Origin of the sequence: Microbacterium sp. Yaish 1 (assembly GCF_002245215.1) — a bacterium.
In the GTDB taxonomy this organism is placed as follows: domain Bacteria; phylum Actinomycetota; class Actinomycetes; order Actinomycetales; family Microbacteriaceae; genus Microbacterium.
Map to the genome: position 1 here is coordinate 794,838 of NZ_NPMR01000002.1, position 57,671 is coordinate 852,508.

Annotated in this window: 51 protein-coding genes and 1 pseudogene (2 of these 52 cut by a window edge); 16 read left to right on the forward strand and 36 right to left on the reverse strand. The window is 70.3% G+C overall.

The annotated features are described in order from the left end of the window. The 11 genes from murC to CI089_RS12965 form a co-directional block, all read right to left on the reverse strand. Positions 1-395, reverse strand: the 5' portion of a protein-coding gene (gene murC, locus CI089_RS12915) for a UDP-N-acetylmuramate--L-alanine ligase (RefSeq protein WP_094261900.1). The gene continues 1,006 nt to the left of window position 1, outside the view; the window shows 395 of its 1,401 coding nt (coding positions 1-395); its start codon is at positions 393-395; its stop codon lies beyond the left edge, outside the window. A 49-nt stretch (positions 396-444) separates the two neighbouring features. After that, complete coding sequence (locus CI089_RS12920; protein ID WP_094261901.1) at positions 445-1,518, reverse strand: UDP-N-acetylglucosamine--N-acetylmuramyl-(pentapeptide) pyrophosphoryl-undecaprenol N-acetylglucosamine transferase; 1,074 nt, start codon at positions 1,516-1,518, stop codon at positions 445-447. Between the two features lie 10 nt (positions 1,519-1,528). After that, positions 1,529-2,812 carry a putative lipid II flippase FtsW gene (gene ftsW, locus CI089_RS12925; RefSeq protein ID WP_094261902.1) on the reverse strand — a complete coding sequence of 428 codons (1,284 nt, stop codon included), beginning with the start codon at positions 2,810-2,812 and terminating at the stop codon, positions 1,529-1,531. Then, entirely contained in the window at positions 2,763-4,310 is a 1,548-nt protein-coding gene (gene murD / locus CI089_RS12930; RefSeq protein WP_094261903.1) for a UDP-N-acetylmuramoyl-L-alanine--D-glutamate ligase, read from the reverse strand. Before murD ends, ftsW begins: the two co-directional genes overlap by 50 nt. Then, positions 4,307-5,416 carry a phospho-N-acetylmuramoyl-pentapeptide-transferase gene (gene mraY / locus CI089_RS12935; protein WP_094261904.1) on the reverse strand — a complete coding sequence of 370 codons (1,110 nt, stop codon included), beginning with the start codon at positions 5,414-5,416 and terminating at the stop codon, positions 4,307-4,309. Before mraY ends, murD begins: the two co-directional genes overlap by 4 nt. Continuing rightward, positions 5,413-6,825, reverse strand: coding sequence for a UDP-N-acetylmuramoyl-tripeptide--D-alanyl-D-alanine ligase (locus CI089_RS12940; protein ID WP_094261905.1), 1,413 nt, complete (start codon positions 6,823-6,825; stop codon positions 5,413-5,415). The genes mraY and CI089_RS12940 overlap by 4 nt, the downstream gene beginning before the upstream one ends. Before the next feature lie 28 nt (positions 6,826-6,853). Further along, positions 6,854-8,647 carry a peptidoglycan D,D-transpeptidase FtsI family protein gene (locus CI089_RS12945; protein ID WP_094261906.1) on the reverse strand — a complete coding sequence of 598 codons (1,794 nt, stop codon included), beginning with the start codon at positions 8,645-8,647 and terminating at the stop codon, positions 6,854-6,856. Positions 8,648-8,652: 5 nt separating this feature from the next. Continuing rightward, the gene (locus CI089_RS12950) at positions 8,653-9,273 is read right to left on the reverse strand and encodes a hypothetical protein (protein ID WP_094261907.1); all 621 of its coding nucleotides are present in this window, start codon (positions 9,271-9,273) and stop codon (positions 8,653-8,655) included. After that, positions 9,270-10,229, reverse strand: a complete 960-nt coding sequence (rsmH, locus tag CI089_RS12955; RefSeq protein ID WP_094261908.1) for a 16S rRNA (cytosine(1402)-N(4))-methyltransferase RsmH — start codon at positions 10,227-10,229, stop codon at positions 9,270-9,272. The genes CI089_RS12950 and rsmH overlap by 4 nt, the downstream gene beginning before the upstream one ends. Before the next feature lie 100 nt (positions 10,230-10,329). After that, a complete protein-coding gene (mraZ, locus tag CI089_RS12960) occupies positions 10,330-10,761 on the reverse strand; it encodes a division/cell wall cluster transcriptional repressor MraZ (protein WP_023951570.1) in 432 nt (143 codons plus the stop codon). 153 nt (positions 10,762-10,914) lie between these two features. After that, the gene (locus tag CI089_RS12965) at positions 10,915-11,286 is read right to left on the reverse strand and encodes a DUF3040 domain-containing protein (RefSeq protein WP_023951571.1); all 372 of its coding nucleotides are present in this window, start codon (positions 11,284-11,286) and stop codon (positions 10,915-10,917) included. A 68-nt stretch (positions 11,287-11,354) separates the two neighbouring features. Here CI089_RS12965 and CI089_RS12970 point away from each other — a divergent pair, with 68 nt between their 5' ends. Further along, positions 11,355-12,428, forward strand: a complete 1,074-nt coding sequence (locus CI089_RS12970; RefSeq protein WP_094261909.1) for a polyprenyl synthetase family protein — start codon at positions 11,355-11,357, stop codon at positions 12,426-12,428. A gap of 34 nt (positions 12,429-12,462) precedes the next feature. On the opposite strand, the gene CI089_RS12975 is transcribed toward CI089_RS12970, so the two are convergent. Continuing rightward, a complete protein-coding gene (locus tag CI089_RS12975) occupies positions 12,463-12,813 on the reverse strand; it encodes an Rv2175c family DNA-binding protein (RefSeq protein WP_094261910.1) in 351 nt (116 codons plus the stop codon). A gap of 138 nt (positions 12,814-12,951) precedes the next feature. Here CI089_RS12975 and CI089_RS12980 point away from each other — a divergent pair, with 138 nt between their 5' ends. Both CI089_RS12980 and pknB read left to right on the forward strand, forming a co-directional pair. Further along, positions 12,952-14,163, forward strand: a complete 1,212-nt coding sequence (locus CI089_RS12980) for a muramidase family protein (protein ID WP_256977975.1) — start codon at positions 12,952-12,954, stop codon at positions 14,161-14,163. Positions 14,164-14,248: 85 nt separating this feature from the next. Further along, a complete protein-coding gene (gene pknB, locus CI089_RS12985; protein ID WP_094261911.1) occupies positions 14,249-16,204 on the forward strand; it encodes a Stk1 family PASTA domain-containing Ser/Thr kinase in 1,956 nt (651 codons plus the stop codon). 102 nt (positions 16,205-16,306) lie between these two features. Here pknB and CI089_RS12990 read toward each other — a convergent pair whose 3' ends face one another. From CI089_RS12990 to CI089_RS13005, 4 genes are all read right to left on the reverse strand, one after another. Continuing rightward, the gene (locus CI089_RS12990; protein ID WP_094261912.1) at positions 16,307-16,951 is read right to left on the reverse strand and encodes a hypothetical protein; all 645 of its coding nucleotides are present in this window, start codon (positions 16,949-16,951) and stop codon (positions 16,307-16,309) included. 411 nt (positions 16,952-17,362) lie between these two features. Continuing rightward, the gene (locus tag CI089_RS12995; protein WP_094261913.1) at positions 17,363-18,697 is read right to left on the reverse strand and encodes a class II 3-deoxy-7-phosphoheptulonate synthase; all 1,335 of its coding nucleotides are present in this window, start codon (positions 18,695-18,697) and stop codon (positions 17,363-17,365) included. A 46-nt stretch (positions 18,698-18,743) separates the two neighbouring features. After that, positions 18,744-19,436 carry a lysophospholipid acyltransferase family protein gene (locus CI089_RS13000; RefSeq protein WP_094261914.1) on the reverse strand — a complete coding sequence of 231 codons (693 nt, stop codon included), beginning with the start codon at positions 19,434-19,436 and terminating at the stop codon, positions 18,744-18,746. Between the two features lie 3 nt (positions 19,437-19,439). Then, complete coding sequence (locus CI089_RS13005) at positions 19,440-20,372, reverse strand: ROK family protein (protein WP_094261915.1); 933 nt, start codon at positions 20,370-20,372, stop codon at positions 19,440-19,442. Between the two features lie 143 nt (positions 20,373-20,515). On the opposite strand from CI089_RS13005, the gene CI089_RS13010 reads away from it, so the two are divergent. Continuing rightward, positions 20,516-22,351, forward strand: a complete 1,836-nt coding sequence (locus tag CI089_RS13010) for an AMP-dependent synthetase/ligase (RefSeq protein WP_094261916.1) — start codon at positions 20,516-20,518, stop codon at positions 22,349-22,351. A 66-nt stretch (positions 22,352-22,417) separates the two neighbouring features. On the opposite strand, the gene def is transcribed toward CI089_RS13010, so the two are convergent. Genes def through CI089_RS13025 form a run of 3 tightly spaced genes read right to left on the reverse strand, consistent with a single transcriptional unit; the run spans position 22,418 to position 28,198 of the window. Continuing rightward, complete coding sequence (gene def / locus CI089_RS13015) at positions 22,418-22,909, reverse strand: peptide deformylase (RefSeq protein WP_094261917.1); 492 nt, start codon at positions 22,907-22,909, stop codon at positions 22,418-22,420. 1 nt (position 22,910) lies between these two features. Next, a complete protein-coding gene (locus tag CI089_RS13020) occupies positions 22,911-24,740 on the reverse strand; it encodes a nucleotide-binding protein (RefSeq protein WP_094262492.1) in 1,830 nt (609 codons plus the stop codon). 50 nt (positions 24,741-24,790) lie between these two features. Beyond that, positions 24,791-28,198 carry a pyruvate carboxylase gene (locus CI089_RS13025; RefSeq protein WP_094261918.1) on the reverse strand — a complete coding sequence of 1,136 codons (3,408 nt, stop codon included), beginning with the start codon at positions 28,196-28,198 and terminating at the stop codon, positions 24,791-24,793. A 90-nt stretch (positions 28,199-28,288) separates the two neighbouring features. Here CI089_RS13025 and CI089_RS13030 point away from each other — a divergent pair, with 90 nt between their 5' ends. Next, positions 28,289-29,110 (forward strand): ParA family protein, encoded by an 822-nt coding sequence (locus CI089_RS13030; RefSeq protein ID WP_094261919.1) that lies wholly within the window; start codon positions 28,289-28,291, stop codon positions 29,108-29,110. Positions 29,111-29,184: 74 nt separating this feature from the next. Here the strand turns inward: CI089_RS13030 and CI089_RS13035 are convergent, their stop codons facing one another. From CI089_RS13035 to CI089_RS13045, 3 genes are all read right to left on the reverse strand, one after another. Next, positions 29,185-29,730, reverse strand: a complete 546-nt coding sequence (locus CI089_RS13035) for a MerR family transcriptional regulator (protein ID WP_023951592.1) — start codon at positions 29,728-29,730, stop codon at positions 29,185-29,187. A 100-nt stretch (positions 29,731-29,830) separates the two neighbouring features. Then, entirely contained in the window at positions 29,831-30,511 is a 681-nt protein-coding gene (ftsR, locus tag CI089_RS13040; RefSeq protein WP_094261920.1) for a transcriptional regulator FtsR, read from the reverse strand. After that, positions 30,508-31,002 (reverse strand): FHA domain-containing protein, encoded by a 495-nt coding sequence (locus CI089_RS13045; protein ID WP_023951596.1) that lies wholly within the window; start codon positions 31,000-31,002, stop codon positions 30,508-30,510. Before CI089_RS13045 ends, ftsR begins: the two co-directional genes overlap by 4 nt. A gap of 106 nt (positions 31,003-31,108) precedes the next feature. Here CI089_RS13045 and CI089_RS13050 point away from each other — a divergent pair, with 106 nt between their 5' ends. Further along, positions 31,109-31,663, forward strand: coding sequence for a copper resistance CopC family protein (locus CI089_RS13050; RefSeq protein WP_094261921.1), 555 nt, complete (start codon positions 31,109-31,111; stop codon positions 31,661-31,663). A 9-nt stretch (positions 31,664-31,672) separates the two neighbouring features. After that, a complete protein-coding gene (gene lpdA / locus CI089_RS13055) occupies positions 31,673-33,073 on the forward strand; it encodes a dihydrolipoyl dehydrogenase (protein ID WP_023951600.1) in 1,401 nt (466 codons plus the stop codon). A gap of 84 nt (positions 33,074-33,157) precedes the next feature. Here lpdA and CI089_RS13060 read toward each other — a convergent pair whose 3' ends face one another. Then, positions 33,158-33,790: a CYTH domain-containing protein gene (locus CI089_RS13060; RefSeq protein ID WP_094261922.1), complete on the reverse strand. Its 633-nt coding sequence runs from the start codon at positions 33,788-33,790 to the stop codon at positions 33,158-33,160. After that, entirely contained in the window at positions 33,780-34,025 is a 246-nt protein-coding gene (locus tag CI089_RS13065) for a hypothetical protein (protein WP_023951604.1), read from the reverse strand. Before CI089_RS13065 ends, CI089_RS13060 begins: the two co-directional genes overlap by 11 nt. A 97-nt stretch (positions 34,026-34,122) precedes the next feature. Here CI089_RS13065 and CI089_RS13070 point away from each other — a divergent pair, with 97 nt between their 5' ends. Together CI089_RS13070 and CI089_RS13075 are read left to right on the forward strand one after the other, a co-directional pair. After that, complete coding sequence (locus CI089_RS13070) at positions 34,123-34,854, forward strand: glutamine amidotransferase (protein WP_094261923.1); 732 nt, start codon at positions 34,123-34,125, stop codon at positions 34,852-34,854. Positions 34,855-34,871: 17 nt separating this feature from the next. Then, on the forward strand, positions 34,872-35,231 hold the full coding sequence (locus CI089_RS13075; protein WP_094261924.1) for a DUF6176 family protein: 360 nt from the start codon (positions 34,872-34,874) through the stop codon (positions 35,229-35,231). A 10-nt stretch (positions 35,232-35,241) separates the two neighbouring features. Here the strand turns inward: CI089_RS13075 and CI089_RS13080 are convergent, their stop codons facing one another. The 6 genes from CI089_RS13080 to adhE form a co-directional block, all read right to left on the reverse strand. After that, positions 35,242-36,255 (reverse strand): YihY/virulence factor BrkB family protein, encoded by a 1,014-nt coding sequence (locus tag CI089_RS13080; RefSeq protein ID WP_094261925.1) that lies wholly within the window; start codon positions 36,253-36,255, stop codon positions 35,242-35,244. 51 nt (positions 36,256-36,306) lie between these two features. Further along, a complete protein-coding gene (locus tag CI089_RS13085) occupies positions 36,307-36,786 on the reverse strand; it encodes a prepilin peptidase (protein ID WP_094261926.1) in 480 nt (159 codons plus the stop codon). Continuing rightward, a complete protein-coding gene (locus CI089_RS13090; protein WP_094261927.1) occupies positions 36,783-37,073 on the reverse strand; it encodes a DUF1905 domain-containing protein in 291 nt (96 codons plus the stop codon). The genes CI089_RS13085 and CI089_RS13090 overlap by 4 nt, the downstream gene beginning before the upstream one ends. 65 nt (positions 37,074-37,138) lie before the next feature. After that, a complete protein-coding gene (locus tag CI089_RS13095) occupies positions 37,139-38,056 on the reverse strand; it encodes a L,D-transpeptidase (protein ID WP_094261928.1) in 918 nt (305 codons plus the stop codon). Between the two features lie 49 nt (positions 38,057-38,105). Beyond that, entirely contained in the window at positions 38,106-39,098 is a 993-nt protein-coding gene (locus tag CI089_RS13100; RefSeq protein ID WP_094261929.1) for an aldo/keto reductase, read from the reverse strand. A 61-nt stretch (positions 39,099-39,159) separates the two neighbouring features. Next, positions 39,160-41,904, reverse strand: coding sequence for a bifunctional acetaldehyde-CoA/alcohol dehydrogenase (gene adhE, locus CI089_RS13105; RefSeq protein ID WP_094261930.1), 2,745 nt, complete (start codon positions 41,902-41,904; stop codon positions 39,160-39,162). A gap of 190 nt (positions 41,905-42,094) precedes the next feature. Between adhE and CI089_RS13110 the strand changes: the two genes are divergently transcribed. Together CI089_RS13110 and CI089_RS13115 are read left to right on the forward strand one after the other, a co-directional pair. After that, positions 42,095-42,541: a ribonucleotide reductase stimulatory protein gene (locus CI089_RS13110; protein ID WP_094261931.1), complete on the forward strand. Its 447-nt coding sequence runs from the start codon at positions 42,095-42,097 to the stop codon at positions 42,539-42,541. Between the two features lie 309 nt (positions 42,542-42,850). Further along, the gene (locus CI089_RS13115; RefSeq protein WP_023951622.1) at positions 42,851-43,054 is read left to right on the forward strand and encodes a cold-shock protein; all 204 of its coding nucleotides are present in this window, start codon (positions 42,851-42,853) and stop codon (positions 43,052-43,054) included. A 53-nt stretch (positions 43,055-43,107) separates the two neighbouring features. Here CI089_RS13115 and CI089_RS13120 read toward each other — a convergent pair whose 3' ends face one another. Both CI089_RS13120 and CI089_RS13125 read right to left on the reverse strand, forming a co-directional pair. After that, positions 43,108-44,406 carry a heparan-alpha-glucosaminide N-acetyltransferase domain-containing protein gene (locus tag CI089_RS13120; protein WP_094261932.1) on the reverse strand — a complete coding sequence of 433 codons (1,299 nt, stop codon included), beginning with the start codon at positions 44,404-44,406 and terminating at the stop codon, positions 43,108-43,110. Between the two features lie 107 nt (positions 44,407-44,513). Beyond that, positions 44,514-45,275, reverse strand: a complete 762-nt coding sequence (locus tag CI089_RS13125) for an alpha/beta fold hydrolase (RefSeq protein WP_179223327.1) — start codon at positions 45,273-45,275, stop codon at positions 44,514-44,516. Between the two features lie 91 nt (positions 45,276-45,366). Between CI089_RS13125 and CI089_RS13130 the strand changes: the two genes are divergently transcribed. The 3 genes and pseudogenes from CI089_RS13130 to CI089_RS16765 all read left to right on the forward strand — a co-directional run bounded on the left by CI089_RS13130 (position 45,367) and on the right by CI089_RS16765 (position 47,307). Beyond that, the gene (locus CI089_RS13130) at positions 45,367-46,086 is read left to right on the forward strand and encodes a DUF998 domain-containing protein (RefSeq protein WP_179223328.1); all 720 of its coding nucleotides are present in this window, start codon (positions 45,367-45,369) and stop codon (positions 46,084-46,086) included. Beyond that, positions 46,083-46,655 (forward strand): annotated as a pseudogene (locus tag CI089_RS16760) (heparan-alpha-glucosaminide N-acetyltransferase domain-containing protein); the annotation flags it as partial. The gene CI089_RS13130 and the pseudogene CI089_RS16760, both read left to right, overlap by 4 nt. A 397-nt stretch (positions 46,656-47,052) precedes the next feature. Beyond that, positions 47,053-47,307, forward strand: coding sequence for a DUF418 domain-containing protein (locus CI089_RS16765; protein WP_094261935.1), 255 nt, complete (start codon positions 47,053-47,055; stop codon positions 47,305-47,307). On the opposite strand, the gene lysX is transcribed toward CI089_RS16765, so the two are convergent. Then, positions 47,249-50,608 carry a bifunctional lysylphosphatidylglycerol synthetase/lysine--tRNA ligase LysX gene (lysX, locus tag CI089_RS13145; protein WP_094261936.1) on the reverse strand — a complete coding sequence of 1,120 codons (3,360 nt, stop codon included), beginning with the start codon at positions 50,606-50,608 and terminating at the stop codon, positions 47,249-47,251. The two genes, CI089_RS16765 and lysX, sit on opposite strands and share 59 nt — an antisense overlap. 184 nt (positions 50,609-50,792) lie before the next feature. Here lysX and CI089_RS13150 point away from each other — a divergent pair, with 184 nt between their 5' ends. Beyond that, entirely contained in the window at positions 50,793-51,983 is a 1,191-nt protein-coding gene (locus tag CI089_RS13150) for an alpha/beta hydrolase (RefSeq protein WP_179223329.1), read from the forward strand. A gap of 18 nt (positions 51,984-52,001) precedes the next feature. On the opposite strand, the gene CI089_RS13155 is transcribed toward CI089_RS13150, so the two are convergent. Genes CI089_RS13155 through CI089_RS13165 form a run of 3 tightly spaced genes read right to left on the reverse strand, consistent with a single transcriptional unit; the run spans position 52,002 to position 54,680 of the window. Beyond that, positions 52,002-53,480 carry a sensor histidine kinase gene (locus CI089_RS13155; RefSeq protein ID WP_094261938.1) on the reverse strand — a complete coding sequence of 493 codons (1,479 nt, stop codon included), beginning with the start codon at positions 53,478-53,480 and terminating at the stop codon, positions 52,002-52,004. After that, on the reverse strand, positions 53,477-54,214 hold the full coding sequence (locus CI089_RS13160; RefSeq protein WP_023951628.1) for a response regulator transcription factor: 738 nt from the start codon (positions 54,212-54,214) through the stop codon (positions 53,477-53,479). The genes CI089_RS13155 and CI089_RS13160 overlap by 4 nt, the downstream gene beginning before the upstream one ends. A gap of 55 nt (positions 54,215-54,269) precedes the next feature. After that, positions 54,270-54,680 carry a ribonuclease inhibitor gene (locus CI089_RS13165; protein ID WP_179223330.1) on the reverse strand — a complete coding sequence of 137 codons (411 nt, stop codon included), beginning with the start codon at positions 54,678-54,680 and terminating at the stop codon, positions 54,270-54,272. A gap of 211 nt (positions 54,681-54,891) precedes the next feature. On the opposite strand from CI089_RS13165, the gene CI089_RS13170 reads away from it, so the two are divergent. After that, positions 54,892-57,671, forward strand: partial view of a glycoside hydrolase family 9 protein gene (locus CI089_RS13170; protein ID WP_179223331.1) — the 5' portion only. Its footprint extends 382 nt past the window's final position; only the first 2,780 of its 3,162 coding nucleotides appear in the window; it begins with the start codon at positions 54,892-54,894; its stop codon lies off the right edge, out of view.

Consider the following 57,671-nt stretch of genomic DNA (forward strand, 5'->3'; position numbering starts at 1 on the left):
ATGCCGGTGGAGGTCGTCTTGCCGTGCGCTCCGGCCACCGAGACGAGTCGGCGGCCGCCGATGAGCCAGTGCAGTGCTTGCGAGCGGTGGATGACGTGCAGCCCGCGCTCCTTGGCGAGGAGGAACTCCGGGTTCTCGGGCCAGATGGCCCCCGTGTGGACGACCGTGTCGGCGTCGTCGGGCAGGTGCGCCGCGTCGTGCCCGACGTGGACATCGGCCCCGCGCGCCGCGAGCGCGCGCATCGCGGGGCTGTCGGCACGGTCGGAACCCGAGACGCGGATGCCGCGGTCGAGGAACATCCCGGCGAGGCCGGACATGCCCGATCCACCGATGCCGATGAAGTGCGCGGCGGTGATGTCGGCGGGGATCGGGAGGCTCAGGTCGGGTCTGATCATGACCCGTCAAGTCTAGGTCGCCCGGCTGAGAGGACCGCCCGCCACGCCCTCAGCGTCGCTGTGCCGCGTCGAGGAGGGCCACGACGTTGGCCGCCCCGTCGCGTATGCCGATCGACGCGGCAGCGCGCCGCATCCGGTCGAGCTCGTCACGGTCTCTCAGCAGGGGAACGACCTCCGCGCGCACGCGGTCGGGCGTGAAGTCGGCGTCGTCGATGATGCGGGCAGCACCGGCTCGCACCGCTCCCGCGGCATTCAGCGCCTGCTCGCCGTTGCCCACGGCGTAGGGGACGTACACCGCCGGGATGCCGAGTGCGCTGACCTCGCTCACGGTCGCCGCTCCCGAACGCGAGACCACGACGTCCGCGAGAGCGAACGCGAGATCCATCCGATCGAGGTACGGCACGACCCGGTAGTCGGGCGACGGCGCGTCGGACACCTCGTTGCGCTCCCCCGCGGCGTGCAGCACCTGCCAACCGGCGTCGACGATGTCCCGCCACGAACCCGCGAGCGCCTCGTTGAGCCGTCGCGCCCCCAGCGAGCCGCCGAAGACCAGGACGACCGGGCGCGCCGGGTCGAGACCGAAGGCGGCCGCGGCTTCGTCGCGACGCGCTGAGCGGTCGAGGTCGACGATCTCGCGGCGGAGCGGCATCCCGACCACCTGCGAACCGCGAAGCGGCGTCCCCTCGAACACGGTGCCGGTCGCGGCGGCGTTCCGCGCCCCCAGGACATTGGCGAGGCCGGGACGCGCGTTGGCCTCGTGGACGACGTAGGGAACGCCCTCGCGGCGCGCGGCGACGTAGGCCGGCGCGGCCGCGTAGCCGCCGAATCCCGCGACGACGTCGACGCCGCGTTCGCGGATGTGAGTGCGCACCTGTGCGACCGCCCGCAACCAGCGGGCGGGGAACCGGACGGCGGCGCCGTTCGGGCGACGCGGGAACGGCACCTTGTCGACGATGAGGAGTTCGTAACCGCGCTCGGGCACCAGACGGGACTCGAGCCCCTCGCGCGTGCCCAGTACGAGAACGGTGTCGTCGGGACGTCGGGCACGCAGCTCGTCGGCGACGGAGAGCAGCGGATTCACGTGTCCCGCCGTGCCGCCGCCCGCCAGAAGGTAGGTGGTCACCGGATCGAGCCTACCGGCGGGCGGAGCCGGCCCGAGCGGGCGCCGGCCGCACGGGTCGCGCCCCCGAGGCCACGTCGAGCGCGGGCGTGCGCACCGGCAGCGTGCGTGCGAACGACAGCAGGACTCCCGTGGCGAGAAGCCCCGAGACGAGCGAGGTGCCGCCCTGAGACATGAACGGCAGCGGGACGCCGAGGACCGGGAAGACGCGCAGCACGACGCCGATGTTGATGAGCGCCTGGCCCACGATCCAGATCGTGATGCCGCCCGCGACGATGCGCACGAACGGATCGTTGGTCTTTCGGATGATGTGGAAGGCCCCGACGGCGTAGAGGGCGAACAGGCCGAGCACGACGGCGCAGCCGATGAGCCCGAGCTCCTCGCCGACGATCGCGAAGATGTAGTCGTTCGCCGCGGCCGGCAGCCACTGGTACTTCTCGCGGGAGTTGCCCAGGCCGAGCCCGAAGATCCCGCCGCTCGCGAGCGCCCAGACGCCGTGGAGCGGCTGGTAGCACGAGCCCGCGTCGGCGAAGTAGCAGTCGGTCGAGTCGACGTTGAGGAAGCTCATGATGCGAGCCATGCGGTTGGGGCTCGTCACGGCGAAGACGGCGGCGGCGACCACGACCAGGATCACGGGGATCACGAACAGCCGCAGCTTCACGCCGGAGAAGAAGAGGCACCCCAGCAGGATCGACATGAGGATCATCGCCGTCCCCAGGTCGTGTCCGCCCATGACGGTGCCGATCACCAGCGTGCCCACGGGCACCACCGGGATGAACACGTGCTGCCACTTCGACAGGAGCGTCTGCTTGCGGTAGAGCACGAACCCCAGCCAGATCGCGAGCGCGAGCTTGAGGAACTCCGACGGCTGCGCCTGGAACCCGAACAGGGAGATCCAGTTCGTGTTCCCGTCGTTGTGGACACCGAGGCCCGGGACGAAGACGAGCAGCTGCAGCGCGATGCCGAGGCCGAGCGCCGGCCACGCGATGCGCTTCCAGAACTGCAGCGGCATCCGGCCCGCGATGAACATGAGCGGGATGCCGAGGAGCGCGAACACCGCCTGCTTGAGCACCGTCTCGAACGGGCTCGCGTTCGCCGTCGCCATCGTGGCCGAGAGGACCATCACGAGACCGAAGCCCGTCAGGATGAGCGCGGTCGACGCGAGCAGCAGGAACTCGCTGGGCACCGGGGCGAAGACGCGCCCCAGCGACACCCGCGCGGCGAATCCGCTGCGCGCCGGGCCGTCGTCAGCGAGGTTGGTCGGTGGTGGCGTCGGGCGGCTCGGCGTCGTGGTCACCGTCTCCCCTTCCGATCCGTTCGCGCACGGCGTCCGCGAAGCGGCGACCGCGGTCTGCGTAGGAGGCGAACTGATCGAACGAGGCGGCTGCGGGAGCGAGGAGGACGACGTCCCCGTCACCCGCGACCTCGGCCGCCAGTTCGACGACCCGTGCCATGACCTCCTCAGTCTGAGTCGCCTCGACCTCGATCACCGGAACCGCGGGGGCGTGTCGCGCGAACGCCGCCAGAACGGCCGTGCGGTCCTCGCCGATGACGATGGCCGCCTTGGTCGCGGCGCCGCGTCCCGCGACGAGCGCGGAGATGTCGACCCCCTTGAGGAGCCCGCCCACGACCCAGATCGCACCCGGGAAGGCGGCGAGCGACGACGCCGCAGCGTGCGGGTTGGTCGCCTTGGAGTCGTCGACCCAGGTCACGCCCGCCACTCGGGCGACGACTTCGATCCGGTGGGGATCGAGGCGGAACGCCAGGACGGCGGCGCGGATGGCGGCCGGCTCGACGTCCAGGGATCGTGCGAGCGCGGCCGCGGCCAGGATGTTCGCGACGATGTGCGGAGCGGCGAGGTCTCGCGCCGCGAGCTCGGCGACCGTCGTCAGCTCGAGAGCCGAAGCGCGCCGGTCCTCGTGGAAGGCGCGATCGACGAGGATGCCGTCGACGACGCCGAGGTCGCTCGGGCCGGGCACGCCCAGGTCGAAGCCGATGGCGCGGCAGCCCTCGACGACCTCGGCCTCCTCGACCATCTCGCGCGTGGCGACATCCGCCTTGTTGTAGACGCACGCGACGCGGGTGTTCTCGTACACCACGGCCTTGGCGTCGCGATAGGCGGCGAACGAGCCGTGCCACTCGAGGTGGTCGTCCGCCAGATTCAGGCAGACGCTCGCGTGCGGCGAGAGCCGATCGGGGCCTTCGGCCAGTCCCAGATACCAGAGCTGATGACTCGACACCTCGACGACCAGGACGTCGAATCCACCCGGATCGCGGACGGCGTCAAGCACCGGCACGCCGATGTTGCCGCAGGGCGCGGCACGCAGTCCCCCGGCGGCGAGCATCGCGGCCGTGAGTTGCGTCGTGGTCGTCTTGCCGTTCGTGCCCGTGATGAGCACCCAGTCGGCCGGGCGCCCGTCGGGGCGGACGACCTTGTCGCGCACGCGCCATGCCAGCTCGATGTCGCCCCACACGGCGATGCCGCTCTCGCGCGCCCATCGGATGACGGGGTGATGCGGCGGGAACCCGGGCGAGGCGACGACGACGTCGGGGGCGTGATCGGCCACCGCGTCGGGGACGCTCTGCAGCGAGCCGTCATGCAGCGCGACGCCGATCACCGGCAGGAGCCGCGCGTACTCGGCATCCGCTCCCTCCGTCGCCACGAGGACGTCCGCGCCGAGCTCGGCGAGGGTGTCGGCCACCGAGAAACCCGTGACCGAGAGTCCGAGGACGACGACGCGGAGGCCGCGCCAGTCGGCGTTCCAGCTCGTCAGGTCGTGCAGGCGCGCGGTCATACCGCCGCCAGCCAGGCCACGTAGAAGAGACCGACGCCGCCGACGGCGAGCATCCCGGCGATGATCCACATCCGCACGACGATCGTCACCTCGGGCCACCCGCGCATCTCGAGATGGTGGTGGAAGGGGCTCATGAGGAAGAGACGCTTACCGCCGGTCGCCTTGAAGTAGTACCGCTGGAGGATCACCGAACCCGGGGCGATGATGAACACGCCGGCGATGATGACCGCGAGCAGCTCGGTGCGCGAGAGCACGGCCATGGCGACGATGACGCCGCCGATCGCCATCGATCCGACGTCGCCCATGAAGATCTTGGCCTTCGGCGCGTTCCACCAGAGGAACCCGACGAGTGCGCCCACGAAGGACGCCGAGATGATCGTGAGGTCCATCGGGTCGTTCGTCGTGTAGCACGCGGCCTCGTACGCCGGCACGAGGGCGCCGCTCGCGCACCGCTGCTGGAACTGCCAGAAGGTCACGAGGCTGTACGCCGACACCGTGAAGATGCCCGCGCCGGTCGCGAGCCCGTCGAGACCGTCGGTCAGGTTGGTGGCGTTGGACCACGCGACGGCTTGGAAGGAGATCCACGCGAGATACAGGAGCCAGCCGGCGACACCGCCCAGCGCCATGAACGACAGCCAGTCGATGTCGCGGAAAAGCGAGATGAAGGGCCGTCCGACCGGCTCGCCTCCGTCGTTGGGCACGAGCAGGGCGAGGATGCCGAACGAGACGGCCACGATCACCTGCCCGGCGACCTTCCGCCACCCGGAGAGCCCGAGGCTCCGCTGCGATCGGACCTTCATGTAATCGTCGATGAACCCGACGATTCCCAGCCCGACCATCATCCAGATGACGAGCAGACCCGACATCGACGGCGGCGCGCCACCGGTCAGCGTGCCGACGAGGTAGCCGACGATCGTGCCGATGATGAAGATGATGCCGCCCATCGTGGGCGTCCCGCGCTTGGCGTGGTGGCTCGGGTTGGTCGCGTCGTCGGGCGTGCGGATGACCTGACCCCACCCGAGCTTCTCGAAGAGCCGGATGAACAGGGGGGTCAGGAAGAGTGTGAACGCGAGCGAGATCGTCGCGGCCGTCAGCAGGGATCTCACGAGAAGAATTCTCCCAGACGATCACCGAGGTGCCGCAGTCCGGCGGAGTTCGACGACTTCACCAGCACGCGGTCGCCCGCGCGGAGCTCCTCGATCAGGTAGTCGTAGGCGGCGTCGGCGTCCGCGAAGAACACCGCCTCGCCGTCCCATGACCCCTCGCCGATCGCAGCGAGGTACAGGCGTCGCGCCTCGGCGCCGACGACGACGATCCGCTCGATGCGGAGGCGGACGGCCTGGAGGCCGACGCGATCATGCTCGTCACCGGCGAACTCTCCGAGCTCGCTCATCGCACCGAGCACGGCCACCTTGCGCTCGCCGGGCTGCGTGATCTGCGCGAGGGTCCGCAGCGCTGCGGCCATCGAGTCGGGGCTCGCGTTGTAGGCGTCGTTGATGATGCGCACGGACTCCGACCCGAGCGGCTGCATCCGCCAGCGCTCTGCGAGCTCGACCGTCTCGAGCCGCGCGATGGCGTCTTCGAGCGCGACCCCGAGCTCGAGAGCCGCGGTGATCGCGGCCAACGCGTTCATGACGTGATGCTCGCCGAGCACCCGCAGCCGCAACGGCATCCGCTGATCTCCGACGGCGACGACGCAGGTCGTCCCCGACGCGTCCACCTCGACATCGTCCGCCCGCACCTCGGCTGCGGCGCCCCGTCCGAACCAGCGGACGCGCACACCGCGCGCCTCGGCCACCGCTGCCATCGTCGCGACGCGCGCGTCGTCGGCGTTGAGGACGGCCACGCCGCCGGGGCGGACCGCCTCGACCAGCTCGGTCTTGGCCTTGAGGGTCGCCTCGACGCCGCCGAAGCCGCCGGCGTGGGCCATCCCGACCATGAGCACCACCCCGACATCGGGGGTCACCAGGCCCGCGAGACGCGCGATCTGACCCGAGCCGTCCGCGCCGAATTCGCTGACGAGGTAGCGCGTGTCGTCCGCGACACGGAGCATGGTCAACGGCGCACCGACGGAGTTGTTGAACGATGCCCGCGGCGCGACCGTCGGCCCCTCCCCCTCGAGGATGCGAGCGAGGAGGTTCTTCGTCGTCGTCTTGCCGTTGGAACCGGTGATGCCCACGACGCGGAGATCACCCGTCGACCGCACGCGTCCGACGACCTCGCGCGCGAGGTCGGCCAGCGCCGTCACGGCGTCGGCGACGACGATCTGCGTGATCTCGGCGTCGACCGGGTGCTCGACGATCGCGAGCGCGGCTCCGGCCTCGGCGGCCGCGGGCACGAAGAGGTGGCCGTCGGTCGCCTCACCCGGCTTGGCCACGAAGACATCTCCCGGACCGATGTTCCGCGAGTCCGTGTCGACCGTTCCCCCGACGCGGGTGGCGGGAGAGTCGCCCCCGGCGAGGTGGAGGGTGCCGGAGAGCACTCGAGCGATATCGGACAACGGAAGGGAGATCATGTTCAATCCTCGGACGCGCTCACGCGCATCACTGGGTCACGGGGAGCAGTGGCGTCTGCGAGTCGGACGGCATGATCCGGTAGTGCTTGAGCACCTGGGTCATGGCCTTCTGGAACGCCGGCCGGTTGGCTGCCGACAGACGCAGGGTCTTCGGCTCGTCGAATGCCGTCAGGACAACATACTTCGGATCGTCGGCGGGTGCGTAGCCGACCAGCGACGTGTAATACAGGTTGTCCTTGTACGCACCGGTGTTCGGGTCGACCTTCTGCGCGGTGCCGGTCTTGCCCGCCATGCGGTATCCGGGGATCGCGATGTCATCGGCGAGCGTGCCCTGAGCGAAGACGTTCTCGAGCATCTCGCTGACCTGGGTCGCGGTGCTCTCCTTGATGACACGTACCGGCTCCGGCAGATCGGGCTTGGTGACCGTGCCGTCGGACGCCGTGCAGGACTCGACGAGGCTCAGCGGCTCACGCACGCCGCCGTTGGCGATCGTCTGGTAGACCGATGCCACCTGCGGAGCCGTGACGGTGAACGCCTGGCCGAACGTCGTCGTGTAATAGGTCTGGTTGTCCCACTGGTCGGCAGGGATGTAGGTGCCCTTCGGCTCCCCCGACCAGTTGAGCGCCGTTCCCTCACCGACACCGAACTTCTTGAGGTACTCGAGCCGGGTCTCCGGGTCGACCTGCGAGCCGAACTGCGACAGAGCGACGTTCGACGAGGTGACGAGTCCTCCGGTGAGCGTCAGGTTCTGGGCCTCGTGGTGCTCCGAGTCGTTGACGACGGCGCCGTTGGGGAACTCCATCCGGTCGGGCGACCATGCGGTGGAGAGCGGTGTCAGCCCGGCTGCCTCGATCGCGGTCGCCGCTGTGACGGGCTTGAACGTCGAGCCCGGCTCGTACGAGTCGCGGAAGAGGCGGCTGCCCCGGTCGGCGGGATCGGATGCAGCGATGTCGTTGAGATCGACGCTGGGATACTCGGCGGCGGCGCGGATCTTGCCGGTCGCGACCTCGACGACGAGGATCGATCCGCTCTCGGCCCCGAGGTTCTGGGTCTGCTCGGCGATCAGCTGCTGCATGTACCACTGCAGGTCGCGATCGATCGTGAGCTGCAGCGTCCCGCCGTTGACCGGTGCCGGGTCCTCGACCTCGGTGCCGGGGATGACGACGCCGTCGAGACCGCGCATGTAGCGGATCTTTCCGTCGCTGCTCTGCAGACACGAGTTCTGGAGAGCTTCCATCCCCTCGAGGGGCGTCTCGTCCGATCCGACGAAGCCGATGACGTTGCCCGCGACGGCACCGTCGGGGTAGGTGCGGTGCGGGTGCTGGTCGAAACCGACGAAGGGCAGCTTGAGGTCGGCCAGGGCACGATACTGCTCAGTGGAGATCCCCCGCTCGAGGTAGGCGAAGCGCGAGTCGGGGTCGGCGGCGACGGCGGTCGTGACGATGCTCTCGACCTCAGCGGCATCCTGCCCGGTGACAGCGGCGATCTCGGCTGCCAGCTCGGGCCAGGTGACCGTCACGGTCTGGCCGTCGTCGTTCTTGCGCTTGATCCCCTCGACCGCCAGCTTCGGGTCGATCTTCGCGTCGTAGACGGAGGTCGTCGTGGCCAACGTCGCACCGTTGGCGTCGGTGATGTCGCCGCGCGTGCCGAACAGGTCGGTCCCGGCCTCCATCGCGAGGTTGCGGGCGTCCGCCTCGTGCTCGTCGGCATTCACGACCTGGATGTCGACGAGCCGGACGATGAACGAGACGACGACGATCAGGACGACGAGGAGTGCGACGACCGTACGGCGGCGCGGACTGCGGGTGGCTCGTGTCGTCATGGTTCTCAGTGTGTGCTCGGGGCGGGCAATCCGTCTGCGATGGGCGGGGGTGTCGCACGATCGGCGCCCACCAGCTCATCCGTGCTCGTGCCGCTCTCGAGGCTCGCGGCGGGGTCGGTCACCAGCGGAACCCCGGCGACGAGCGAGTTCGCCACGGCGGCCCGACCGAGGGCGTCGACGTTCGAGTGCGATCCGGCCGCACTCGCCGAACCCAGCACGGCGCCGTCGCTCAGTCGCAGGTAGCTCGGCGATTCGGCGATGACCATACCCAGCGCCGTCGCGTTCGCCGCGAGGTACTGGGGCGAGGCGAGCCCGGCGAGGTCATCCTGGATGATCTGCTTCTGCCAGGTGAGCTGACGCTGCTGCTGCGAGAGCGCCGAGATCTCGTACGAGGTCTGCGTGGTGAGGATCGACAGCCCCATCTGGACCGCACCGATGAGAACGGCACCCGACACCGCGATGATGCCGTAGAGCATGCGGGGGCGGCGGCGGCGCGCAGCACCGGTGACCAGGCGCAGATCGCGCTGGCGCTCGCGCTCTCCCTCGCGAGGGAGCCGGCCGGGGACGCTCGCGAAGAAGTCGTCGCCGAGCGGAGACGGGATGCGGGCGGTGTTGTCGGCGGTCACGAGGCCTCCCTCATCCGTTCCGCCGCGCGCAGCCGGACGGGCGTCGCGCGGGGATTGCGTTCACGTTCTTCCTCGGATGCCAGCTCCGCACCCCGGACCAGCAGCCGGAACCGCGGCGCGTGCTCGGGGAGCTCGACCGGCAGACCGCTGGGCGCGGTCGAGGACGACGCCTCGGCCAGCACGCGCTTGACCGCGCGGTCCTCGAGCGACTGGTAGGACATCACGACGATGCGTCCGCCGACGGCCAGCGCGTCGAGCGCGGCGGGCAGCGCGCGCTCGAGCACGGCCAGCTCGGCGTTCACCTCGATGCGCAGCGCCTGGAACACCCGCTTGGCGGGGTGCCCCGCGCGATCGCGCTGCACGGCGACCGGGGTCGCGGCGATGAGCACGTCGACGAGCTCGCCGGATCGGGTGAGCGGAGCACGGCCGCGGGCCTCGATGATCGCTCGCGCGTATCGGCCGGCGAGCTTCTCCTCGCCGTAGCGCTCGAAGATGCGGCGCAGGTTGCCCTCGCTGTAGGTCGCGAGGATCTCGGCTGCGGTCGTGCCGGCGGTCTGATCCATCCGCATGTCGAGGGGCGCGTCCTGCGCATACGCGAATCCGCGGTCCGCCTCGTCGAGCTGGAGCGAAGACACGCCCAGGTCGAACAGGATGCCGTCGACGCGGCGGATGCCGAGGGAGTCGAGCGCCTCGCGGATGCCGTCGTACACCGTGTGCACGAGGTCGACACGGTCGCCGAATCGGGCGAGGCGCTCCCCCGCGATGCGGAGCGCGTCGGTGTCGCGGTCGAGCCCGACCAGCCGCACACCGGGGAACCTCTCGAGGAGCGCTTCGGAGTGCCCGCCCATGCCTTCGGTGGCGTCGACGACGACGGCGCCCTCGTGCTGCAGGGCAGGGGCGAGGAGCTCGACGCAGCGGTCGAGCAGGACGGGGGTGTGGATGTCGTCGTTCGTCATGATCGTGGTGGGACGGCCCCCGGAGCCCTGATCCCCCTCCGCTGCGACCTGACACCGGGGAAGTGCGTCAGGGCCAGCGGCTGAGGATCACGGCCACGGGTCAGAAGAGTCCGGGGATCACCTCCTGCTCCATGTCGGAGTAGGCGTCTTCGTTGCCGGCGGCGTAGGCGTTCCAGGCGTCGGCATCCCAGATCTCGGCGTGTGCGCCGACACCGGTCATCACCAGTTCGCGCCCCAGTCCGGCGTAGGTGCGCAGGTGCGGCGGCACGGTGATGCGGTTCTGGCTGTCGGGCTTCTCCGCGCTCGCGCCGGACAGGAACATGCGCTGGAAGTCGCGGGCCTGCTTGTTCGTCAGGGGTGCTTCACGGATGCGCTCGTACACGCGCTCGAACTCCACGGTGCTGAACACGTAGAGACACCGCTCCTGACCGCGCGTCACGACGACACCGGGGCCGAGGTCGTCGCGGAATTTGGCGGGGAGGATGACGCGGCCCTTCTCGTCGAGCTTGGGGGTGTGCGTGCCGAGAAGCATGGTGCTCCACCACCCCCTCCCGGCCCGTCGGTGCGCACCACTTTACTCCACTTTCCTCCACTTCACTATGGCAACGCCGCCCGTTCCTCCCCCCAGGGCACAAAAAAGAGCACCGACCCGGAGGTCGGTGCTCTGAAGGTGAAGCGGGATGCGTCAGCGTTCGCCGTTGCGACGATCCCATCGGTCGTTCATGCGATCCATGAAACTCGACGACCGAGCAGCGGGCTTTCGCGTGCCGGTCGTGGCAGTGGGGCGGCTCGCGGTCCCGTTGCGAGAGGGCGTCAGCGCCAGGACGACGCCGCCGACCATCACGAGGAAGGCGACGACACCGATCGCGATGATGCTGCTCGAGACGCCGGCGATCAGTCCACCGAGGCCGAGGAGGACGAGGACCGCGCCGTAGACGATGTTGCGGTAGCTGAGGGACTGGCCTTCGCGCGGAGCACTGACGACGTCTGCTTCATTGCGCATGAGATGGCGTTCCATCTCGTCGAGCAGCCGCTGCTCCTGTTCTGACAGTGGCATGCATCCCCCTCTGTTCGGGTACCGGTGCGCCCGATTCTACGCGCGCTGATGAGAACTAGGCTAGGCCTGTGACGAGCTCCACCGACCCGATCTCGACCGTTTCCCAGCGACTGGAAAGCTTCGCGTCGGATCGGCGGGCCGAGGTCGTCGATCTCGGGGCCGAAGCGGCCGATTTCGTCGACCGCGCCCTCGCCACCGTCGCCGGCGGCAAGCGACTGCGCGCCCGCTTCCTCGCGGCCGGTCACGCGGCAGCCGGCGCCTCCGCCGCCCACGCCGACATCGCGGGCGTCGCCGCGTCCCTGGAGATCTTTCACGCCGCCGCATTGGTGCACGACGATCTCGTGGACAACTCCGACACACGGCGCGGGCGACCCGCCGCTCACCGGGCTCTCGAGGACGCGCACCGACGTTCCCAGTGGCAGGGTGACGCCGACGCCTTCGGGCGCGCTGCCGCGATCCTGCTCGGCGATCTGCTGATCGCCTGGAGCGATGACCTCCTCGAGGACGCCATCGACGGGCACCCGAACGCGTCTGACGTACGCCGCCAGTACGCGACCATGCGCCGCGACGTCACCGTCGGACAGTACCTGGACGTCGCCGAGGAAGCGGCCTGGGCCACGGCGCCCGACGCCGACCACGCCGCCCGCGCTCTGCGCGTGGCGTCATACAAGTCGGCCCGGTACAGCGTGCAGCAGCCGCTGCTGATCGGCGCGGCGCTCGGTGGCGCCACCCCGCCGCAACGCGAAGCCCTCGCCGATTTCGGTCATGCCGTCGGGCTCGCCTTCCAGCTGCGCGACGACGTGCTCGGAGTCTTCGGCGACGCCGCGGTGACGGGAAAGCCCTCGGGCGATGATCTCCGCGAGGGCAAGCGGACCGTTCTCATCGCGTACGCCCGCGAAGCGATGGACGACGAGGGTCGGGCGGATCTCGACGCGGCGCTCGGCGACCGGACGCTCGATGAGGCGACCATCGCGCGCCTGCAGAAGGTCATCGAGGACAGCGGAGCGATCCGGCGTCTCGAGAGCGAGATCGATCGGCTCTCCGCCGCGGCCGATACCGCGCTGGAGAACGCTCCGATCGGGGAGCCCGAGGCCGCCGCGCTCCGCGAGATCGCCGACGCGGCGATCCGTCGGTCCGCCTGACCCGCGCGTCGGAGCGGCGACCGCCCCGACGGGCTCAGGCAAGGGTCTGGGCGACCCTGCGCACCTCGCTCTTGCGTCCGGCTCGCAGCGCGGCGATGGGTGCCGCGCCGATCGAGTCCTCGGTGGCGAACAGCCAATCGATCGCCTCGTCATCCGAGAATCCGGCGTCGTGCAGCACGGTGATGGTGCCGCGAAGCGACGAGAGCGGCGCGCCGTCGAGGAAGAACGCCTCGGGAATGCGGAGCGTGCCGTCGCGACGCGACCCGATGAGGTGATTCTCATCCAGGAGACGACGGACGCGGCTGAGCGTCTCGCCCGTCAGGTCGACCACCTCGGGCAGCGTCAGCCAGGACAGGGGAACGACGGGGTAATCGGGAGTGCTCACCCCTTCACTATGTCACCTCCCACCGGAGCCACGGGGCGTCTCTTCGGTCGCTTTCACACCAGTCACAGCGGTCACTTCGGTTGACACCTCTCACAGCGGCATGTCAGCGTTTCGGAGACCTCCGAGAAGGGACCCTCCGTGCGCCGCGACTCGATCTCTCCCCCGCACCGTCCGCGACCCCGCCTGCGCGGCGCCGTCGCGCCCGCCGTCGTCGGGTCCATCGCCCTGAGCCTGACGGCGCAGCCCGCCGCCGCGGCGCCGATGACCGACACCGCGCATCGGGATGCGGCTCCCGGTGCCTCGTTCCGGGCCGCTCCCGCGGCCGCCGGCGCGGCGCGTCCGCTCTCCGCTCGACCGGCTGAGCACACCGTGGTCCTCGGCGACACCATCAGCCGGATCGCGTCCGCCTACGGGCTCCGCACGGTCGACCTCCTCGCGTGGAACGGCCTGGACTGGTCGTCCGTCATCCGCCCCGGTGACCGCATTCGGCTCAGCCCGGACTCCTCCGGCCCCGCGGCCCCAGCGGTGGCGCCCGCCACGCAGAACGCACCCGCGGGAAGCATCCACACCGTCTCCGCCGGCGACACGCCCTGGTCGATCGCTCGGACGCACGGCATCGGCGTCGGCGCGCTGCTCGCGGCGAACGGGCTCGACGACGGCGCCGTCATCTTCCCCGGGCAGACGCTCATCATCCCGGCATCCGTCGGCGCGGCCCCGGCCCCCGCGGCCGCAGCGCCCGCGACCCCGATCGCCGGCACGGCCCACACCGTCGCCGCCGGCGACACCCTCTCGGCGATCGCGAGCGCTCACGGCCTGGGCCTCGATGCGCTGCTCGCCGCGAACGGGCTCGACCGCGCCTCGATCATCTACCCGGGACAGGAACTGGTGATCCCCGGAGCCGCGGCCACGCCCGCCGTCCAGACCGCGGCGCTCCCCGACCTGGGTCTCGACGCGGAGCAGATCGCGAACGCCCGGCTCATCATCCAGGTCGGCCGAGAGCGCGGCGTCCCCGACCGCGGGATCGCGATCGCCCTCGCGACGGCGATGGTCGAGTCGTGGATCCGCAACCTCGACTGGGGCGACCGCGACTCGCTCGGCCTCTTCCAGCAGCGTCCGAGCACCGGCTGGGGAACTCCCGACCAGGTCCGGGACCCCGCGCGATCGATCGCGGCCTTCTACGGCGGCGCCGCCGACCCCAACGGCACGGCGACCCGAGGGCTGCTCGACATCCCCGGCTGGGAGAGCCTCTCGTTCACCGATGCCGCGCAGGCCGTGCAGATCTCCGCGTACCCCGACCGCTACGGCGAATGGGAGCAGCAGGCCTATCGCTGGCTCGCCGCGCTCGGCTGACTCCGAAGCATCGGGAAGCATGTCGCGGACGTCCGGGGGTGAGCCGTTGCCCGGGCTCGCAGCATCCGCTCCGTAGAATCGCTCCGTGAGCATGAGCCAGCAGACCGACCCGCTGATCGGCCGACTGGTCGACCAGCGGTACCGCGTCCGCGCTCGCATCGCCCGCGGCGGAATGGCGACGGTGTACGTCGCGACCGACCTCAGGCTCGAACGCCGCGTGGCCCTGAAGGTCATGCACGGGCATCTGTCGGACGATTCGGTCTTCCAGAGCCGGTTCATCCAAGAGGCGCGCTCCGCCGCCCGGCTCGCCGACCCTCATGTCGTGAACGTCTTCGACCAGGGTCAGGACGGCGAGATGGCCTACCTGGTGATGGAGTATCTGCCGGGCATCACGCTGCGCGAGCTGCTGCGCGAGCAGAAGCGGCTGACCATCCCCCAGACGATCACGATCATGGATGCCATCCTGTCGGGTCTCGCCGCCGCCCACCGCGCCGGGATCGTGCACCGCGACGTCAAGCCGGAGAACGTGCTGCTGGCCGAGGACGGCCGGATCAAGATCGGCGACTTCGGGCTCGCGCGGGCGACGACGGCGAACACGGCGACCGGTCAGATGCTCCTGGGCACCATCGCCTACCTCGCGCCGGAGCTCGTCACGCGGGGCACCGCCGATGCCCGCAGCGACATCTACGCCCTCGGCATCATGCTCTACGAGATGCTCGCCGGCGAGCAGCCTTACAAGGGCGAGCAGCCGATGCAGATCGCCTACCAGCACGCGACCGACTCGGTGCCCCGCCCGAGCGCGAAGAACCCCGGTGTCCCCGAACAGCTCGACGAGCTGGTGCTGTGGGCGACCGAGCGGGAGCCCGACGAGCGTCCCCTCGACGCGAAGGTCATGCTCGAGCGGCTGCGCGAGATCGAGCGCGAGCTCGGCGTCTTCCCGCAGGTGGTGCGCACCGCGCCCTCGGGCGCGCCGGCGGTCGTCATCGACGACGACGGGGAAGGATCGGGCGAGCTCACGAAGGTCATGCCCGGCACGTTCACGGCGCCGCCGGTGACCACCGATGTCGACAACGCGACGCGATTGCGCCGCCTCACCCGCCGAAATCGGGCGAAGGGCGCCTGGCTCGTCACCATCGTCCTCCTGCTCGCAGCTCTCGCCGGCGGCACCGGGTGGTGGTTCGGCTCCGGTCCGGGGTCGCTCGTCGCCGTACCCGACGTGCGCGGCACGACCTTCGCCGAAGCCCAGACCGCCATCCTCGCGCAGGGCCTGCGAGCGGAGGAGACCGGCGAGAACAGCCTCGATGTCGCGGAGGGGCTCGCGATCCGCACCGACCCCGACCCCGGCGCGCGGCTCGATCGCGACGCGATCGTGACCGTGGTCATCTCGCGGGGTCCCGCTGAGGTGTCGATCCCGGCCCTCGCGGGCCAGACCGAGCAGGCGGCCCGCGAGATCCTGCGGCAGAACGTCGTCGCCGTGTCCAACGACGCCGACGCGGAATTCGACCCGGATGTCGCCGCGGGCACCGTCATCCGCGCCTCGGCGACCCCGGCGGGAGGCGGCGATCCCGTCGACTGCTCCGACGGCTGCACGCTCCGCCAGGGAGACTCGGCCAGCCTGCTCGTGTCGCGCGGGGCCGTGCCGGATGTCTCGGGCCAGAGCGTCGACCGGGCGACCGCCACCCTCACCGACGCCGGCCTCGAGGTGTCGGGCGACACCCGCGCGCAGTCGAGCGATCGCATCGCCAAGGGCGATGTCATCGGAATCGCCGACCGCGGCGAAGAAGGCAATTGGCGGCCGGGCGACACCGTGACCCTCATCGTCTCGAGCGGACCCCCGCTGTTCGATGTGCCGAGCGTCGTCGGCCAGACGCGCGATGCAGCCGCCAAGACGCTGCGCGACGCCGGGTTCGAGGTCAGCTTCTCGGCTCTGTGGAACATCTGGCCCGACGGGCTGACCAAGGTCACCGCCCAGGACCCCGCCGGCGGCAGCAAGCACGTGCGCGGCACGACCATCACCCTGCAGATCACCGCGACCGGCTGAGCCCGTCGGTCCTTCCCGGCCCCACGACCGCGAGGACGCGCATTCGCACGGTGTGGACGGCTCCGAACCGTGCGGTTGCGCATCTTCGCCGTCGACGACCCCTCAGGCGAGAGCTCTGCGGATGCGCGCGGCCAGCGCCCGGGCATCGCCGTCGAGGTCGGCGGCCCCGACGAGGATGACGCGGTACCCGGCATCCTCGAGAAGCTGCACGCGCGTGAGGTCCTCGAGCCATCGTCGCCGCGACGAGCGATGCTCGTCCCCCTGGTACTCGAGCAGCACACGATGCTCGGGCCAGCCCAGGTCGGCATGCCGCACGCCGGCAGCCGTGCGGACCGCGACCTGCACCCGCGGTTCGGGAATCCCCGCGTCGACGAGCGCGACGCGCAGGAGCGACTCCTGGGGCGAGTCCACCGGCGAGCGGGCACGGTCGAGCGCAGCTCGCAGCAACCGGGCTCCGCGCGCGCTTCCTCGGGCGACGACGGCCGCCTCCAGTTCGGCGCGCGTCGCGAGAGGACGCGTGCGACCTCGCTCGCCCCGCCGGCCGCTGAGCAGGAAGTCGGCCGTCGCGACGAGCCATCGCCCGGCCAGGGGCTGCCGACCGGCCGCGAGCCGGCACCACGTCTCGGTCGGCGACAGGACGGGCACACCGTCGACGAACCGGCGTTCGAGGACGAGTCCCGTCCGAGATCCGATCACGCCGGGTCGCCGCATCGCTGCTCCCCCGCCCGCCGTGATCACCTCGAGCATCGGCGGCGTCGAGGCCCGGGGCAACGGCATCCCCCACAGAGCGGCGGCCGTGCGCCCGGAGAACAGCTGCTCCGGACCGAGCGCGGGCAGGAGCAGGCGGCAGCGCCCGACCGTGTCGCCTCGTCCCCGGCATCGAGCGCCGCGTAGATCCCGTGGTGCGGATGCCGCAAATCGGCGGCCCGTAGCCTGCCGCGGCTCACGCCGGACGCGCGAGCCTCGACCGTGGCGAACGCTTGCCGGGCAATGGGTCGTGGCAGCGGGGCTCGGCGGTTCACCCGCCCACCATCACCCGCCGGCCCCGCTGATCCCGCACTCTCCACAGCCCGAAACGGCGAGAGCGCACATCTGCACGGTGGGGAGACCCCGTAACCGTGCAGACGTGCGCTCTCGCGGGCCTCGGCGAGCCGAAACTCAGCGCTTCTCGAGCTCCTCGGCGACCAGGAAGGCCAGTTCGAGGCTCTGCATGTGGTTCAGCCGCGGGTCGCACAGGCTCTCGTAGCGTGTGGCCAGCGTCGCCTCGTCGATCATCTCCGAGCCGCCGAGGCACTCGGTGACGTCGTCACCCGTGAGCTCGACGTGGATGCCGCCGGGGAACGTCCCCACGGCCCGGTGCGCCTCGAAGAAGCCGCGGACCTCGTCGACGACGTCGTCGAAGCGACGCGTCTTGTAGCCGGTGGGCGTCGTGATGCCGTTCCCGTGCATCGGGTCGGTGACCCACAGCGGCGTCGCACCCGAGTCCTTCACGGCCTCGAGCAGCGGCGGCAGGGCGTCGCGGATCTTGCCCGCACCCATGCGCGTGATGAAGGTGAGGCGGCCCGGCTCGCGCTCGGGATCGAGCTTGTCGATCAGCGCCAGCGCGGTGTCGGTCGACGTCGTCGGGCCGAGCTTGACACCGATGGGGTTGCGGATCTTCGAGAAGTAGTCGACGTGGGCACCGTCGAGGTCGCGGGTGCGCTCACCGATCCACAGGAAGTGCGACGACGTGTTGTACGGCGTGTTCGTCCGCGAGTCGATGCGCGTCATCGGACGCTCGTAATCCATCAGCAGGCCCTCGTGGCCCGTGTAGAACTCGACGCCGCGCAGCTCGTCGAAGTTGGCCCCTGCCGCCTCCATGAACTTGATGGCGCGGTCGATCTCTCCCGCGAGGCCCTCGTAGCGGGCGTTCGCCGGGTTCGATGCGAAGCCCTTGTTCCACGAGTGGACTTCGCGCAGGTCCGCGAACCCACCCTGCGTGAACGCCCGGATGAGATTGAGCGTCGACGCCGCCGTGTGGTAGCCCTTGAGCAGCCGGGCCGGGTCGGGCTGGCGCGAGGCGGCGGTGAAGTCGTAGCCGTTGACGATGTCGCCGCGGTACGCGGGCAGCGTGACGTCGCCGCGGGTCTCGGTGTCGCTCGAGCGCGGCTTGGCGAACTGACCGGCCATGCGGCCCATCTTCACGACGGGCATCGAGGCGCCATAGGTCAGCACGACCGCCATCTGCAGCACCGTCTTGATGCGGTTGCGGATCTTCTCCGCGGTCGCGCCGGCGAAGGTCTCGGCGCAGTCACCGCCCTGGAGGAGGAAGGCTTCTCCGGATGCCGCGCGCGCGAGGCGCTCGCGGAGGATGTCCACCTCACCGGCGAAGACGAGGGGCGGGAGCGTCGCGATCTCGGCCGACACCGCAGCCACGGCGTCGGGGTCGTTCCACGCCGGCTGCTGCTTGATGGGAAGATCGCGCCACGTGTCGAGTGAATCCAGCGTAGGCACGCGCCAAGTCTAGTGCGCGGCCGACACCGCGCCGGTCGTGTGACGCTCAGTCCTGCTGCTGCTGCGCTGCGCGTTCCTTGACCGACGACGCGTAGACGTCTTCGTACTGCTGCTCACCCAGACGCTGGAGCGCGACCATGATCTCGTCCGTCACCGAGCGCAGCACGTAGCGGTCACCTTCCATCCCCTGGAAGCGCGAGAAGTCGAGCGGTTCGCCGATGACCATTCCCACACGTCCGACCCGCGGGATGCTGCGTCCGATGGGCATGACCGCATCCGTGTCGACCATCACGACGGGGATGACGGGGACGCGGGCCTCGAGCGCCATGCGCGCCAGGCCCGTGCGCCCGCGGTAGAGCTTGCCGTCGGGGCTCCGCGTGCCCTCCGGGTAGATCCCGAGCAGATCACCGCGACCGAGCACCTGGAGCCCCGTGTTGAGCGAGGCCTCGGAGGCTTTGCCCCCGGTGCGGTCGATGGCGATCTGACCGGTCGCCTTCATGAACATCCGAGTGGCCCAGCCCTTGAGGCCCGTGCCGGTGAAGTAGTCGCTCTTGGCGAGGAACGACATCGGCCGGTCGATCATGAGCGGCAGGAAGATCGAGTCACTCACCGACAGGTGGTTGCTGGCGAAGATCGCGGCGCCGGATGCCGGGACGTTGCGGCGACCCACGATCCAGGGGCGGAAGATCGCCTTCACGACGGGTCCGATGAAGATGTACTTCATCAGCCAGTAGAACACCGGTCACCGCCCCCCGGCCAGATCGGCCACGCCGATCAGACCCGCGTCGTTACCGAGGGTCGCGATGGCGAAGTCGGCCGGAGCCGCGTTCTCGCCACCCGGCAGGGCGCCCCGGTAGGCGGCCCGGACGGGCGCGAGCAGCGTCTCGCCGAGCTGCGCGACGCCACCGCCGATGACGAAGATCTCGGGGTCGAGCGTCGCCTGGAACCCGCCCGCCGTCTCACCGAGCGCCGTCGCGACCCGCTGGAGCGCAGCAAGCGCTCCGGGGTCGTCGGCGAGGATCAGGCGGGAGATCGCGTCGCCCGGGATCGAGCCGTGCTCGTCGCGCACCTGCGCGAGACCGGCGCCGAGCTCGGGGTCGTCGGCGATCGCGATGGCCTCGCGCTGCAGCGCGCGTCCCGAGGCGTACTGCTCGAGGCATCCCTGCAGTCCGCAGCCGCACAGCCGGCCCCCGCGCTCGAATCGCACGTGACCGAGCTCTCCCGCCGCTCCGCGCCCGCCGATGAGGAGCTGCCCGTCGATGATGACTGCTCCCCCGACACCCGTGCCGAGCGTGAGCATGACCATGTTCGAGCTGCCGCGGCCGGCGCCGAACCGGTACTCGGCCCACCCGGCGGCGTTCGCGTCGTTCTCGAGCACGACGGCGACGCCGACCCGAGCCTCGAGCTCGGCACGCAGCGGGTGCTCCACCCAGTCGATGTTGGGCGCGTGACGCATGATCGAGCGCGTGCGATCGAGGAAGCCGGCGGCGGCGACCCCGACCGCGGTGACCTCGTGGGATGCGCGGAAATGCCTCACCATGTCGGCGACGGCGTCCGCCAGCGCGTCGGTGTCGGCGGGGGTGTCGACGCGGATGCGGTCGACGATCGTCCCGTCGGCGGAGACGACACCTCCGGCGATCTTGGTTCCGCCGATGTCGATGCCGATGTTGAGCACGCGTGGTCCTTTCCGTCGGCCGTCCGCCGGCGACCCGGAAAGTCTAATGGGGCGCCGCCTCGGCGCGCGGGCTCGGCGACCGGGCGACAGATAGAGTGTGTTTACCCTGCCAGACGCTTCCGGTACCGAAGGAGTTGCCGCCCATGAGCGCCGTCCAGTTCGAAGTCCCCGCCGTCGTTCCAGCCGATCCTGACGCGAACATCACCGATCTCCTCGTCGACCGGGTCGCTGCCACCCCGTCGCGAGCGCTCTTCGCCGTGCCGCACGACGGCGCCTGGCGAGACATCTCCGCGGCCGAGTTCCAACGCGAGGTGATCGCGCTCGCGAAGGGGCTCGTCGCGGCGGGCGTCGAACCCGGCGACAAGGTCGCGTTCGTGGCGCGCACCACCTACGACTGGACGCTCGTCGACTTCGCGATCTTCTTCGCCGGTGCCGTCATGGTCCCCGTCTACGAGACGAGCTCGGCGTCGCAGATCGCCTGGATCCTCAGCGATTCGGGCGCCACGTTCGCGATCGCGGAATCCGCCGACCACGCGGGACGCATCGACGAGATCCGTTCGACGGTCCCCCTCGTCCGCGAGGTGTGGGTGATGGCGTCCGGAGACCTCGACAGGCTGCGCTCGGGCGGCGGTGACGTGCCCGACGAGGAGATCGAGCGGCGACGCAACCTCGCCGTGGGCTCGGACATCGCGACGCTCATCTACACCTCGGGATCGACCGGACGGCCCAAGGGCTGCGTCCTGACCCACAGCAACTTCGTCGAGCTGGCCCGCAACTCCGGCGAAGCCCTCAAAGAGGTCGTCAACCACCCCGGCGGAGCATCGACGCTGCTGTTCATCACGACCGCGCACGTCTTCGCGCGTTTCATCTCGATCCTCAATGTGCACGCCGGGGTCAAGACCGGGCATCAGCCCGATACCAAGCAGCTGCTCCCCGCTCTCGGAACGTTCCAGCCGACCTTCCTGCTGGCCGTGCCTCGCGTGTTCGAGAAGGTCTACAACTCCGCCGAGCAGAAGGCCGAGGCAGGGGGCAAGGGCAAGATCTTCCGCGCCGCCGCGCAGGTCGCGATCGACCACTCGCGCCTACAGCAGGAGGGGAAGAGCATCCCGCTGCTGACGAAGCTGAAGTTCCGCCTCTTCGACAAGCTCGTCTACGGCAAGCTCCGCGCCGCCATGGGCGGCCGCGTCACCTACGCCGTCTCGGGATCCGCTCCCCTGGGTCCGCGCCTCGGCCACTTCTTCCACAGCCTCGGTGTCACGATCCTCGAAGGCTACGGACTCACCGAGACGACGGCCCCCGCGACGGTCAACCTCGCCACGAAGTCCAAGATCGGCACCGTCGGTCCGGTCCTGCCCGGTGTCGGGGTCCGCCTCGGCGAGGACGGCGAGGTCGAGGTGCGCGGCATCAACGTGTTCGCCGAGTACTGGCGCAACCCCGAGGCCACCGAGGCCGCCTTCAACGATGGCTGGTTCAAGACGGGCGACATCGGATCGTTCGACGACGAGGGCTTCCTCACGATCACCGGTCGCAAGAAGGAGATCATCGTCACCGCCGGCGGCAAGAACGTCGCACCGGCCGTGCTCGAAGACCCCATCCGCGCCAACCCGATCGTCGGTCAGGTGGTCGTCGTGGGCGATCAGAAGCCGTTCATCTCCGCGCTCGTCACGCTCGACCCGGAGATGCTGCCGACCTGGCTGACGAACAACGGCCTCGCGGGCGACATGTCGCTCGCCGAAGCGGCGAAGAACAGCCAGGTTCGCGCGGAGGTCCAGCGCGCGATCGACGAGGCCAACCGCAACGTCTCTCGCGCCGAGTCGATCCGCAAGTTCACGATCCTCGACACCGAATGGACCGAGGCCAGCGGCCACCTGACGCCGAAGATGAGCATCAAGCGCAACGTCATCCTCACCGACTTCTCGGAGGAGATCTCGGCGATCTACGACGAGCCGGTCAAGACGAGCAACGTCCCGCTCGGATGACCGGATGACGCGGAAGCGGGGCCCGGCTGGTGGATCACCGGCCGGGCCCCGCTTCAGTATGAGGGGTCAGAACCAGGACGACTCGCGTACCTCGCGCATGGCGATCCGCCGCTCGGCGGGCGAGAGCCGGTCGAGGTACAGGATGCCGTCGAGGTGGTCGCACTCGTGCTGCAGCGCTTGAGCCATCAGCCCCTCGCCCTCGAGGACGATCTCGTCGCCGTCGAGATCCATGCCCACGGCGCGCGCGTACGGGTGCCGGAGCGTGTCATGCCAGAGGTTGGGCACCGACAGGCAGCCCTCGCCGATGAGCGACGGCTCGCCGGAGACCTCGACCAGTCGCGGGTTGAGGATGTAGCCGATCACCCCGTCGACGTTGTAGCTGAACGCGCGCAGCCCGACCCCGATCTGCGGGGCCGCCACGCCGGCGCGGCCGGGCAGCTCCACCGTGTCGAGGAGATCCTGCACGAGCGAGCGCACACCGTCGTCGATCGCCTGGATGGGCGCCGCCGCCGACTTCAGGACGGGGTCGCCGAAGAACCGGATCGCGCGAACCGCCATGTCAGGCCGCCGCCCCGAGACGCAGCCCCTCGACCACGCTCGCTGCGAGCTTGCGAGCCGCCTCACGCGTCGCCGGGTCGAGGTCGCGGAACGACACTGCGCTTCCCGCTGCGAGGTGCGGGTCGTACGGCACGCGCAGCACCGAGCGGACGCGCGTGGCGAAGTGGGTCTCCAGCTCCTCCGCGCGGACCATCGGCGTGCCCGGACGCGACGTGTTGAGCACGACCACCGCGTTCTTCACCGCGTCGGCGAAACCGTTGGACTCGAGCCAGGTCAGTGTCTCGGAAGCCAGCCGTGCCTCGTCGACCGAGAGACCGGCGACGACGACGATCTGGTCGGAGAGCCCGAGCGTCGCCCCCATCACCGAGTGCACGATCCCGGTGCCCGTGTCGGTGAGCACGATCGAGTAGTAGTGCGCGGCGATCGCGGCGACGTCCTCGTAGTCGTGGTCGCTGAAGGCTTCCGAGATGTGCGGATCGGTGTCGGACGCCAGAACGTCGAGCCGCGTCTCGTCGCGGGCCACGATGGCGGAGAGATCGTTGAAGCCGACGACCTCGCCACGCGCGCGCGCCAGATCGCGCACCGTCTTGCCGCTCGTACGGCCGATACGGTCGGCGAGCGTGCCGCGGTCGGGATTCGCGTCGATCGCGATGACGCGGTCGTCACGGGCGTCGGCGAGCGCCATCCCGAGCAGGGTGGTCACGGTCGTCTTGCCGACGCCGCCCTTGCGCGAGAGAACCGGGACGAACTTGGCGCCGCCGGTGAGCGGCGCGGTGATCCGACGATCGAGCTCCTTGCGCGAGCGTGCCCGCTTGCTGTCGCCGAGGTTGATGCGATGACCCGAGACGCTGTACACGAGGCGCTGCCACCGGCCTTCCGGCTCGGCCCGCACGATCTGCGCCGGGTCGAGCAGACGCTCGGCCGTCAGCAGGTCGGCCGATTCGCGCCCGGGCTCGAGATCGCCGAGACGCCGCGACTGCAGGACCGGCTCGGTCGGACGCGCGACCTGCACCCGCTCGGTGGCATGACGAACCTGCTCGGCGACCTGGTGGGCCTGCCGGCGGGTGGTCGGCACGGTGCCGGTGATCGGCGTGGATGTCGGCACGACCGTCGCGACGACGACACCGGTGTCGCGCGCTTCCGCGGCCCGGGACGTCGCGGTGTCGGCTCCCGGGGCGCGATCGCTGTCGTCACCGGCCGTGACGTCCTCTGCGGCAGCATCCGTCATACCCTCGGACGCGCCCGGATCGCTATCGGCCTCGTCGGCCTCGTCGGCGGTCGTCGTGTCGTCCTCCGCCGGGAGGTCGGTCCCGGAGTCGTCCTCGTCGTCGATCTCGGCGGTGAGCACCTCATCGACGGGCTCCCCGGCATCGTCGTCGCCGGACACGTCGCGGTCGTCGTCCTCATCAGCGAGCTCGGATGCCGCCGTGGAAGCGACCTCGTCCGCGCCGTCGCCCTCGAGCTCGTCGTCACCGGTGCCGGCGTGATCTCCCGGCTCGGCCGGGAGCGCGGAGGCTTCCTCGTCCTCCGGGGTCGCCCCACCGCGTTCAGTCGCCCCGTCATCCGTCGCGCGCGTCGCGGCATCCCCCGACTCGTCGTCCGAATCGACCGGCGCGATGCCGAGCGGGATGTCGCCGGTCGTCAGCTGCTCGTCGCCGACCTCGCCGTCGATGACGTCGTCGTCATCGAGGTCGTCCTCCGCGACGGGAAGCGCGACGTCGACCTGTGCGGTGCCGCCGATGATCCCGATGGCCGTCGTATGAATACTCTCGCTGTCGGCGAGGACCGCGGGATCGGTCTCGTCGGGCTGGTTCTCGTTGCGCTCAGGCATGTTGTGCTGCGTCCACTCCAAGGTCTCGAGCTCGCGCCCGACCCCTTAGGCTACCCGCCGGGCCGGACCACGACCAAAAGGTCGCCCGCCTCGACCGCCGCCGTCGGGTCGACGACGAGCCGCTCGACGACGCCCGCGACCGGGGCCGTGATCGCCGCTTCCATCTTCATCGCTTCGATCGACGCGACGGCAGCTCCCGCCTCGACGGCATCGCCGACGGTGACCTTGAGCGTCACGACGCCCGAGAACGGGGCGGCGACCTGACCGGGCACCGAGGTGTCGGCCTTCTCGGCCTGACGGGCCTCGACGCTGATGCCGCGGTCGCGCACGAACACCGGCCGGAGCTGACCGTTGAGCGTCGCCATGACGGTGCGCATGCCTTTCTCGTCGGCCTCGCCGATCGCCTCGAGTCCGACGTACAGCTGCACGCCTTTCTCGATCTCGACGACGTGCTCGGCGCCGGGTACCAGCCCATACAGGTAGTCCGCCGTGTCGAGCACACTCAGGTCGCCGTAGGTGTCGCGCACCCGGTCGAACTCCTGGGTCGGCGCGGGGAAGAGCAGCGAGTTCAGCGTGCGCCGTCGTGTCGCGGAATCCGCGTCGAGAGCCGCCTCCTGCGCCGGCGACAGCTCCGCGGCGGCCGGGCGCACGGTGCGCCCCGCCAGCACCTTGGACCGGAACGGTTCGGGCCATCCTCCCGGCAGGTCGCCGAGTTCGCCTGCCATGAAGCCGACGACCGACTCCGGGATGTCGTACGCACCCGGGTCGGCGGCGAAGGCGGCCGGATCGGCCTTCACCGCCGCCAGATGCAGCGCGAGGTCGCCCACGACCTTCGACGACGGGGTGACCTTCGGGACCCGGCCGAGGATCTCGTTCGCCGCGGCGTACATGTCCTCGATGAGCTCGAAATCGTCGGCGAGCCCCAGCGCGATGGCCTGCTGCCGGAGGTTCGAGAGCTGTCCGCCCGGGATCTCATGGCGGTAGACGCGTCCGGTGGGGCCGGGCAGGCCCGACTCGAACGGACGATACATGTGACGCACCGCCTCCCAATAGGGCTCGAGGTCCGACACGGCGCCGAGATCGAGACCGGTGTCGCGCTCGGTGTGCGCGAGTGCTGCCACGAGCGCGGAGAGCGAGGGCTGACTGGTCGTGCCCGCCATCGGCGCGGACGCCGCGTCGACGGCATCCGCGCCCGCGGCGCTCGCGGCCAGGAGAGTCGCGAGCTGTCCGCCGGCGGTGTCGTGCGTGTGCACGTGCACGGGCAGATCGAACCGTTCGCGCAGCGCCGCGACCAGGCGCGACGCTGCGGCCGGCCGCAGCAGACCGGCCATGTCCTTGATGGCGAGCACGTGCGCGCCCGCCTCGACGATCTCCTCGGCGAGACGGAGGTAGTAGTCGAGGGTGTAGAGGTCTTCGGCGGGGTCGAGCAGATCCCCCGTGTAGCAGAGCGCGACCTCGGCGATCGTCGTCCCGGTCGCGAGAACGGCGTCGATGGCCGGCCGCATCTGCGCGACGTCGTTGAGCGCGTCGAAGATCCGGAAGATGTCGACGCCGGCATCCGCGGCCTCCCGGACGAAGGCCTGCGTCACCGCCGTCGGGTACGGGGTGTACCCGACGGTGTTGCGGCCGCGCAGCAGCATCTGCAGAGCGACGTTGGGCAGGGCCTCGCGCAGCTTGTCGAGTCGTTCCCACGGGTCCTCGCCGAGGAACCGCAGAGCCACGTCGTAGGTCGCTCCGCCCCACGCCTCGACGGAGAGCAGCTGCGGAGTGAGCCGTGCGACGGCCGGAGCCACCGCGACGAGGTCCTTCGTCCGGACGCGCGTCGCGAGGAGCGACTGGTGCGCGTCGCGGAACGTCGTCTCGGTCACGGCGAGCGAGGTCTGGCCGCGCAGGGCCTGCGCGAACCCCGCGGGTCCGAGTTCGAGGAGGCGCTGACGCGAGCCCGCGGGCGGCGGTGTCGCGAGGTCGAGCCGGGGCAGCTTGGTCCGCGGGTCGACGCTCGTCGGAGCAGAGCCGTGCGGGCGGTTGACGGTCGTGTCGGCGAGCCACCCGAGGATCTTCGATCCGCGGTCCTTCGACATCCGGCCCTCGAGCAGCTCGGGGCGCTCGTCGATGAACGACGTGCTGAGGTCGCCTCGGGCGAAGGACGGGTCGTCGAGCACCTGCTGCAGGAACGGGATGTTGGTCGAGACGCCCCGGATGCGGAACTCCGCGAGCGCACGGCGCGAGCGCACGACCGCGGCACCGAAGTCGCGCCCCCGGCACGTGAGCTTGGCGAGCATCGAGTCGAAGTGCGGACTCACCTGGGAGCCGGCAGCGGTCGTGCCGCCGTCGAGCCGGATGCCGGCTCCGCCCGGCGACCGGTAGGTGGTGATCTTCCCCGTGTCGGGGCGGAACCCCTGAGCCGGGTCCTCGGTCGTGATGCGGCACTGCAGCGCCGCGCCGCGCAGCTGGATGCGGTCTTGCGTGAGGCCGAGCTGCGCGAGGGTCTCCCCCGCGGCGATCCGCATCTGGGACTGGACCAGGTCGACGTCGGTCACTTCCTCGGTCACCGTGTGCTCGACCTGGATGCGCGGGTTCATCTCGATGAACACGATCTCGCCCGCCCGGGGCCCGTCCGTCTCGAGCAGGAACTCGACGGTGCCGGCGTTCACGTAGCCGATGGAGGTCGCGAAGGCGATGGCGTGCCGGTGCAGGTCGGCCCGTGTCTCATCGTCGAGGTTGGGGGCCGGCGCGATCTCGATGACCTTCTGATGGCGTCGCTGCACCGAGCAGTCGCGTTCGAACAGGTGCACCGTCTCGCCCGTCGCGTCGGCGAGCACCTGGACCTCGACGTGGCGCGGACGGCGGACGGCCTGTTCCAGGAAGACACGCGGGTCGCCGAACGCGCTCCCGGCCTCGCGCATCGCCTCTGACAGCGCCGGCGCGAGCTCGTCAGGTGTGCCGACGCGCCGCATCCCGCGTCCGCCGCCGCCGGCGACGGCCTTGACGAAGATCGGGAAACCGACGTCACCGGCCTGGGCGACGAGAGCGTCGATGTCGTCGGATGCCTCGGTCGATCGCAGCACCGGGACCCCGGCGGCGACGGCATGGCTCTTGGCCGTGACCTTGTTGCCCGCCATCTCGAGCACGCGCGCGGACGGACCGATGAACGCGATGCCCGCGTCGGCAGCACGGGCGGCGAGCTCGGGGTTCTCGGACAGGAAGCCGTATCCCGGGTAGATCGCGTCCGCCCCGCTCTCGCGCGCGACGCGGATGATCTCGTCGACGTCGAGGTAGGCCCGGACGGGGTGTCCCTTCACACCGATCTCGTAAGCCTCGTCGGCCTTCAGCCGGTGGAGAGAGTAGCGATCCTCGTGCGGATAGACGGCCACGGTGCGCGCCCCCAGCTCGAAGGCGGCACGGAAGGCGCGGATGGCGATCTCACCGCGATTCGCGACAAGGATCTTGCGGAACATGCTCACCTCGCTGGAATGAGTCGCACGGCGACGGCGCCGCGCGAGGGCTCGAATACCCTCACAGCCTAGGGGACGGTAACGTAGAGCCTCGTGCACGTACTTTCCGTCAGCTCGCTCAAGGGCGGGGTCGGCAAGACGACGGTCACCCTGGGGCTCGCATCCGCCGCGTTCGCCCGCGGTGTCCGGACGTTGGTCGTCGATCTCGATCCGCAGTCCGACGTGTCGACGGGGATGGACATCCAGGTCGCCGGCCGTCTCAACGTCGCCGATGTCCTCGCCAATCCCAAGGAGAAGGTGGTCCGTCAGGCCATCACCTCGAGCGGGTGGGCGAAGGTGCATCCCGGCACCATCGACGTCCTGATCGGCAGCCCCTCCGCCATCAACTTCGACGGTCCGCACCCCAGTGTGCGTGACGTCTGGAAGCTCGAGGAGGCCCTGGCGACCATCGAGGCCGACTACGACCTCGTCCTCATCGACTGCGCCCCCTCGCTCAACGCCCTCACCCGCACGGCATGGGCGGCGAGCGACCGCGTCATCGTCGTGACCGAGCCCGGCCTGTTCTCCGTGGCCGCCGCCGACCGCGCGCTGCGAGCCATCGAGGAGATCCGTCGCGGACTCTCCCCCCGCTTGCAGCCCCTCGGGATCGTGGTCAACCGGGTGCGGCCGCAGTCGATCGAGCATCAGTTCCGCATCAAGGAACTGCGCGACATGTTCGGCCCCCTGGTGCTCTCGCCCCAGCTGCCCGAGCGCACGTCGCTCCAGCAGGCGCAGGGCGCCGCGAAGCCGCTGCACATCTGGCCCGGGGACTCCGCGCAGGAGCTCGCCTCCGACTTCGACGCACTGCTGGACCGCGTGCTGCGCACCGGCCGCATCCCGGTCGCGGGCGAGGCTCCCACGGCCACGCCGAGCTGAACAGCCCTCCCCCCACACGAACGAAACCCCGGCCGCACCGCAGGTGCGCCGGGGTTCTGTGTATCGAGAGCGGCTCAGGCGCTGCGCGCCGAGCGTCGCGCGGCGAGCTCGTCGACGGGGTCCGGCGCCTGGGGGTCGAACTCGACGAGCGTCGACTCGACCTCGCGGAGCACCTTTCCGACCGCGATGCCGAACACGCCCTGACCGCGGCTGACGAGGTCGATGACCTCGTCGTTCGACGTGCAGAGATAGACCGAGGCGCCGTCGCTCATCAGGGTGGTCCCCGCGAGGTCGCGGATGCCCGCGGCGCGGAGCTGGTCGACGGCGACACGGATCTGCTGCAGCGAGATGCCCGTGTCGAGCAGGCGCTTGACGAGCTTCAGCACGAGGATGTCGCGGAAGCCGTAGAGACGCTGCGACCCCGAGCCGCTGGCACCGCGGACGGTGGGGACGACGAGCTCGGTCCGGGCCCAGTAGTCGAGCTGACGGTACGTGATGCCGGCGGCGCGAGCGGCCTGCGCCCCGCGATACCCGGCCTCGTCGTCCATCTCGGGGAGACCGTCGGTGAAGAGGAGGTCGGTCGTGAACCGCATCTCGCCGAGCGAATCATGCGCGGTCATCTGGTCCTCCTGCCGGACGGTCGGGTTTCTTCCACGCTAGATGAGGGATGCCGCCGCGGCAACGACATCCGCTCCGAGCCCGCGGCGTGTCGCGCGCGGCTCACCGGCCGAGTCGGTCGATGGCCGCCTGGACGAACGCCGAACGGACGTCGTCGAGCCGACGCACCAGCTCGGGCGCGAGCTCATGGGCGCGTCCGCGAGACGACGAATCGGTGCGGCGCAGCAGCGGCGCGAGGGCGGTCTCGACGAGCGCGACGTCGCGTTCGGCCGCCTGCCGCACGGTGCGGAGGTGACGCGGGCCGATGCCGTGTCGATCGAGCGCGACGAGCGTGCGCAACAGGACGAGCGCACGCTCGTCGTACGTGTCGGCGGCGGGCAGCAGGCCCGCTGACACCGCGTCGCCGAGCAGCGCCGCGGTGGCCTCGGCCTGGTCGATCAGCTCGTCGCGCCGATAGCGCCGATGCTGGACGATCGACGCCGGCAGCGCGGGGGGAAGCCCCTCGGCGCCCGGTGTGTCGAGGTACTCGCGGATACGCGCCAGCGGCATGTAGTGATCGCGTTGCAGCGTCAGCGCGGTGCGCAGCCGCTCGACGTCGGCAGGAGAGAACTTCCGATACCCCGAGCCGGTGCGCGTGGGGGTGACGATGCCCTGGTCTTCGAGATACCGCAGCTTGCTCGAGCTCAGCGCCGGGAAATCGGGGCTGAGACGCGCGAGGACCTGGCCGATGCTGAGGTGACCCGCTGCCGTGGACCGACCGCGGGCTGCGGGGGCCGCACTCACGCGCCGGTCGCCGGAGCGCGGTCGAGCGGTGAGACGAAGAAGTTCAGGCGGAACTTGCCGACGCGCAGCTCGGCGCCGTCGGAGAGCACGGCACGATCGACGCGTTCGCCGTTCACGTATGTGCCGTTGAGCGAGCGCTGGTCGACGATCTCGAAAGCCGACCCCGTGCGAGTGATCTCCGCGTGCCGTCGCGAGACGGTGACGTCGTCGAAGAAGATGTCGGCTTCGGGGTGGCGACCGACGGTCGTCACGTCGGTGTCCAGCAGATAGCGCGCCCCCGCGGTGGGGCCCGAACGAACCAGAAGCAGGGCCGCCCGCTCGGGCAACGCCTGGATGGCGTCGCGCTCCACAGCGGTGAGGTCAGCCCCGAACGGCACGAACGACAGGTCCAGGTCGTGCCCGAACGTCTGCGTCGTGTCCGAGGAACCGCTGTGCGGCGCGCGGTCGGGTCCGCGTCGGATGTCGTCGACGTCTCGATCCTTTTCGTCCACAGTGTCCTCCTCTTCCGGGCCAGCCTAACGGATCGGCGACGACTCGCGAACGCGAATACCCGGGCCTCTCACCACCTTCATATGGCCGAGGATTAGGCTCGGGGCGATGTCTGCACGCACTCCTTCTCTTCGTATGCGCCTGCTCCTGGGCCTCGGCATCGTGCTCGGTATCGCCGCGGCCTCACCCGCGTCGCCCGCTCTCGCGCACGACGAGCTGCTGGCCTCCGACCCGGCTGCGGATTCGACCGTGGCCGAGCTGCCCGACGAGGTGACGCTCACCTTCAGCGGTGTCCTCATCGACGAGGAGGGCGTCAACGCGATCTCGGTGACCGACGCGGCGGGAACGGAGCTCGCCCAGGGAACCCCGACGCTCGACGGCACGACGGCGACCCAGACCGTCGACGGAGACAGCCAGGGCCCGATCACCGTGCGCTGGCGGGTCGTCTCGAGCGACGGCCACCCGGTCTCGGGCGAGTTCTCGTTCACGGCCGGCGACCCGGCGGCGGCGCCGACGGCGCCCGCCGGTGGAACCGCCGCGACGGCACCGGCCGAGGGCCTGCCCGCGGCGTTCTGGATCGTCGTCTCGGTCGTCGTGGTCGCCGGCGTGATCGCCCTCGTGATCGCCCTCGTCGCGGCGTCTCGGCGGCGCACCGAGGACTAGGCTGGGAGCATGCCTCACTACAACGTCGTCATCCTCGGCGCGGGCCCCGGCGGGTATGTCGCAGCTGTCCGCGCTGCGCAGCTCGGACAGTCCGTCGCGATCATCGAAGAGAAGTACTGGGGAGGCGTCTGCCTCAACGTCGGCTGCATCCCCTCCAAGGCTCTGCTGAAGAACGCCGACCTCGCCCACACCTTCAAGCACAAGGCCGATCTCTTCGGTATCAGCGGAGATGTGAACTTCGACTTCGGCACCGCGTTCGACCGCAGCCGCAAGGTGGCCGAGACGCACGTCAAGGGCATCCACTTCCTGATGAAGAAGAACAAGGTCACCGAGTACGAGGGACGCGGGTCGTTCCTCGACGCGAAGTCGATCCAGGTGACCAAGGCCGACGGCTCGCAGGAGACCGTCACGTTCGACAACGTCATCATCGCCACCGGCTCGACCGTGCGCCTCCTCCCCGGAGTGCAGCTCAGCGACAACGTCGTGACCTACGAGGAGCAGATCCTCACGCGCGACCTGCCCAACTCGATCGTCATCGTCGGCGCCGGCGCGATCGGCATGGAGTTCGCCTTCGTCATGTCGAACTACGGCGTGAAGGTCACGATCATCGAGTTCCTCGACCGTGCCCTCCCCAACGAGGACGTCGAGGTCTCGAAGGAGATCCAGAAGCAGTACAAGAAGTACGGCATCGACATCCTGACCTCGACCAAGGTCGAGCAGATCGTCGACTCGGGCGACAAGGTCACCGTCTCGTACTCGGCCAACGCCGACGGCGCGAAGGGACAGATCGAGGCTGACAAGGTCCTCATGTCGATCGGCTTCGCTCCTCGCGTCGAGGGCTTCGGTCTCGAGAACACCGGCGTGAAGCTCACCGAGCGCGGCGCGATCGACATCGACGACCACATGCGGACGAACGTCGAGGGCATCTACGCGATCGGTGACGTCACCGCCAAGCTGCAGCTCGCGCATGTCGCCGAGGCGCAGGGTGTCGTCGCGGCGGAGACCATCGGCGGCGCGGAGACGCAGACCCTCGGCGACTACCGCAACATGCCGCGTGCGACGTTCTGCTCCCCGCAGGTCGCGTCGTTCGGGCTCACCGAGCAGCAGGCGCGCGACGCCGGCTACGACGTCAAGGTCGCGAAGTTCCCGTTCTCGGCGAACGGCAAGGCCAACGGCCTGGGCGAGCCCGTCGGTTTCGTCAAGCTCATCGCCGACGCCGAGCACCTCGAGCTCCTCGGCGGTCACCTCATCGGCCCCGACGTGTCGGAGCTGCTGCCGGAGCTGACCCTGGCTCAGAAGTGGGACCTCACCGCGCTCGAGGCCGCGCGCAACGTCCACACGCACCCGACCCTGTCGGAAGGCCTTCAGGAGGCCTTCCACGGTCTCGCGGGTCACATGATCAACCTCTGACGCTCGCGTCGCCAGAAGACGAACGCACCGCTCGGCCTCGGCCGGCGGTGCGTTCGTCTTCTCGTCCGATGGAGCCTGGGAGGCTCAGCGCCCGAGGGCGCGTCCGAGCTTGGATTCGGATGCCGCCGGCGCTCCCCCGGCGGATGCCACCAACTCGTCGGCTGCGGCGAAGAGCTCGGCCACACCGGCCGCGGTGGCGGGCGCCGCGGGGCCCAGCTCGAGCTCCCACTCCCGCCATGAGCTCGTACGTCCCGACCGTTCGTCCGTGGCCGTCACCCGATCGTCGACGAACTCGGCGACCATGCCGCCCGCAGCGTCGAGCAGGGCGAAGGCGGTGCGCGAGTTGCGAATGCGCGCGATGACCTCGAAGGGCGGCTGCGCCACCTCGGCGAGCTCGGCGACGATCGCGTCCGGCACCTCGACCGGGGCCGACTCATCGGCGTCGTCAAGGGGCCAGTGCGTCTCGAGCTTGCCTTCCGGCGTCGAGCGTTTGACGTGCCAGCCCTCGTCAGGACCGCCCGTGCGCCGCCGCAGCGCGGTCAGCGCCGCGGCGAGTCGACCGTCAGCGGTGTCGAGGTAGCGAGCGTCGAGCTCACGCGGCTCGGCTGCGCCGACGGTCGCGACTCCCGGGAGGACCGACCAGTCGGGGACGATCGCCTCGTCGCCGACGTCGTACTTCCGCTCGACCTCGAGCGAACTGCGCGGCTCAGTCGTCACTGGTCACGCGGTCATCGCGCTCGTCGGTCGAGGGGTCGATGTCGCCCTCCGCCTCGACGAAGTGGAACTCCGACGACGTCGGTCCGTCGCCCTCGCCGGTGTTCTCCGGCTCGCCGGAGCGTTCGTAGACCACCTGGGTCTCGCTGTAGGGAAGGATGAGCCGGTCTGACGCGTCGTCGTCCAGCGGAAGGGTCTGCCCATCGAGGGGACCACCGTGCAGTCGTGCAATAGCCATGTTCTGACCTCCTGGCTCCCGACGATACCCGCGCCGCTCCGACCGGCCGATACGCTTGCGCCATGCGTGCTCGGCGACTACGAAAGCCCCCCTCGGCGTGAAGCCGTTCGTGCTGCTCGCAACCCGGGCCGAGGACACGCCCGCCGACGAAGAGTACGAGCTCTTCCTTCGCCATACGGGCCTCGAACCGGCCTCGCTTCGCCGCGTGCGGCTCGAGGCGGAACCGATGCCCGAGATCGACCTCGACGGCATCTCGGGCATCTTCGTCGGCGGCGGTCCGTTCAACGCGTCCGATCCGTGGGAGCGGAAGTCCGCTGTACAGCGACGCGTCGAGACCGAGTTCTCAGACCTGCTGGAGCGGGTCGTCGCACAGGACATTCCGTTCCTCGGCGCCTGCTACGGAATCGGCACGGTGGGTGCGTTTCTCGGGGCGACGATCGACCGTCGGTTCGGCGAGCCCATCAGCGTCGCCGACGTCGAGCTGACGGATGCCGGGCGTCGCGATCCGCTCCTGGCCGGCATGCCGCCGTCGTTCGCCGCCTTCGTCGGACACAAGGAGGCGATCTCGGTCCTCCCCTCCCGTGCCGTCCTGCTCGCTTCCTCGGAGGCATGCCCCGTGCAGATGTTCCGGGTCGGCCAGAACGTCTACGCGACGCAGTTCCATCCGGAACTGGATCTCGCCGGGATCACGACGCGCATCCACGCATACGCGGGATACGGCTACTTCGCACCCGACGAACTCGACCTGACGCTCTCCGCGGTGCGCCGCAGGCCGGTCAGCCGCACGGGAGCGATCCTCCGCGCGTTCGTCGAGCGTTACGCACGGTAGCTCGCTAGTCTCATGCCGTGATCCATCTGGTGGCTCGCCGTCTTCGCCCCGATCATCGCGACCGCGTCATCGAGTGGTTGCGCGAGGTCGACGGCCCGCGGCGCGCGGAGGCGCTGGAGTCGCTCGCGGCTGAGGGGGTCGAGCACGAGACCGCGATGATCATCGATACGGCGGATGGCCCCATCATCGTCTACGCCATGCAGACCGACGACCTCGATGGCTCGCAAGCGGTCGCAGATGCGTCGCCCCGTCCGATCGACGCGGAGCACCGTGCGGTGATGCGCGCGGCCGCGGGCGGGCGGCTTGCGAGCGAGGTCGTCCTGGACCTGCACGCCGGTAGCGTCCGCCCTGCTGGGACGAGCTCCGACGACGACTGAGGCCGGCGGGTCAGGCGCCGGCTTTCGCGCGCTCGTCGGCCTCGAGCTCGCGTGCCTTCTCGAGTTCCCGGGCCGCGGCGGCGACGGCATCCTCCGCACGCTGCACGCGACGCCGCAGGAATGTGGTGGCGCCGAAGCGCGCCCGCACGCGGTCTTCCTCTTCGCGCACGCCCGTGACGATGTAGGCGGTCGCGATGAGGATGACCTGCGACGACAGGTTGAGCCACAGCAGCAGCGCGATCAGTGAGGCGAACGACGCGAGCAACGGGTTCGAGGTGGCACCACCGACGAACAGACCCGACAGCTGCTGCAGCACCGTCAGCCCGGCGGCCCCGAGCAGAGCGCCGCTCCACAGCGCGCGCTTTCGCACCTTCACCCCGGACAGGACCCGGAAGAGCACGGCCACAGCGACGGCGTCGAGGGCGAACACCACCACCAGCGACACGGCCCAGCCGCCGAACTGCACGAGCGGGTTCTCGTCGGAGAAACCGAGGAGGTCGGCGAGCAGTCCCACCCCGGCCGTCCCCAGGAACGTCACGCCGGCGGCGGCGACGAGCGCCCCGCCGATGCCGACCGCGAGCGCGAGGTTGCGCAGGAGCACCCACACGAAGAGCACGTCGTCGGTCAGCTGGTCCGCGATCGCCCGCATGGCGGTTCGGAGCGAACCGATCGCACCGATCGCCGCGCCGACCAGACCGACGGTGGCGATGACTCCCGCGATGGTCAGCCCGGCCGGGGCCTGGATGTCGTCGAGCTTGATGAGACCGTCCTCTCCGACGAGTCCCGGGATGACGCGGTTCACGGCGTCGATGAGCGCCTGCCACGCAACGGGGTCACCGGCGAGCCACAGCGCCGCGACGGAGAACCCCAACAGCACGCCGGCGAAGACGCTGAACAGGGTGCGGTACGTGACGCTGTCGGCGAGCACCGGCCCACGGTGCTCGCTGTACAGCAGGAACGCGCGCACCGGTTTGCGCTGCAGCGCCCACGCGATCGAGCGGGAGATGAACGTGGACTCGGCCATGCCGCCACGATAGCGCGGCGCTCACCCTCGCCCCCGTGCACTTGACACGCCTCAGATCCCGACCCAGGCACCCCCGACGACCGCCCATGCGCCGAGCAGCATGAAGGGGCCGAATGGTATCCGGGTGTGCCGGTCGCCTCGGCGGGCGGCGATCACCACGACGGCGACGAGACCGCCGGAGAAGAACGCGAGCGCGGTCGCGACGAGCGGCGCCACCCAGTCGTGCGTGCCCGTGAGGAGCCCGATCGCCGCCGCGAGTTTGACGTCTCCCCCGCCCAGCGCCCGACCGCCCCGGTGGAGGAGGTAGTAGACGACGAACAGCACGATCGAGGCTGCCGCCGCCCCGACGATCGGCCCTATCGAGGCCCGTTCGATGGCAGAGAGCACCGCGACGCCCGCGGCCGCGCCGGCCAATCCGAGGACGAGGCGGTTCGGAAGCCGGTGCGTCGCGATGTCGACCACCGCCAGCGCGACGCTCAGCGCGGCACAGGCGGCCACGACCACGATCGTCGCCATCGTCAGCGGTGTCACGCGTCGAGGACCTCGAGCATCACCCGGACGATGCCGTCGGATCCGATCGATTCGGCGCGGCGGATCGCTTGCTTCAACGGGAGCACGTAACCGCCGCGCCCGGCATCCGGAAAGATCGAGGTCTGCCACGTCGAACCGCCGATCGTCGCCCGCACCCGCACGGACCCGAACCCCCGCGGCATCCGCGGGATCTCTCGGATGTCAGCGCTGGGCTCTTCCGGCACGGCCGCGAAGTACCAATCCTGGGTGCGGGCCTCCCAGCGGAACACCTCGGCGTCGAACTCCATCTTCACGCGATCAGCGTAGGCCGCTCCCGAGGCGGGCGTCGCGGGTGTCCACAGGCCGGACCCGGCTACGGCTTGATCATCACCGGGGTTCCCGGAGGCAGCTGAGCCAGCCGATCGACCGCGGGCCCGTCGAGGTAGATGCAGCCGAAGGATGTGTCGCCCTCACGCGTCCGGTAGTAGTGGAAAGCCGTGACGGCGACATCTCCCCCGTCGAACCCGGCCATCACGGGCGACTGGACGCCGAGGTACACCATCGGATGCCCCTCGGTGTACCGGAACTCCGGAACGACAGTCGTCCACATGATGAAGGTCCGCCCCGTCGGCGTCGGCGTCGACGGCTTGCCCCAGGCGAACTGGTCGGACACGCGTTCACGACCGGCCGCACTGACGACGTCGATGGTGTTCGCCTGGAGGTGGACCTCGACGTACTGCGCCGTCGTGGTCAGCTCGACATCGGCGGCGCGAAGCCATCCGACGGTCTGTCCCCCGTTCCCCTCGGGAGGCACGCCCTGCCGGCCTGGCAGAAGCACCTTCACCCAGTCGACCTGGGCCTCGACGACGGGCACCGTCGTGCCGCCGTAGTGATGGTCGCGAGGAAGCTGTCCGACGGGTTGCCCGGTGGGGTCGGCGAACACGGGCGCGCCCGCGCCCAGCGGTCGAGCGAGCGATGAGGTCACCGGCCCCATCGGGTCGTCATCGACCGGCATCGCCGGGTTGACCGAGCGCACATCGATCACGGGCAGCGCCGAGATGTCGTAGACGGTGTCATTCCGGGCATACGGCACCGGCCCGGTATCCGGATCGGCCGCGGGCTCCGCAGCCGGGGACGGTGGCGCTTCGCTCCGGGCGACGGCGGCCGGGGGCTCCGCGCTCCGTGCGATCGCGAGGTCGCGGAGCGGGGCGAGCACCCAGAACCCCGATACCGCCAGAACGCCGACCGCGACGACAGCCACGAGGGCTGCAGGGTGCGGTCGACGAGTCATATGCCCATGCTCGGACGCATACGGCGACGGCGCAAGAGAGCGCCCCCGGTCACCAGTGGGGGTGGATGTCGGCTCGGAGGAGCTCGTCGTAGACCTCCACGACCGCATCCGAGAAGGCGGTCAGATCGGTGCCGTCGTCCAGCAGCGCCGCCGCGGCTGCGTTCGAGCGGGCCTGCTCGGTCGTCCGGGCTCCCGGGATGACGCTCGTGACGCCCGGTCGCGAGGCGATCCATGCGAGCGTCGCCGCCGGCAGGGTGATGCCTTCGGGAAGGGCGGCCGCAAGCCGTCGGGCTGCCTCGACTCCGGTCTCGAAATCCACCCCCGAGAAGGTCTCGCCGCGGTCGAAGGCCTCGCCGTTGCGGTTGTACGAACGGTGATCGTCGGCGGCGAACTCGGTCTGGGCCGTGTAGCGACCGCTCAACAGCCCCGACGCGAGAGGGACGCGCGCGAAGATCGCGACGTCGGCGGCCCGGGCCGCCGGGAGCACGTCGTCGAGCGGCTTCAACCGGAAGGGGTTGAGAATGATCTGGATGTTCGAGACGTTCGGCCGCGCGATCGCCGCGAGCGCCTGCGCCGTGGTCTCGACCGAGACGCCGTAGGCCGCGATCGCTCCGTCTGCGACCAGTTCGTCGAGGGCGTCGTAGGTCGCGTCCGACTCGATGACGGCCGACGGCGGGCAGTGCAGCTGCACGAGGTCGAGCGTGTCGACGCCGAGGTTGCGGCGCGACCGCGCCGTCCACGAGCGGAAGTTCTCGCGGGTGTAGTTCTCGGGCACCTGCGCCTCACGGCGCCCCATCTTGGTCGCGACGGTGATGCCGTGCCCGGGACGGCCGGCGAGGAAACGGCCGATGGTCGTCTCGCTGCGGCCATCGCCGTAGACGTCGGCGGTGTCGAAGAGCGTCACGCCGGCATCGGCGGAGGCTGCCAGGACGGCCAGAGCCTGGTCGTCGTCGACCTCGCCCCAGTCGGCACCGAGCTGCCAGGTGCCGAGGCCGATGGCCGAGACGGAACGGGAGGTCGAAGCGAGGCTGCGCTGCTGCATGGCTACAGCGTAGGCGCAGGGCCGGACACCTCGGTCCGGCCCTGCGCTCCGCGGATCGTCGTCAGGCGCCGTGCGCCGCCTTCGCCTTCCCGCTGCTCTTCTTGACAGGTGCGGTGGGGGCCTCCGCACCGACGGGAGCCGGCGGGCGGGCGGCGTCCGCGGCGGCGACGGCCGCGGCACGGGTGGCGCGCACCTCGGCGAACGACGTGCCGTAGTACGCGGCTTCCATGAGCGTCTTCATGTCGTCGATCATCGGCATCCGCGGGTTCGCGGGGGCGCACTGGTCCTCGTACGCGGCCATCGCGAGGCTGTGCAGGTTGTCGAGGAAGCGGGCCTCGTCGACGCCTTGCGCCTGGAACGAGCGCTCGATCCCAACGCGATCACGCAGTTCCTCCACCGCGCGTGCGTAGCTCTCGACGCCCTCCTCCGGAGTCGCCGCGGGCAGCCCCAGGTGCTGAGCGATCTGCTGGAAACGCTCGGGGGCGATGTACCGCTCGTACTTGGGCCAGCTCGTGAGCTTCGTCGGGACGGTGCCGTTGTAGCGGATCACGTGCGGGAGGTAGACCGCGTTGGTGCGGCCGTGCACGAGCTTGTATGTGGCGCCGGTGACGTGTGCCATCGCGTGCACGATCCCGAGGAACGCGTTGCCGAAGGCCATGCCCGCGATGGAGGCGGCGTTGTGCATCTTCTCGCGAGCCTTCCGATCGGCGCTGTCGGTCGAGCCCGGCTGGGCCTTCGTGCTGCGCTCGATGTTCTCGAAGATGAGCTTGATCGCGTGCAGGCAGAGCCCGTCGGTGTAGTCGTTCGCGTACACCGACACGTAGGCCTCGGTGGCGTGCGTCAGAGCGTCGAAACCGGCGTCGGCCACGAGGAAGCCCGGAAGGACGCGCGTCAGCTCGGGATCGATGATGGCGACGGACGGTGTCAGCGCGTAGTCGGCCAGCGGGTACTTCATCCCGGTGGCGTCGTCGGTGATGACGGCGAAGGGAGTCATCTCCGAGCCCGTCCCCGACGTCGTCGGAACGCACACCAGCTTGGCCTTCTTGCCCATCTCGGGGAAGGTGAAGGCGCGCTTGCGCACGTCGAAGAACTTCTCGCGCATGTCGGAGAACTCGATCTCGGGGTTCTCGTACAGCAGCCACATGACCTTCGCGGCATCCATGGGCGAGCCGCCACCGAGCGCGATGATCGTGTCGGGCTGGAACTGGCGCAGCTGCTCGGCGCCCGCCACCACCTCCGACACCTTGGGCTCGGGGCGCACCTGGTTCAGCAGCTGGACCTGCACCCGGTTCTCACGTCGGTTCAGGACATCGGTGATGCGGTCGACGTAGCCGAGCGAGGTCATGGTCTCGTCGGTGATGATGCTGACGCGTTCCACCCCTCGCATGTCGGCGAGGTAGCGGATCGCGTGCGGCTCGAAGTAGGTCTTCGCCGGGATCTTGAACCACTGCAGGTTGTTGTTGCGCCGTCCGACGCGCTTGACGTTCACGAGGTTCACCGCCGAGACGTTGTTGGAGACGGAGTTGTGACCGTACGAGCCGCAGCCGAGGGTCAGCGAGGGCAGGAAGGCGTTGTAGATGTCGCCGATGCCGCCGAGAGCCGACGGCGAGTTCTCGATGATGCGGACCGCCTTGACGACCTCCGCGAAGCGGGCGATCACCGCCGCGTCGTTCGAGTGGATCGCGCCGGAGTGACCGAGCCCGTCGAACGCCACCATCTGCCTCGAGAGTTCGATTCCCTCGTCCGGAGTCTCGGCACGGAGCACGGCGAGGACGGGGGCGAGCTTCTCGCGCGTGAGCGGCTCGTGCGGGCCGACGCCCGAGACGTCTGCCAGGAGGATGGACGTGCCCGCGGGCACCGAGAAGCCCGCCTGCTCGGCGATCCAGACCGGCGACTGGCCGACCACCCGCGCGTTGAGCTTCGCGTCGGCGCAGTTGGCGCTGTCGGCGGTCACCCCGAAGATGAACTCCTCGAGCATCGCCTTCTCCTCGCCACTCACCCGGTACGCGTGCAGGCGGGTGAACTCCTCGAGCGCCTCTTCCGCGATGGGTTCGTCGAGGACGACGGCCTGCTCGCTCGCGCAGACCATGCCCATGTCGAACGACTTCGAGAGCACGATGTCGTTGACGGCGCGGCCGACGTCGGCGGTGCGTTCGATGAAGGCGGGAACGTTGCCCGCGCCGACGCCGAGCGCGGGCTTGCCGCACGAGTAGGCGGCGCGCACCATGGCGTTGCCGCCGGTGGCGAGGATGAGGGCGACGCCCGGGTGGTTCATCAGCTGGCCGGATGCCTCCATCGACGGCTCTTCGATCCACTGGATGCAGTCGGCGGGCGCGCCGGCCGCCACGGCGGCCTCGCGGACGATGCGGGCGGCCTCCGACGAGCAGCGCTGCGCCGAGGGGTGGAAGCCGAAGACGATCGGGTTGCGGGTCTTGAGCGCGATGAGCGACTTGAAGATGGCAGTGGAGGTCGGGTTGGTCACCGGGGTCAGCGCGCAGATCACTCCGACCGGATCGGCGATCTCGGTGATCCCCGTGAGCTCGTCGTGAGCGATGACGCCGACGGTCTTCTGATCGATGATCGAGTGCGTGACGTGTTCGCAGGCGAACATGTTCTTCACGGCCTTGTCCTCGAAGAGGCCGCGCCCGGTCTCCTCGACCGCCATGACGGCGAGCTCGCCGTGGTGATGCAGCGCCGCCACCGATGCCTTGCGGACGATGTGGTCGATCTGTTCCTGGGTGAAGTGCGCGTACTCGTCGAGGGCACGCTGTGCCCGGGTGACGAGGGCGTCGACGGCGATGGACATCGTGAGCCTTCCCGGCGCGGACGGTCGCCGCGTCTGTGTCCGAATCCGGGATGGAGGGACCTCGACCCCGTGTTCCCAGTGTGATCCCTGTGGTCTGACCACACCGCGCGCCGGGCCGGAACAAATCGGATGCGGGTTTTCCCGCTCCCCCGCATCGCATCGGGCGCCATCGCGGCGCAAGACTGGCCCGGTGGCGCAACTCCCGGTCTACTTCTTCTCCTCGACCTCGAACCTGATCCGCCGCTTCGCGCGGAGCCTTCACGACGCGGACGGGCGGCCGGTGCGCGACCTCTCCGAGCGGACCGTTCGTACGAGCGAGGCACCGGGACCATGGATCCTGCTGACACCGTCGTACAAGGCGGGCAACGACGCTCACGCGACCCTGCCGGCGGCCGTCCGCGCCTTCCTGCGCTCGCCCGTGAACCGCCGGCGGCTCGTCGGGATCATCGGCTCCGGCAACCGCAACTTCGGCGAGCACTACCAGGCGGCGGCACGCGAGCTCGCCCGGGCGTCGGGGCGGCCGGTCGTGTTCGAGTTCGAGCTCGCGGGCACCCCGGAGGACGTGCTGGCGTGCGCGCGGATCCTCGCCGCTTTCGACACGCGCTTCGGGAACGGTCCCCCCGCGCACCATCCGTGAGTCGTATCGCGTCTTTCGATGACATTGCACGACGCATCGCCCCACAGGCGCCCGAAATCGCGTAGCATTCGAGAGTCGGTGCGTCACGGCGCGCCTCTCCGTCGGTCCACTCCGACGTGCACTTCGTTTCATTCCGCCGTCGATCTCACGCACCGGGCCGTGCTCTCGGCCCCGCGACCGCACCTATCTGGACCGGTCGCCCACACCGGCGAGTGTCTGCTCGCCCCCACACACTCCGCAGCGGCTCAGCCGCAGCGGTATCCGGATCATCACAGCGGTGGTCCCAGAACACAGAAGGAAAATGACGACATGGCCACTGGCACCGTCAAATGGTTCAACTCGGAGAAGGGGTTCGGCTTCATCGCTCCGGACGACGGCACCGCGGACGTGTTCGCGCACTTCAGCGCCATCGCCGGCACTGGACACCGCAACCTGTTCGAGAACCAGAAGGTCGAGTTCGACGTGGAGCAGGGCCAGAAGGGCCTGCAGGCGACGAACATCCGCGCTCTCTGAGCGTTCGACGCAGTGAAGGGGTCGGTCCGATCGGACCGGCCCCTTCCGCGTTTCTAGCGGGCGCCGGTACCCGCGGGCAGATCGACGCGACGCGCGACAGCGGCCACGAGGGACTCGAGAGGCCCGCGGCCTCGGCTGAGAGCCCACGCGGTGCACGCGGCGAGGAGGACCCCGACGCACCCGACCCAGAACCAGCCGCTGACGGCGGGGTCGCCGTCCCACGATGTGAGACCCGGCGCGAGCGCGAGCGGCGAGATCAGGACGGCGAAGGAGACGACGTGCGCCGTGTACGCCGTGAGGGGCATCGATCCGACGGCGGCCAGCGGCACGAGCAGCGCCCGCAGCGGACGCGCGGCGAGCAGGCACGCGCCGACGACGGCGAAGGCGAATCCGCCCGACCCGATGATCTCCCACGTCCCGCCGGAGTGCGGCGACACACCCCACGCCTGAGACAGCGCGGCGCCCAGATCGACCTCGCTCAGCCGTTCGAGATAGCCGCGCGCGTCGGGACGCATCGACGAGGACGATCCCGGCAACAGCGACGACACCCCCGATGACGACAGCGCGGATGACGACGAGACGCTCCCCCATCCCGAGAGCCACCCGCGAACCGTCCCGTTGAACGCATCGCCCAGACCGTAGCCGAAGGCGGCGAGCCCGACTCCCGATCCGAACAGCACCGCCGCGGTCCGCACGCGATCGAGTCGCAGTCGCCCGAGCGCCATCCCGGCGAGCACCAGAGGCAGCCACACGGTCAGCGGGTACGAGCCGCTGATGAGGAAGTCGACGGCGGTGCCGCCGATTCCCTGGGGGACGCCGGTGCCCGACAGCGTCACCGCACGCAGGAGCGCGACGACGGTCGGCCCCGCCACGGCGATCGCGACCGCGGTGAGCGCGAGGGTGCGGCGACGGAGTCCCAGGAACGGAATGAGGATCAGGAAGAGGATCCCGTAGATGGGCAGGATGACGGCGATCCCGCTGCCGAGCATCTCCAGCGCCAGGCCGAGGGCGAGAACGACGAGAGCGCGGCCGGCCATACGCAGACGCGCGGACCGCAGCGCTTCTCCCCGGGGGAGCCGCCCGCGTCCGGTCGCGAGGGCGACGGAGATGCCGGCGACCACGGCGAAGAGGATGGAAGATCGCCCCTGGACGATCGCGGCGAGGTCGGGCCCGTCGGGACCGGCGACCATCCACACGATCCCGACATGCGCGCCGATCATGCCGAAGATCGCGAGGCCGCGCGCGACGTCGACGCCCATGAGACGGGGCGGCCGACCGAAGTCGCGCCACCGGTCCCGCAGACGGTTGGTCTTCGGATTCTCGGCGAGTCGAACGATCGGGGTGGGCGGCATGGACACGACAGGCTCTCCTCGGCGATGGTCCGGACGGCGGACGGGCACGTCCGGCGTCTGCCGGCGGAAGGCCCGCCCCGACCGTAGGGCGATGCCATGTGCGCGGATTAAGTGCGCGCTGCGTACCGGACGAGGCGCGGATCCACCACGCCGGGCCGATCGATCCACGCCCGCACGATGTCGGCGACGGTCGCGGGAGAGGACAACGGCCACGAGTGGCCCGCGCGAGGCACGAAGGCCGCTTCGGACTCGAGCCCGGCCTCCGTCATCCGCCTCGCGAGCATGACGGCCGAGCGCCGGCAGTGCGCCGATTCGCGCTGTCCCGCCAGCGCGAGAACGCGGGCCGACGCCAGCTCCCCTCCGTCGAGCGACACGCCCGCGAGCACCTGTCGGCTGAGCCGTGAGTAGTCCCCGATCCTCACCGGCCCCGTAGACGCCAGATGCGCACGACGCACGTCGTCGGGCAGACGCATGCCCCGGGCGAGCAGCCGGTGCGTGAGCGGCATCGCCATGACGGGCCAGCTCATCACGTCGAGAACCCGCTCCCACCACGGCACCGGCGACGTGCTGATCCCCGTGAGCACGGCGGCATCGACCATGGCGGGATGCCGCGCGATCACGCGCAGCGCGACGTCGGCCCCCAACGAGAACCCCACGACATGCACGCGGTCCAGGCCGCGCTCGCGCAGTGCTCCCGCCACATCATCCGCGGCGTCGTCCATCGTCGTCCACCGCCGATGGCGCTGCGCGCCGTGGGCGGGCAGATCGAGAGCGAGCACGGGCCCCTCGTCTCCGAGGAGGCTCATGTGCGGCGTCCACGACACCGCGGCGAGTCCGCCGCCGTGGAGGAAGACGATCGGGGTCTGCATGACGTCACGATAGAGCTGGTGTCCGCGAGCCCGCTCGGCTCGCGACCCGATGCTTATCCGCGCCATATCCCCTCGGCCTAGCCTCCGACGCGTGCGCGCGCCGACCACGACCGACACCATCGCCCGCATCCTGTTCGTCTGCGCGGCCGTCGCGTACTCGGGCGTGGTCTGGGAGGCCCTCGCCGGCTACCCCCTCGACCCGTCCCGCGCGTATCTGTCCGAGCTCGCAGCCGAGAATCAGCCGACGAGCCCGATCTTCCGCGGCCTCGACGCACTGACCGGCGTGCTCGTCCTGGTCGCCGTGGCGCTGACTCGCGCGCGCTGGGCCTCGGCGGCGGCGAGCGCCACGGTGCGATGGTCGGCGATGCTGCTCGGAGCTTTCGCGGCTCTCACCGTCGCCGACTCCCTCGTGCCTCTGGCCTGTGCCGGTTCAGCGGATGCCACCTGCGCCGCTGCCGATGCGGCGGGTACCCTCGGGTTCGCCCACCAGGTGCACGCCGTGACGAGTTCGAGCGCGCTCGCCGCGGCGACCGCGTCCGCGGTACTCCTCGCGCTCGCGACCGGGGCGCGAGGCACGACGGACGACGGCGCCCTCCCCGCTCGGAGCGTCCTGCGCGCCGGCCTGCGTATCGGGGTCGTCGTCTTCGTCACGACGACGATCGGAGTCAGTCTCCTGGCCGTCATCGGGGCGAGCACGGGCACCCTGCCCGACGGGGGCGGCTATCTCCAACGAGCGCAGGTGGTCCTCCTGAGCTTCTACATCGGCGCATTCCCCGCGGTGGTGGGCACGGTCGCCCGGGGGCGGGGATGACGTCCGCGGCGGCCGCGGCTCACACCCGGCGTGTGGTCGGACTCGATCTCTTCCGCACCATCGCCGTCTTCGGGATGCTGGTGGCGCACGTCGGCCCCGCCGCCTGGACGGCGGGCGAGGGATGGGGCACCGTTCACATCGGCTGGGAACTCTTCCACTCGAGGATGCCGGCCATGTTCGCCTTCGCTGCAGGAGTCTCCCTCACCCTCGGATCGCCGACGGCCCCGGGCCGGGCCACGCCCGAGACAGCACCGACGGTCATCCGGGCTGCCCTCCTGGCCGTCTGCGGAGCAGCGCTGGCAGCGCTCGGCACGCCTGTCGCGGTCATCCTCACCTTGTTCTCGGTGTGGTTTCTGCTGGTGCTCCCGTTCCGGCGCTGCAGCCCCCGGGCACTCGTGGTCGCAGCGGCTGTGTGGGCCCTCGTCGGCCCGCCGCTCTCCGTGCTGCTCCGCCGCATGATCGGCAGCGAACCCGGCTTCGCGTGGTCGGCGCTGGTCGCGGGTGACTACCCCGCGCTGACCTGGATGCCCTTCGTCCTCGCCGGGTTCGCCGTGGGCCGGCTCGATCTGACGCGGCGGACCGTGCGTCGAACGCTCGCCGTCGTCGGCACGCTGCTCACCGCCCTCGCCTATGGCGGCGGGGGTGCGTTCCTCGCCCTCGGCGGTGTCGACGCGCTCGCCGCGGCCCGAGGAGTCACCGGGGGCGGTCCCGCCGCCGCCGCGGAGGTCGCCCGGGTGTTCTACGGCGAAAGCGGTGTCACCGACACGAGCAGCCTGCTGTGGCTGCTCGTACCGGCGCCGCACTCGGGCAGCTGGGCAGACGTCGCGGGGTGCCTCGGCGTCTGCGCACTCTTGCTGTCGGTGTGTCTCACCGCCGGAGAAGCCGCCCAGCGCGCCCTGGGCTCACCCCGAGTCATTCCGCGCCTCGCCGGGATCGTGACCTCAGCGCTCGCCCCCCCCCGGCGCGATGGTGCTGTCCGTCTACGCGGCGCACATCGTCGCGATGGCGCTCATCACCGCGGTGACGGGGCATTCCTTCGGTCCCGCGCAGAGCGTCGGCACGCTCGCGGCGTTCACGGTGGGACTGACCGCCGCGGCCGTGGTGTGGTCGAGATTCGCGCCTCGCGGCCCCCTCGAATGGGTGCTCGGGCGCGCGACGCTCCTCACCGTACGAACGGGAAGGCGAGTGTCTGCCGGATGGTCGCGCCCGTCGCGACCATGACGATGCGGTCGACGCCGAGACCGAGGCCGCCGGTGGGCGGCATCCCGAACTCGAGGGCTGCCAGGAACTCCTCGTCGAGCTGCATCGCCTCGGGGTCTCCCTGCGCTGCCCGCAACGACTGCTCGGTGAGCCGTCGTCGCTGCTCGACCGGGTCGTTCAGCTCCGTGTACGCGGTACCGAGCTCCATCCCCCCGGCGACGAGATCCCAGCGCTCGGCCAGCCCCGGGGTGCGACGATGCGGTCGCGCGAGAGGCGACGTCTCCGCCGGGAAGTCCGTGTAGAAGGTCGGCTCGACAGTTCGCGACTCCACGAGCTCCTCGTACAGCGACTCGATCATCGTTCCGACTCCCGCTCCCGCGGCGACGGAGACGCCGTACACGGCGCACACGTCGCGCAGCGCGTCGGGGTCGTGATCCGGCCGGATGGGGATGCCGATGCACTCGGTCAGGGCATCGCAGACGGGGACGACGCGCCACGGTGCCGAGACGTCGATGCGCTCGCCGTTCGGAAGGATCATCGTCGGTCTCCCGGAGGCGGCGACGAGCATCGATCGGATCAACCGCTCGGCGAGCCGACGCATGTCGTCGTAATCGGCGAAGGCGCGATAGGCCTCCATCGCGGTGAACTCCGGGTTGTGGGTGGCATCGACGCCTTCGTTGCGGAAGTTGCGACCGATCTCGAACACCCGCGGGAAGCCGGCGACGATGAGACGCTTGAGGGCGAGCTCGGGAGCGATGCGCAGCGTGAGCTCGCGGTCGTACGCGTTGATGTGGGTACGGAAGGGTCGAGCCGTGGCACCGCCGTGCGTGCGCTGCAGGACCGGGGTCTCGACCTCGAGATAGTCCTCCGCGAGCAGGCCGTCACGCAGGGCGCGGGTCGCGCGCGCCCGCGCCCGAATCAGCTCGGCCGCGTCGGGCGACGTCGCGAGGTGCACCTGGCGCTGGCGGACCTGCGCCTCGGGGTCGCGCAGGCCGGTCCGGCGGTTCGGCGGCTGCCGCAGCGACTTGGCCGCGAGCTCCCAGGAGTCCGCGGCGATGCTCGGCTCGCCGCGGACGCTGCGCACCGGCGATCCCGAGATCGAGATCAGGTCACCGAGGTCGATGCCCCGCAGCGCTCCGTAACCGCGCGTGCGGCCCGCGGCGGCGATGACCTGCAGTCCGACGTGGTCCTCGACGATGTCGAGGAAGGTGATCCCGCCGTGCCGCCGACGGCCGAGCACCCGGCCGACCACGGACACGGGCTCGAGCGGCACCGTCGTCGACCCGGCGCTCTCGATGTCACGACGCACCTCGCTGAGCGCCGCCGTGCGCGCGACACGGGGAGGGAAGGGATCGCCGCCGGCGGCACGGATACCCTCGGCGATGCCGATGCGCCGAGCCGTCGAGGGTGACACCGGGTGGGCCGGCGGCAGCGCGGACACCGGAGAGCCGAGGGCGCGGACCGCAGCCGCGAAGTCCGCCGAGCGCGGGTCGGACTGGACGTGCCACCGGCGCGGAGAACGGGCGAAGCCTTCGGCTCGCGCGACGGCGAGCATGACCGAAGCGATCGTGGCGCGGCGTGACCACATCAGCAGGCGCGGGCGCCAGTCCGGGTCGTACTTCTCGTTCGCCCGCCGCAGCGAGTCGAGCTGCCAGTGGCGCGAGAGCATCAGCAGCACGCGGCGCTTCGCCCGCAGCAGCGGCCCGGCACCGACCCTCGCCCCGCGGACGAAGACCTCCCGCAGGACCGCGAAGTTCAACGAGACGCGCGTGAGCCCCAGAGCGGGCGCCTGTGCGACGAGTTCGGAGACGAGGAACTCCGTCGCCCCGTTGAGCGACTCGGGATGACGACGCATGACATCGAGCGAAACCCCGTCGCCGTTCCACGGCACGAACACGAGGAGCGCCTTCACCACGCCGTCGCCGTCATGCGCCGTCGCGACCAGCGCGTCGCCGTCGGACGGGTCGGCGAAGCGCGAGAGCGCCATGGAGAATCCGCGCTCATCCCCGCCGTGACGCCAGTCCTCGGCGAGATCGGCGAGAGCGACGAGCTCCGCTCGCGGGATATCGCGCTGCCGTCGGAACTGGGCGGTGTACCCCGCCCGGCGGGCCCGCCGGCGCGCGGACGCGACCTGGGGCGATCGTGTCACGGCTTCGGCATGCGGTCCGTTCACACGCAGGACGGCCTCGTCTCCCAGCACCATGCCCCGCATGCCCCGCCGCTGATAGTGATGCGCTGCGCGCTCCGAGGCGGCCAGCACGGCGGGCCGCCAGCCGAAGTGGTCGACGACGCGCAGCCACTCGTCGATCGCGGCATCCCACTCCTCTTCGGGCCCGACGGGGTCACCGCTGGCCAGGGCGACGGCTCCGACGACGCGATACGAGACGGCGGCGCGCCGCGACGGCGAGAAGACCGCCGACTTGTCGCGGCGGGTCGCGAAGTAGGCCAGTGCGTCGTCGGTGCGGTTCGAGGCGAGGATGCCGCGCAGGTCGAGCTCCTCATCCTCGGTCAGCAGTCGGCGGGCCCGCGCACTGCGCAGCAGCATCGCGAGAGCGATCAGCAGGGCGACGGCGGAGATCGACGACACGATGGTCTCGATGCTCTGATGCAGGCCCGTGGCCTGGACGTCGACGAGGCTCGACGACGGGAACACCCCGGTCGCGGAGTAGAGCGCCCACCACCAGCTGTCCGCGGCCGTCTCCCCGGGTTCGGCCGTCATCCGCGCGAGCACGCCACCCGTGACCACCGCAACCGCGACACCGCCGAAGAACACCCCCGCCGCACGAACATACGTCGAGCGCGGCAGCACGGCGGAATACTGGGCGCGCGCGACCAGGAGGAGCACGACGAAGGCCGCGGCCAGCACCGCGGCCACCACGTCGACCCGCTGGATGTCCGCGGGAAGCGCAGATCCCCCGCGGACCGCCTCCAGCAGGTTCGTCAGAGGCAGCAGCACGGTCGGCAGCTCGAAGAGGACGAGGAAGACGAGGGCTCCTCGAAGGCGTCGCTTGGAGGCCGCGCCGACCACGAACAGCAGCACGGCGTTGAACAGCACCGGTTCGGGGCTGAACCCGAACACCGCGAAGTACGACGTCGCCCAGTAGATCCCCTCGGGCAGCACGACGTCGGTCACGGCCACCAGCACCATCGTCACCGCGATCGCCTGCAGCACGCGCCCCACCCACAGGGGCACGCCCGCCAGCGGGTGGCGCGTCCTCCGCGGACGGGGGCCGGACGGCTGTGCAGACGGCCGCATCCGAGGTGCTCGCGTCGCACGGCCGTCGTCGGCGCTGCGACGAGGACGCTCCAGCAGAGTGCTCATGGATGTCTCCTCGGATCAGGGCCGCGTCGCAGCGGAGCAGCCGGTCGGTGCGGCCATGTTCCTGCCGCCCGTTAAGCCCCCGATATGACTTGGACCGCGGTGGCAGGGGCGCTTCCGCCCGCGCTCGTACGCTCGGATCAGCCCGCCGCAGCGCGCTGCCGACACCGCGACGAACGGATGCCCCGTGGACCCCGACGCTCCCATCGACGTACCGCCCACTCTTCAACAGGACCCGGGTTCCGACGTGCTGTCGACCTACTGGCCGACCGCGGTCGGTCTCCTCCTGGTGGTCGTGGGAGTCGTTCTGAGCGTGCGCATCCTGCGCTCGCGTCGCACCCGATCCCGCACGCGTCGAGCGCTCCTCGGCGGCGCCGCCGTGACGGGCACCGCCATCGTCCTGGTGCTCTCGCTCGCCCTCGGAGTGAACACGTGGGTCGGGTACTTCCCGTCGGTGGCCACTCTGAGTCGTTGGATCGACGACAAGACCAGGGAGCCCGTGGCGGAGCTGCCTTCTTCCGCCGTCACGGTCGAGGGCGCGACGAACGTTCCGCTCACCGACGGCGAACGGGTCACCACCGACACGGCCGGGTACTCGTTCCTCACCGCAGTTCCCTCGACGGCGGCGAACGTGCCGAGCACCGGGGCCTGGGTCTACCTTCCGCCGGGATACGACGCTCCCGGCAACACGCGGCGATACCCCGTCATGTACGCGCTCCACGGCGCACCCGGAAGCGCCGCGGACTGGTTCGCCGGCGGGCGCATCGACTACCTGCTCGATACGCTCATCGCGAGCGGCTCGGTGCCGCCGATGATCGTCGTCTCCCCCGATCTCAATGCCGGCTCAGCGCGCGTCGACGATGAGCCCCTCGATCGTCCCGGGGGCGCGCAGCTCGAGACCTTCGTCACGCGCGACGTCGTGAGCTGGGCCGACGGCGCGCTCCGAACGGTCGCGGACAAGAAGCATCGGGTGATCGCCGGCATGTCGGCCGGAGGGCTCGGCTCGCTCCTCTACGGGCTCCACAGCCCTGACGTGTTCGGCGGGGTGCTGTCGATCATGCCCTACACCGCCCCCTACACCGCCTCGGTCGTGGCGGACCCACAGGCCAGGAAGCGCAACTCGCCGCTCGATGTCATCGCGGCGACGCCGAACGATGCCGTCGATCGATCGCAGGTCTTCTTCCTCGGTCAGGGCGATCGCGAGTCGGCCGCCGAGGCGACGGCGATCCGCGACGCCCTGCGCGGACAGGGGCGGACGACGACACTGCGCGTGCTTCCGGGACTCGAGCACAACTGGGTCGCTGCCCGGACGATCGCTCCCTACGGGCTGATCTGGACCGCGACGCAGCTGGGCTGGAACGCCGAGCAGACCGAGTGACCGCGGGCCGTGGTGGGTTCAGCCGCCCGCGCCGGTGGGGATGCTGATGACGAACCGGGTGCCCGCGCTCGAACTCGAGACCGATACCTCGTATCCCGACGCGGCAGCGAGCGCCTGTACGATCGCGAGCCCGAGGCCCACCGTTGTGCGCTCCCGCGTCTGCGAACGGCTGCCCGCTTGGGTGAACCGATCGAAGATCGTCGGCAACGCGGCCGGGTCGATGCCGGGACCGTCATCGACCACGCTGAGTTCGACAGCGGTCTCGGTCTGCTCCACCGCAACCGTCACACTCGTGCCGTCGGGGGTGTGGTGCCCCGCGTTCGCGACGAGGTTCAACAGCATCTGCCGGATCGCGCCTTCATCACCGACCACCGTGACGTCCTCGTCGGGCAGAGCGATGCGCCAGACGTGTCCGGGGTAAGCGAACCTGGCGTCGGAAGCGGTCTCCGCCACGATCATGGACAGCTCGACATCGTCGTGGGCGACCACGGGGTCGGCATCCAGGCGCGCCAGCAGCAGCAGGTCGTCGACGAGTGCGCTCATCCGCGCTGCTTCCGATCCGATGCGCTGCAGCGCGCCTTGGGTCTCGCGAGGGTCGGCGTCGGCATCGGTCTGGGCGTAGAAATCGGCGTAGCCGCGGATGGAGGCGAGCGGGTTGCGCAGCTCGTGGCTCGCCTCGGCGATGAAGCGACGCATCGACTCCTCGGCGCGGTGACGTGCGTTGAGCGAGAGCTCGACGTGGTCGAGCAGACGGTTGAGCGCGTCCGCGACGCGGTCGGTCTCGGATCCCAAGTGCCGAACATCGCGGGGAACCCGGCGTTGCGGGGCGATCTCGCCGGACGAGAGCGGTGTCGCCGTCACTTCATCGGCGATCTCGGCGACCCGCTCGAGGGGATCGAGCTGCTGCCGGGTCCAGCGCCAGCCGAACACCGCAGCGAACGCCGCGATCGCGATCCCGACGACCGCGAGCCAGAGCGCGTAGGTCCGGACGACCGACTCGGTGTCGGTGAGCCCGACCCCGCTGACGATGGTGAGCTCCTGCCCGTCCGCCGCCGTGACGTCGGTGGCCGTGACGAGGTAGCCGCCGTCGTCGGCCACATCGACCGTCGTGGTGTAGCCGCTCTCCGCCATCCCGTCACGAACCTGTGTGAGCTCGCGCTCGGTCATCGGGCGGTAGGTGTAGTCACGGGTGAAGAACGCCGAGACCGCGACGCGGTCGCCCTCGACGACGAAGAAGAATCCGTCGGAGGGGACCGCGAGAGACACGTCGTCGAAAGTCGGAACGCTCCCGGTCGCTTCCACCGTCGTGAGGGTCTGACCGATGGCGGTGTCGTTCGCCAGGTACAGCGTCGACTCGGCCTGGGTGACGAGATTCTGCCGGAGGATCGCGACGGAGACGACCCCGAAGACGGTGACGGCCGCCAGAAGGAGCCCGGAGATCATCGCGACCGAGCGGCCACGCAGGGTGCGCAGGCCTCCCGGCCGCGCCGACGTCACGATGAGGCCGGAGCGGTCGGAGCTGCCCGCAGGATGTAGCCGACGCGACGCAATGTATGGATCATGGGCTCGCGCCCGTGATCGATCTTCTTGCGCAGATACGAGATGTAGATCTCCACGATGTTCGACTCCCGTCCGAAGTCATACTCCCAGACGCGATCGAGGATCTGCTCCTTGCTGAGGACACGGTCGGCATTGAGCATCAGGAAACGCAGCAGCGAGAACTCCGTCGCCGTCAGCCGGATCTGCTCCCCTGCCCGTGTGACCTCGTGGTTGTCCTCGTTCAGTCGCAGGTCGCCGACCTCGAGCATCGGCGTCGGAGCGCCCTGCATGAGCATGGGACTGCGCCGCAGCAGCCCGCGAAGACGGACGACGACCTCTTCGACGCTGAAGGGCTTGGCCACGTAGTCGTCGCCGCCGGCGGCGATACCGGTGATGCGATTGGCGACGGTGCCGTTGGCCGTCAGGAAGAGGACCATGGTCTCGCTCAGCTCGCTGCGGAGCGTGCGCAGCACCTCGACCCCGTCGATGTCGGGCAGCACGACATCGAGGACCATGAGATGCGGCCTCATGCGACGCGCGGTCTCGATCGCGCTCGCGCCGGTCGCGGCGACCTCCACCTGCCACCCCTGCCGTGACAGCACCGCCCCGAGCAGATGACGGAGGTTCGGCTCGTCATCGACGACGAGCACGCGGATCGCGGGATCGGACAGCGGAGACGACGAGAGCGACATGGCTTCATGGTCCCGCGTGAGAATATGCGCCCGTTAAGAAAACCCGAGACGAGTCTCAGGCGAGCACGAGGTCGATCTCGGGGTGGCCCGCGAAAACGTCCAGCACCAGGTCGAAGTACGTCTTCCCCGCGCCTCGATCGAGTTCGTCCAGCGCCGCGCGCGCCGGCGCTGCCGCGTAGATGTCGGGCCGCTCGATTTTCGCGGCGAGGTAGGCCCGGGTGAGCGGGATGCCCAGCGCTCGTCGAGAGACGGCCGAATCAGCCCACTCGACGCGGGCGGACGACGCGTGTGCGAGGACGCCGAACCCACCGTAGAGCAGGTCGTCGAGGGCGTCCAGGCTCTCTCCGAGGATCCACTCCTCGTCGGGCATGAAGACGCGGTTCAGCTCCGCGTAGAGCGAGGGGATGTCGCGGACGCGGGCTCCCTCGATCCGCAGGTCGACGGGCGCGGGCGGTGTGCGATTCACATGCCGAGGCTAGCCGCCACGACGATGAGGAGCCCGCGAGGTACGGCCGAAACAGGCGGATCACGGCGAGGGCCGTTCTGCTAGCGTGCGTGAGAGCGCTCCCTGGGAGCGCTCTCAGACGAGCGAAGGAGCTTGAATGGATGCGATGAGACAGCGTCATCGGAGACGCGTGATGTCCGTGATCACCACGGGGATGCTTGTAGGAGCCGCGATGACCGCCGCCCCGCTGGCCGCTGCAGCGGCACCGGCGGAGCTCCTCCGGAACGGGGACTTCTCGACGGGTCACGAGCCGTGGTGGTCGGCCGGTGTCGACGGCTTCGACACCGCGACCGGCGCCTTCTGCGCCGGGGTGCCCGACACCGAGAACCCCTGGGATGTGCTCATCGGTCAGAGCGACCTCGCCCTGGTCGACGGGGCGACCTACACGCTGACTGCGAGGGTTCGCGCCGATGCGCCCGCCACCGTCCTCACCCAGGTCGCCCCCACGGTCCCGGATGCCGCCTACACGACGTACCTCGCGCAGAGCACCCCGCTCGCCGACGAGTGGCAGCAGGTCAGCGCGGAGTTCACGGCACGCGACCTGGGACAGGGCACCGTGTCGGAGCTGCAGTTCCGCCTCGGCGCGAACGGCACCACGCGATTCTGCGTCGATGACGTGAGCCTCGTCGCCGGCGACGCCTCGACTCCCCCGGTCACCCCGATCGGCGACGACGAGCTGCTCCCGAACCCCACACTGGACGAGAGCACGAACCCGTGGTGGACGAGCGGCCCCGCGGCGCTGTCGAACCCCGCCCAGCGGATGTGTGCGACGGTGACCGAGCAGACGCCGAACCTGTGGGACGTGCTCCTCGGCCACAACGACATCTTCTTGCCGGGAGAGACGGGCTTTCGTCTGAGCTTCACGGCATCCGCTTCGTCCGCCGCGACCGTCTCGGCGAAGGTCGGGACCTACACAGGCGCATCGCCGACCGACTGGCTCGAGCAGTCCTTCGCCCTGGACACCCAGCCGCAGTCGTTCGACGTCGCGTTCACGACGACGCCCGCCGCGGACTACCACCTCGGCCAGGTGCAGTTCCGACTCGGCGCGGTGCCCGCCGGCACCGAGATCTGCTTCGACGAGGTATCGCTCCGGGGCACCGTCTACTCCTACACTGCCGATCCGGGTCCCTCGGTCAAGGTCAATCAGGTCGGATACCTGACCCAGGGTCCCAAGCGCGCGACGGTCGTGTCCGATGCCCCCGAGCCGCTGCCGTGGACCCTCGAAGCGCCGGACGGATCCGCTCTCGCCACCGGCGAGACCGAGCCGGCCGGCTTCGACGCGAGCGCCGGGGCGTCCGTCCACCGGATCGACTTCAGCGACGTCACCGAGGAAGCGGTCGATGTGCGGCTCCGGGTCGGCACGGACATCAGCCATCCCTTCACGATCTCCGCCGACGTCTTCCAATCGCTGCGTGCCGACTCGATGCGCTTCTTCTACACGAACCGGTCGGGCATCGCCATCGACGGCGACATCGCGGGCGCCGAGTACGCTCGCCCCGCCGGTCATATCGGCGCCTCACCCAATCAGGGCGACGACAATGTGGGATGCCTCGAGCCGCAGCCGTGGTCGGACGGCTGGACCTGCGGCGATCGTCATGACGTCCGCGGCGGTTGGTACGACGCGGGCGACCACGGCAAATACGTCGTCAACGGCGGCATCGCGGTAGCCCAGGTTCTCTCGGCCTACGAGCGGGCCGTCGCAGCCGGCACGGCGGACGCGCTGGGCGATTCGACCCTCGCGGTTCCCGAGCGGGGCAACGGCGTCCCCGACATCCTCGACGAGGCGCGGTGGCAGATGGAGTTCCTGCTGCGGATGCAGGTGCCCTCCGGCGATCCGCTCGCCGGAATGGCCTGGCACAAGGTGCACGACCGCGCGTGGACGGGACTGCCCCTCATGCCGCACGACGACCCGCAGGAACGCCTGCTGCACCGGCCGTCGACGGCGGCGACGCTGAACCTGGCGGCGACCGCGGCACAGGCATCCCGCCTGTATCAGCCGTTCGACGCCTCGTTCGCGCAGCGCCTGCTCGCAGCAGCCGAGCGTGCGTACGACGCCGCCCTCGCACATCCCGATCTGCTCGCCCCGGAAGAGGACGGCACGGGCGGCGGCACCTACGCCGATGACGAGGTGACCGATGAGTTCTACTGGGCGGCGGCCGAGCTCTACATCACGACCGGAAGCGACCGGTACCGCGCAGAGGTGGAAGACAACCCGCTGCATCAGGCCGACGTGTTCAAGCCCGGCGGCTTCTACTGGGGCGAGGTGGCAGCCCTCGGACGCATGCAGCTCGCTCGCTTCGCAACGGACCTGCCCGACATCGACCGCATCCGCACGTCGGTGATCGATGCGGCCGAGCGTCTGATCGCCGATCAGCGGGCACAGGCGTTCGGCCAGCCGTACGCGCCGGATGAAGGACTGTACGACTGGGGGTCGAATTCATCGGTGCTGAACAATCAGGTCGTCCTGGGCACGGCGTTCGATCTGACCCAGCGCCCGCGATACGCGGATGCGGTCGTCGAAGGCCTCGACTACCTGCTCGGGCGCAACGTGCTCGGTCAGTCGTACATCACCGGGTACGGCACGAACGACGCGCGCAACCAACACAGCCGCTGGTACGCCAACGCCCTCGACCCGGCGCTTCCGAACCCTCCGGTGGGCACCGTCGCCGGGGGACCGAACTCGTCGATCCAGGACCCGGTGGCGGGAGCCTGGCTGCAGGGCTGCGCGCCGCAGGCGTGCTACGTCGACAACATCGGAGCCTGGTCGGTCAACGAGATCACCGTCAACTGGAACTCGGCCCTCGCCTGGGTCTCGTCCTTCGTGGCTGACCTCGGAGACGGCTTCGTCGCGGTCTCGCCCCGCGCCGTCGACGACGTCGCGTCGGGGCCCGCCGGCGCCGACATCGCCGTGCACCCGCTCGCCAACGATGTCGCCGGTGATGCCGACGTTCC

Excerpts from the sequence above, each read along its gene's own strand:
- murD (WP_094261903.1), bottom strand. The coding sequence starts at position 4,310 with ATGACCGCGCGCCTGCACGACCTGACGAGCTGGAACGCCGACTGGCGC.
- CI089_RS12940 (WP_094261905.1), bottom strand. The coding sequence starts at position 6,825 with ATGATCTCCCTTCCGTTGTCCGATATCGCTCGAGTGCTCTCCGGCACC.
- CI089_RS12945 (WP_094261906.1), bottom strand. The coding sequence starts at position 8,647 with ATGACGACACGAGCCACCCGCAGTCCGCGCCGCCGTACGGTCGTCGCA.
- rsmH (WP_094261908.1), bottom strand. The coding sequence starts at position 10,229 with ATGACGAACGACGACATCCACACCCCCGTCCTGCTCGACCGCTGCGTC.
- mraZ (WP_023951570.1), bottom strand. The coding sequence starts at position 10,761 with ATGCTTCTCGGCACGCACACCCCCAAGCTCGACGAGAAGGGCCGCGTC.
- CI089_RS12965 (WP_023951571.1), bottom strand. The coding sequence starts at position 11,286 with ATGCCACTGTCAGAACAGGAGCAGCGGCTGCTCGACGAGATGGAACGC.
- CI089_RS12990 (WP_094261912.1), bottom strand. The coding sequence starts at position 16,951 with ATGCTCGAGGTGATCACGGCGGGCGGGGGAGCAGCGATGCGGCGACCC.
- CI089_RS13010 (WP_094261916.1), top strand. The coding sequence starts at position 20,516 with ATGAGCGCCGTCCAGTTCGAAGTCCCCGCCGTCGTTCCAGCCGATCCT.
- def (WP_094261917.1), bottom strand. The coding sequence starts at position 22,909 with ATGGCGGTTCGCGCGATCCGGTTCTTCGGCGACCCCGTCCTGAAGTCG.
- CI089_RS13020 (WP_094262492.1), bottom strand. The coding sequence starts at position 24,740 with ATGCCTGAGCGCAACGAGAACCAGCCCGACGAGACCGATCCCGCGGTC.
- CI089_RS13025 (WP_094261918.1), bottom strand. The coding sequence starts at position 28,198 with ATGTTCCGCAAGATCCTTGTCGCGAATCGCGGTGAGATCGCCATCCGC.
- CI089_RS13035 (WP_023951592.1), bottom strand. The coding sequence starts at position 29,730 with ATGACCGCGCATGATTCGCTCGGCGAGATGCGGTTCACGACCGACCTC.
- CI089_RS13050 (WP_094261921.1), top strand. The coding sequence starts at position 31,109 with ATGTCTGCACGCACTCCTTCTCTTCGTATGCGCCTGCTCCTGGGCCTC.
- lpdA (WP_023951600.1), top strand. The coding sequence starts at position 31,673 with ATGCCTCACTACAACGTCGTCATCCTCGGCGCGGGCCCCGGCGGGTAT.
- CI089_RS13065 (WP_023951604.1), bottom strand. The coding sequence starts at position 34,025 with ATGGCTATTGCACGACTGCACGGTGGTCCCCTCGATGGGCAGACCCTT.
- CI089_RS13080 (WP_094261925.1), bottom strand. The coding sequence starts at position 36,255 with ATGGCCGAGTCCACGTTCATCTCCCGCTCGATCGCGTGGGCGCTGCAG.
- CI089_RS13090 (WP_094261927.1), bottom strand. The coding sequence starts at position 37,073 with ATGGAGTTCGACGCCGAGGTGTTCCGCTGGGAGGCCCGCACCCAGGAT.
- CI089_RS13095 (WP_094261928.1), bottom strand. The coding sequence starts at position 38,056 with ATGACTCGTCGACCGCACCCTGCAGCCCTCGTGGCTGTCGTCGCGGTC.
- CI089_RS13100 (WP_094261929.1), bottom strand. The coding sequence starts at position 39,098 with ATGCAGCAGCGCAGCCTCGCTTCGACCTCCCGTTCCGTCTCGGCCATC.
- adhE (WP_094261930.1), bottom strand. The coding sequence starts at position 41,904 with ATGTCCATCGCCGTCGACGCCCTCGTCACCCGGGCACAGCGTGCCCTC.
- CI089_RS13115 (WP_023951622.1), top strand. The coding sequence starts at position 42,851 with ATGGCCACTGGCACCGTCAAATGGTTCAACTCGGAGAAGGGGTTCGGC.
- CI089_RS13120 (WP_094261932.1), bottom strand. The coding sequence starts at position 44,406 with ATGCCGCCCACCCCGATCGTTCGACTCGCCGAGAATCCGAAGACCAAC.
- CI089_RS13125 (WP_179223327.1), bottom strand. The coding sequence starts at position 45,275 with ATGCAGACCCCGATCGTCTTCCTCCACGGCGGCGGACTCGCCGCGGTG.
- CI089_RS16765 (WP_094261935.1), top strand. The coding sequence starts at position 47,053 with ATGGTGCTGTCCGTCTACGCGGCGCACATCGTCGCGATGGCGCTCATC.
- lysX (WP_094261936.1), bottom strand. The coding sequence starts at position 50,608 with ATGAGCACTCTGCTGGAGCGTCCTCGTCGCAGCGCCGACGACGGCCGT.
- CI089_RS13160 (WP_023951628.1), bottom strand. The coding sequence starts at position 54,214 with ATGTCGCTCTCGTCGTCTCCGCTGTCCGATCCCGCGATCCGCGTGCTC.